Source organism: Afipia sp. MLSD5-FHT05B12 (genome assembly GCF_058793355.1).
In genome coordinates, this window is the sequence record NZ_JBXAFS010000010.1 from 56,769 (window position 1) to 112,560 (window position 55,792).

At 63.1% G+C, this 55,792-nt stretch carries 51 protein-coding genes, 1 other RNA gene and 1 pseudogene (2 of these 53 only partly in view); 22 read left to right on the top strand and 31 right to left on the bottom strand.

Annotated elements, in window-relative coordinates; all coding sequences use genetic code 11:
- Window positions 1-451, bottom strand: partial view of a mechanosensitive ion channel family protein gene (locus tag AC1Q6J_RS14425; RefSeq protein WP_492279961.1) — the 5' portion only. Its footprint begins 863 nt before the window's first position; only the first 451 of its 1,314 coding nucleotides appear in the window; the start codon lies at window positions 449-451; its stop codon lies off the left edge, out of view.
- Between the two features lie 261 nt (window positions 452-712).
- On the opposite strand from AC1Q6J_RS14425, the gene AC1Q6J_RS14430 reads away from it, so the two are divergent.
- Window positions 713-2,509 carry a potassium/proton antiporter gene (locus AC1Q6J_RS14430; protein ID WP_492279962.1) on the top strand — a complete coding sequence of 599 codons (1,797 nt, stop codon included), beginning with the start codon at window positions 713-715 and terminating at the stop codon, window positions 2,507-2,509.
- Between the two features lie 5 nt (window positions 2,510-2,514).
- Here the strand turns inward: AC1Q6J_RS14430 and AC1Q6J_RS14435 are convergent, their stop codons facing one another.
- Entirely contained in the window at window positions 2,515-3,300 is a 786-nt protein-coding gene (locus AC1Q6J_RS14435; RefSeq protein WP_492279963.1) for an ABC transporter ATP-binding protein, read from the bottom strand.
- Window positions 3,297-4,319, bottom strand: coding sequence for a FecCD family ABC transporter permease (locus tag AC1Q6J_RS14440; RefSeq protein ID WP_492279964.1), 1,023 nt, complete (start codon window positions 4,317-4,319; stop codon window positions 3,297-3,299). Before AC1Q6J_RS14440 ends, AC1Q6J_RS14435 begins: the two co-directional genes overlap by 4 nt.
- A gap of 72 nt (window positions 4,320-4,391) precedes the next feature.
- Between AC1Q6J_RS14440 and AC1Q6J_RS14445 the strand changes: the two genes are divergently transcribed.
- Entirely contained in the window at window positions 4,392-5,264 is an 873-nt protein-coding gene (locus AC1Q6J_RS14445; protein ID WP_492279965.1) for an ABC transporter substrate-binding protein, read from the top strand.
- Window positions 5,265-5,314: 50 nt separating this feature from the next.
- Here the strand turns inward: AC1Q6J_RS14445 and modC are convergent, their stop codons facing one another.
- The 4 genes from modC to mepA all read right to left on the bottom strand — a co-directional run bounded on the left by modC (window position 5,315) and on the right by mepA (window position 8,667).
- Entirely contained in the window at window positions 5,315-5,986 is a 672-nt protein-coding gene (gene modC / locus AC1Q6J_RS14450; protein WP_492279966.1) for a molybdenum ABC transporter ATP-binding protein, read from the bottom strand.
- Between the two features lies 1 nt (window position 5,987).
- A complete protein-coding gene (modB, locus tag AC1Q6J_RS14455; RefSeq protein WP_492279967.1) occupies window positions 5,988-6,683 on the bottom strand; it encodes a molybdate ABC transporter permease subunit in 696 nt (231 codons plus the stop codon).
- An 8-nt stretch (window positions 6,684-6,691) separates the two neighbouring features.
- Window positions 6,692-7,510 carry a molybdate ABC transporter substrate-binding protein gene (modA, locus tag AC1Q6J_RS14460; protein WP_492279968.1) on the bottom strand — a complete coding sequence of 273 codons (819 nt, stop codon included), beginning with the start codon at window positions 7,508-7,510 and terminating at the stop codon, window positions 6,692-6,694.
- 218 nt (window positions 7,511-7,728) lie between these two features.
- On the bottom strand, window positions 7,729-8,667 hold the full coding sequence (gene mepA / locus AC1Q6J_RS14465; protein WP_492279969.1) for a penicillin-insensitive murein endopeptidase: 939 nt from the start codon (window positions 8,665-8,667) through the stop codon (window positions 7,729-7,731).
- A gap of 341 nt (window positions 8,668-9,008) precedes the next feature.
- Between mepA and AC1Q6J_RS14470 the strand changes: the two genes are divergently transcribed.
- Window positions 9,009-11,228 carry a putative bifunctional diguanylate cyclase/phosphodiesterase gene (locus AC1Q6J_RS14470; RefSeq protein ID WP_492279970.1) on the top strand — a complete coding sequence of 740 codons (2,220 nt, stop codon included), beginning with the start codon at window positions 9,009-9,011 and terminating at the stop codon, window positions 11,226-11,228.
- A gap of 85 nt (window positions 11,229-11,313) precedes the next feature.
- Here AC1Q6J_RS14470 and AC1Q6J_RS14475 read toward each other — a convergent pair whose 3' ends face one another.
- The 4 genes and pseudogenes from AC1Q6J_RS14475 to lepA form a co-directional block, all read right to left on the bottom strand.
- Window positions 11,314-11,556 (bottom strand): YegP family protein, encoded by a 243-nt coding sequence (locus tag AC1Q6J_RS14475; RefSeq protein WP_492279971.1) that lies wholly within the window; start codon window positions 11,554-11,556, stop codon window positions 11,314-11,316.
- A 557-nt stretch (window positions 11,557-12,113) separates the two neighbouring features.
- Window positions 12,114-12,395 carry a GIY-YIG nuclease family protein gene (locus AC1Q6J_RS14480; protein WP_492280057.1) on the bottom strand — a complete coding sequence of 94 codons (282 nt, stop codon included), beginning with the start codon at window positions 12,393-12,395 and terminating at the stop codon, window positions 12,114-12,116.
- Between the two features lie 106 nt (window positions 12,396-12,501).
- Window positions 12,502-12,773, bottom strand: a pseudogene (locus AC1Q6J_RS14485) (GIY-YIG nuclease family protein).
- A 144-nt stretch (window positions 12,774-12,917) separates the two neighbouring features.
- Window positions 12,918-14,723 (bottom strand): translation elongation factor 4, encoded by a 1,806-nt coding sequence (gene lepA / locus AC1Q6J_RS14490; RefSeq protein ID WP_492279972.1) that lies wholly within the window; start codon window positions 14,721-14,723, stop codon window positions 12,918-12,920.
- A gap of 294 nt (window positions 14,724-15,017) precedes the next feature.
- On the opposite strand from lepA, the gene AC1Q6J_RS14495 reads away from it, so the two are divergent.
- Window positions 15,018-16,730, top strand: coding sequence for a glycosyltransferase family 39 protein (locus tag AC1Q6J_RS14495; protein WP_492279973.1), 1,713 nt, complete (start codon window positions 15,018-15,020; stop codon window positions 16,728-16,730).
- 139 nt (window positions 16,731-16,869) lie between these two features.
- On the opposite strand, the gene AC1Q6J_RS14500 is transcribed toward AC1Q6J_RS14495, so the two are convergent.
- The 5 genes from AC1Q6J_RS14500 to AC1Q6J_RS14520 form a co-directional block, all read right to left on the bottom strand.
- Window positions 16,870-17,184 carry an HPr family phosphocarrier protein gene (locus tag AC1Q6J_RS14500; protein ID WP_492279974.1) on the bottom strand — a complete coding sequence of 105 codons (315 nt, stop codon included), beginning with the start codon at window positions 17,182-17,184 and terminating at the stop codon, window positions 16,870-16,872.
- A complete protein-coding gene (locus tag AC1Q6J_RS14505) occupies window positions 17,181-17,582 on the bottom strand; it encodes a PTS sugar transporter subunit IIA (protein ID WP_006022367.1) in 402 nt (133 codons plus the stop codon). The genes AC1Q6J_RS14500 and AC1Q6J_RS14505 overlap by 4 nt, the downstream gene beginning before the upstream one ends.
- 209 nt (window positions 17,583-17,791) lie before the next feature.
- A complete protein-coding gene (locus AC1Q6J_RS14510) occupies window positions 17,792-18,229 on the bottom strand; it encodes an HPr kinase/phosphorylase (protein WP_492279975.1) in 438 nt (145 codons plus the stop codon).
- A gap of 127 nt (window positions 18,230-18,356) precedes the next feature.
- The gene (locus tag AC1Q6J_RS14515) at window positions 18,357-20,168 is read right to left on the bottom strand and encodes a stimulus-sensing domain-containing protein (protein ID WP_492279976.1); all 1,812 of its coding nucleotides are present in this window, start codon (window positions 20,166-20,168) and stop codon (window positions 18,357-18,359) included.
- 151 nt (window positions 20,169-20,319) lie between these two features.
- The gene (locus tag AC1Q6J_RS14520; protein WP_492279977.1) at window positions 20,320-21,021 is read right to left on the bottom strand and encodes a response regulator transcription factor; all 702 of its coding nucleotides are present in this window, start codon (window positions 21,019-21,021) and stop codon (window positions 20,320-20,322) included.
- 240 nt (window positions 21,022-21,261) lie between these two features.
- Between AC1Q6J_RS14520 and AC1Q6J_RS14525 the strand changes: the two genes are divergently transcribed.
- The gene (locus AC1Q6J_RS14525) at window positions 21,262-22,002 is read left to right on the top strand and encodes a HugZ family pyridoxamine 5'-phosphate oxidase (RefSeq protein WP_492279978.1); all 741 of its coding nucleotides are present in this window, start codon (window positions 21,262-21,264) and stop codon (window positions 22,000-22,002) included.
- Between the two features lie 190 nt (window positions 22,003-22,192).
- The gene (locus AC1Q6J_RS14530) at window positions 22,193-23,809 is read left to right on the top strand and encodes a phosphoenolpyruvate carboxykinase (RefSeq protein WP_492279979.1); all 1,617 of its coding nucleotides are present in this window, start codon (window positions 22,193-22,195) and stop codon (window positions 23,807-23,809) included.
- Window positions 23,810-23,889: 80 nt separating this feature from the next.
- Here AC1Q6J_RS14530 and AC1Q6J_RS14535 read toward each other — a convergent pair whose 3' ends face one another.
- Both AC1Q6J_RS14535 and AC1Q6J_RS14540 read right to left on the bottom strand, forming a co-directional pair.
- Window positions 23,890-24,777: a hypothetical protein gene (locus tag AC1Q6J_RS14535; RefSeq protein WP_492279980.1), complete on the bottom strand. Its 888-nt coding sequence runs from the start codon at window positions 24,775-24,777 to the stop codon at window positions 23,890-23,892.
- A 174-nt stretch (window positions 24,778-24,951) separates the two neighbouring features.
- Window positions 24,952-25,803: an acyl-CoA thioesterase gene (locus AC1Q6J_RS14540; protein ID WP_492279981.1), complete on the bottom strand. Its 852-nt coding sequence runs from the start codon at window positions 25,801-25,803 to the stop codon at window positions 24,952-24,954.
- A gap of 134 nt (window positions 25,804-25,937) precedes the next feature.
- Between AC1Q6J_RS14540 and AC1Q6J_RS14545 the strand changes: the two genes are divergently transcribed.
- The gene (locus AC1Q6J_RS14545; RefSeq protein WP_492279982.1) at window positions 25,938-26,156 is read left to right on the top strand and encodes a hypothetical protein; all 219 of its coding nucleotides are present in this window, start codon (window positions 25,938-25,940) and stop codon (window positions 26,154-26,156) included.
- A 259-nt stretch (window positions 26,157-26,415) separates the two neighbouring features.
- Window positions 26,416-26,751, top strand: coding sequence for a GIY-YIG nuclease family protein (locus AC1Q6J_RS14550; RefSeq protein ID WP_492279983.1), 336 nt, complete (start codon window positions 26,416-26,418; stop codon window positions 26,749-26,751).
- 50 nt (window positions 26,752-26,801) lie between these two features.
- Here the strand turns inward: AC1Q6J_RS14550 and AC1Q6J_RS14555 are convergent, their stop codons facing one another.
- Window positions 26,802-27,116, bottom strand: coding sequence for a hypothetical protein (locus AC1Q6J_RS14555; protein WP_492279984.1), 315 nt, complete (start codon window positions 27,114-27,116; stop codon window positions 26,802-26,804).
- A 196-nt stretch (window positions 27,117-27,312) separates the two neighbouring features.
- On the opposite strand from AC1Q6J_RS14555, the gene AC1Q6J_RS14560 reads away from it, so the two are divergent.
- The gene (locus tag AC1Q6J_RS14560; protein ID WP_492279985.1) at window positions 27,313-27,744 is read left to right on the top strand and encodes a hypothetical protein; all 432 of its coding nucleotides are present in this window, start codon (window positions 27,313-27,315) and stop codon (window positions 27,742-27,744) included.
- A 227-nt stretch (window positions 27,745-27,971) separates the two neighbouring features.
- Here the strand turns inward: AC1Q6J_RS14560 and AC1Q6J_RS14565 are convergent, their stop codons facing one another.
- The 3 genes from AC1Q6J_RS14565 to pyrE all read right to left on the bottom strand — a co-directional run bounded on the left by AC1Q6J_RS14565 (window position 27,972) and on the right by pyrE (window position 31,098).
- On the bottom strand, window positions 27,972-28,754 hold the full coding sequence (locus tag AC1Q6J_RS14565) for a DUF2865 domain-containing protein (RefSeq protein WP_492279986.1): 783 nt from the start codon (window positions 28,752-28,754) through the stop codon (window positions 27,972-27,974).
- A gap of 187 nt (window positions 28,755-28,941) precedes the next feature.
- Window positions 28,942-30,360 (bottom strand): sodium:proton antiporter, encoded by a 1,419-nt coding sequence (locus AC1Q6J_RS14570; RefSeq protein WP_492280058.1) that lies wholly within the window; start codon window positions 30,358-30,360, stop codon window positions 28,942-28,944.
- 174 nt (window positions 30,361-30,534) lie between these two features.
- Window positions 30,535-31,098 (bottom strand): orotate phosphoribosyltransferase, encoded by a 564-nt coding sequence (pyrE, locus tag AC1Q6J_RS14575; RefSeq protein WP_492279987.1) that lies wholly within the window; start codon window positions 31,096-31,098, stop codon window positions 30,535-30,537.
- Window positions 31,099-31,208: 110 nt separating this feature from the next.
- On the opposite strand from pyrE, the gene AC1Q6J_RS14580 reads away from it, so the two are divergent.
- Window positions 31,209-31,835: a glutathione S-transferase family protein gene (locus AC1Q6J_RS14580; protein ID WP_492279988.1), complete on the top strand. Its 627-nt coding sequence runs from the start codon at window positions 31,209-31,211 to the stop codon at window positions 31,833-31,835.
- A gap of 181 nt (window positions 31,836-32,016) precedes the next feature.
- Here the strand turns inward: AC1Q6J_RS14580 and polA are convergent, their stop codons facing one another.
- Together polA and AC1Q6J_RS14590 are read right to left on the bottom strand one after the other, a co-directional pair.
- Window positions 32,017-35,100, bottom strand: coding sequence for a DNA polymerase I (gene polA / locus AC1Q6J_RS14585; protein WP_492279989.1), 3,084 nt, complete (start codon window positions 35,098-35,100; stop codon window positions 32,017-32,019).
- 229 nt (window positions 35,101-35,329) lie between these two features.
- Complete coding sequence (locus tag AC1Q6J_RS14590) at window positions 35,330-36,388, bottom strand: acyltransferase family protein (RefSeq protein ID WP_492279990.1); 1,059 nt, start codon at window positions 36,386-36,388, stop codon at window positions 35,330-35,332.
- Window positions 36,389-36,541: 153 nt separating this feature from the next.
- On the opposite strand from AC1Q6J_RS14590, the gene AC1Q6J_RS14595 reads away from it, so the two are divergent.
- The 3 genes from AC1Q6J_RS14595 to AC1Q6J_RS14605 all read left to right on the top strand — a co-directional run bounded on the left by AC1Q6J_RS14595 (window position 36,542) and on the right by AC1Q6J_RS14605 (window position 41,304).
- Window positions 36,542-37,852, top strand: a complete 1,311-nt coding sequence (locus tag AC1Q6J_RS14595) for a UDP-glucose dehydrogenase family protein (RefSeq protein WP_492279991.1) — start codon at window positions 36,542-36,544, stop codon at window positions 37,850-37,852.
- A gap of 167 nt (window positions 37,853-38,019) precedes the next feature.
- Entirely contained in the window at window positions 38,020-40,632 is a 2,613-nt protein-coding gene (hrpB, locus tag AC1Q6J_RS14600) for an ATP-dependent helicase HrpB (RefSeq protein ID WP_492279992.1), read from the top strand.
- Window positions 40,633-40,764: 132 nt separating this feature from the next.
- Entirely contained in the window at window positions 40,765-41,304 is a 540-nt protein-coding gene (locus AC1Q6J_RS14605; protein WP_492279993.1) for a TIGR02281 family clan AA aspartic protease, read from the top strand.
- A 117-nt stretch (window positions 41,305-41,421) separates the two neighbouring features.
- Here AC1Q6J_RS14605 and AC1Q6J_RS14610 read toward each other — a convergent pair whose 3' ends face one another.
- The gene (locus tag AC1Q6J_RS14610) at window positions 41,422-42,024 is read right to left on the bottom strand and encodes a DUF938 domain-containing protein (protein WP_492279994.1); all 603 of its coding nucleotides are present in this window, start codon (window positions 42,022-42,024) and stop codon (window positions 41,422-41,424) included.
- Between the two features lie 149 nt (window positions 42,025-42,173).
- Here AC1Q6J_RS14610 and AC1Q6J_RS14615 point away from each other — a divergent pair, with 149 nt between their 5' ends.
- Entirely contained in the window at window positions 42,174-43,673 is a 1,500-nt protein-coding gene (locus tag AC1Q6J_RS14615) for a phosphomannomutase/phosphoglucomutase (protein WP_492279995.1), read from the top strand.
- A gap of 173 nt (window positions 43,674-43,846) precedes the next feature.
- Here the strand turns inward: AC1Q6J_RS14615 and AC1Q6J_RS14620 are convergent, their stop codons facing one another.
- The 4 genes from AC1Q6J_RS14620 to AC1Q6J_RS14635 all read right to left on the bottom strand — a co-directional run bounded on the left by AC1Q6J_RS14620 (window position 43,847) and on the right by AC1Q6J_RS14635 (window position 46,871).
- On the bottom strand, window positions 43,847-44,356 hold the full coding sequence (locus tag AC1Q6J_RS14620; RefSeq protein ID WP_492279996.1) for an Lrp/AsnC family transcriptional regulator: 510 nt from the start codon (window positions 44,354-44,356) through the stop codon (window positions 43,847-43,849).
- A 92-nt stretch (window positions 44,357-44,448) separates the two neighbouring features.
- Window positions 44,449-45,345, bottom strand: coding sequence for a sugar kinase (locus AC1Q6J_RS14625; RefSeq protein ID WP_492280059.1), 897 nt, complete (start codon window positions 45,343-45,345; stop codon window positions 44,449-44,451).
- A 140-nt stretch (window positions 45,346-45,485) separates the two neighbouring features.
- Window positions 45,486-46,427 (bottom strand): NAD(+) diphosphatase, encoded by a 942-nt coding sequence (nudC, locus tag AC1Q6J_RS14630; RefSeq protein ID WP_492279997.1) that lies wholly within the window; start codon window positions 46,425-46,427, stop codon window positions 45,486-45,488.
- A gap of 24 nt (window positions 46,428-46,451) precedes the next feature.
- Window positions 46,452-46,871 (bottom strand): HIT domain-containing protein, encoded by a 420-nt coding sequence (locus AC1Q6J_RS14635; protein WP_492279998.1) that lies wholly within the window; start codon window positions 46,869-46,871, stop codon window positions 46,452-46,454.
- 238 nt (window positions 46,872-47,109) lie between these two features.
- Between AC1Q6J_RS14635 and ffs the strand changes: the two genes are divergently transcribed.
- The 5 genes from ffs (at window position 47,110) to AC1Q6J_RS14660 (ending at window position 50,799) form a co-directional block, all read left to right on the top strand.
- An RNA gene (ffs, locus tag AC1Q6J_RS14640) (signal recognition particle sRNA small type) lies at window positions 47,110-47,206 on the top strand.
- An 86-nt stretch (window positions 47,207-47,292) separates the two neighbouring features.
- A complete protein-coding gene (locus AC1Q6J_RS14645) occupies window positions 47,293-49,158 on the top strand; it encodes a DNA polymerase III subunit gamma/tau (protein ID WP_492279999.1) in 1,866 nt (621 codons plus the stop codon).
- A 74-nt stretch (window positions 49,159-49,232) separates the two neighbouring features.
- A complete protein-coding gene (locus AC1Q6J_RS14650; RefSeq protein ID WP_006022334.1) occupies window positions 49,233-49,553 on the top strand; it encodes a YbaB/EbfC family nucleoid-associated protein in 321 nt (106 codons plus the stop codon).
- A 198-nt stretch (window positions 49,554-49,751) separates the two neighbouring features.
- Window positions 49,752-50,357, top strand: a complete 606-nt coding sequence (gene recR / locus AC1Q6J_RS14655; RefSeq protein ID WP_492280000.1) for a recombination mediator RecR — start codon at window positions 49,752-49,754, stop codon at window positions 50,355-50,357.
- A gap of 19 nt (window positions 50,358-50,376) precedes the next feature.
- On the top strand, window positions 50,377-50,799 hold the full coding sequence (locus AC1Q6J_RS14660; RefSeq protein ID WP_492280001.1) for a hypothetical protein: 423 nt from the start codon (window positions 50,377-50,379) through the stop codon (window positions 50,797-50,799).
- Here the strand turns inward: AC1Q6J_RS14660 and AC1Q6J_RS14665 are convergent.
- Window positions 50,796-52,169, bottom strand: coding sequence for an AmpG family muropeptide MFS transporter (locus tag AC1Q6J_RS14665; RefSeq protein ID WP_492280002.1), 1,374 nt, complete (start codon window positions 52,167-52,169; stop codon window positions 50,796-50,798). The two genes, AC1Q6J_RS14660 and AC1Q6J_RS14665, sit on opposite strands and share 4 nt — an antisense overlap.
- Before the next feature lie 197 nt (window positions 52,170-52,366).
- On the bottom strand, window positions 52,367-53,581 hold the full coding sequence (locus tag AC1Q6J_RS14670) for a DNA recombination protein RmuC (RefSeq protein ID WP_492280003.1): 1,215 nt from the start codon (window positions 53,579-53,581) through the stop codon (window positions 52,367-52,369).
- A 172-nt stretch (window positions 53,582-53,753) separates the two neighbouring features.
- Here AC1Q6J_RS14670 and def point away from each other — a divergent pair, with 172 nt between their 5' ends.
- From def to AC1Q6J_RS14685, 3 genes are all read left to right on the top strand, one after another.
- Window positions 53,754-54,269 carry a peptide deformylase gene (gene def / locus AC1Q6J_RS14675; RefSeq protein ID WP_492280004.1) on the top strand — a complete coding sequence of 172 codons (516 nt, stop codon included), beginning with the start codon at window positions 53,754-53,756 and terminating at the stop codon, window positions 54,267-54,269.
- A 141-nt stretch (window positions 54,270-54,410) separates the two neighbouring features.
- Window positions 54,411-55,343, top strand: coding sequence for a methionyl-tRNA formyltransferase (gene fmt / locus AC1Q6J_RS14680; RefSeq protein WP_492280005.1), 933 nt, complete (start codon window positions 54,411-54,413; stop codon window positions 55,341-55,343).
- Window positions 55,340-55,792, top strand: partial view of a GNAT family N-acetyltransferase gene (locus tag AC1Q6J_RS14685; RefSeq protein ID WP_492280006.1) — the 5' portion only. The gene runs 57 nt beyond the window's last position; only the first 453 of its 510 coding nucleotides appear in the window; its start codon is at window positions 55,340-55,342; its stop codon lies beyond the right edge, outside the window. Before fmt ends, AC1Q6J_RS14685 begins: the two co-directional genes overlap by 4 nt.

Below are 55,792 nucleotides of genomic sequence, written 5' to 3' on the forward strand. Positions count from 1 at the left end.
CATCATCCAGTTTGCCGATGATGCTCAGCGCCGCCACGATCCAGGCCGCCACCGAGACCGCGCGGACCACGAATTCATTCCGGATCAATCCCGTCGCCAGCCGGATGATGACCCAGGCTGTCGCAAGGCTGGCCGCGGTGGAGAGCAGGTAGCCGTGCCGCAGGACCTCGGTTTTCACGATGACGGCGCGGGCGATGGTAATCAGCAGCGCGAAGATGATCGTCCCCGCCCGGCTCATCAGAACCCGGATCAGCGCGCGCAGCGGCGCCGGCAGGCCCATGGCCAGCGATGTCGGATTGACCCGCGCGCGCAGGAAACTCGCCGAGGCCAGCGCCAGGCCCGCTGCGACCAGGATGATGCCTGCCTGCATGTAGAACCAGGGCGATACGAGATAGGCCTCAGCGGACTTGATGCTGGCCTGCAACGCCTGCTGGATGTCATCCCATTCCATGGGCAACTCACCTCAAAAGGAGACAGGCCGGCTCGCCTGCCTCAGCTTCGATTCTGGATTCGATTCGATCACTTCGCCAGATTTCCACATTCCGCCGCCAAGGGCGTGCGAGAATCCCGCGCGCGGCCGACTTAACACCAGTAAATCCGGCACAATCGTGATGGCGATGACAAATCGGTTGGCGGCGGGCGGCTGCGACTATATTCATGCATTTGCAGGCATTTCAGGGCGTATACCGATGCACGGAGACATACACAGCTAATGGCATCCCTCGACTCCGTCAGCATTGCCATTCTGCTTGGCTCGGTTCTCGTGATGGCGGGCATCCTCTCGAGCCTGCTCGCGCTGCGCTTCGGCGCTCCGCTGCTGCTGGTCTTTCTTTTCGTCGGTATCCTCGCAGGTGACAGCGGACCCGGCGGTATTCGCTTCGACGACGTGCAGTCGACCTATCTGGTCGGGTCGGTGGCGCTGGCCCTGATTCTGTTCGACGGCGGGTTGAAGACCCGCTTTCAGAGCATCCGCGCGGTGCTGGCGCCATCAGCCGCTCTGGCGACCGTCGGTGTGTTGCTGACGGCGTTGATCACGGCGCCGGTCGCCAAATACGCGCTTGATATCGGCTGGGCCGAGGCCCTGCTGGCCGGCGCGGTGGTGGCCTCCACCGACGCGGCAGCGGTCTTCCTGCTGGTGCATAGCCAGGGTCTTCGTCTGCGTCCGCGCGTAGGCGCAACCCTCGAGGTTGAATCCGGCACCAACGATCCGTTCGCGATCTTCCTGACCCTGATGCTGGTGGAGTTTCTGTCCATCGGACAAAGCTCCTCGGCCCATGTCGCGCTTCAGTTCGTGCGCGAGAGCGCGCTGGGCATGCTTTTCGGAGCTGTCGGCGGCTTGCTTGTGGTCCTGGCGCTGAATCGCATTTCCTTGCCGCAGGGCCTGCACGCACCCTTCGTGACGACGGCCGCGCTGGTCATTTTCGGAGTGGCTCAGATCTCGCACGCGTCGGGATTCCTCGCGGTCTATCTCGCGGGCATGATCATCGGGAATCGTCCGACCCGCGCGCACAATTCCGTGGTCGCCTTTCTCGACGCCGCGACATGGCTGGCGCAGATCGTCATGTTCGTGCTGCTCGGTCTGCTGGTTTCGCCCGCGCGAACCCTGGCGACCGTGCTGCCGGCCGTCGCGGTGGCGCTGGTGCTGATGCTGGTGGCGCGGCCGGTCGCGGTGTTTCTCTGTCTGGCTCCGTTCCGGTTCAACTGGCGGGAAAGAACCTTCATCGCCTGGGTCGGCCTGCGCGGCGCGGTCGCGATCTTCCTGGCCTCGATACCGATGCTGGTCGGGTTGCCCAACGCACAGGTCTATTTCGACGTCGCCTTCGTGGTTGTCATCATCTCGCTGCTGTTGCAGGGCTGGACCCTCGCCGCGGCGGCGCGGCGCCTGCATGTGGCGTTGCCACGGGCCGATCGCGGACCTCGCCGTGTCGAACTCGATCTGCCGGGACAGCTCGAACAGCAGCTCGTCGGCTATCCGGTCCGCGCCAACAGCCTGTTCCTGAAGCGCGGGCTGATCCCGTCATGGTCGAAGCCGACACTGGTGATTCGCGACGAGAAAATTCTGTCTCCGGTCGAGGCCGAACCGGTGGTCAAGGGCGACTATCTTTATCTGCTGGCGCCGCCGGAGAAAGCCGAGGCGCTGGATCGCTTCTTCATCGACATGCCGGTGGTGCCGGCGCCGGACCCGCACCTGCTCGGCGATTTCATGATGCCCGGCGACGTGACCCTCAAGGACGTTGCGGATACTTACGGCGTTAACGTCGCCCCCGGCGACGCGCATCTGACGCTGGCGGATTATTTCGACATTCATCTCGATCACGCGCCCCGCGTCGGCGCGACCTTGCCGCTCGATTCCATCGTGCTGGTGGCGCGAAGCATCGGCGGCAACCGGGTGAACGTGGTCGGTTTGCGGCTGCCGGAGGATGAGGAGCCACCTGCGCCCGAGCTGACCCGCGCCGCCGCCGCAAGACGCAAGCTGTCGCAGATCGGAACCCGGCTGCTCGGGAGCTGAACCGGTTACAGCGCGCGGGACGGCAGCAACAGCGGTCCATCCGGCGTTTCGACGCGGTTCACCGAGATACCGAATATCTCGGCGATGCGATCGGGCGTCAGCGCAAGCTGCGGAGTGTCGTTGGCGACGATGCGGCCCTCGTTCATGATGACAACGCGATCCGCGAACCGCATCGCCAAGGCGAGATCGTGAATGATCGCCAGTACAGCGGTGCCGCCATGGGCGATGCGCTGAAGCAGATCCATGACGATCAACTGATGACGCTCATCCAGCGAGGTCGTGGGCTCGTCCGCGATCAGCACCGACGCTTCGGTGGCGAGGGCTCGTGCGATGGCGACCCGCGCACGTTCGCCGCCTGAAAGCGTTGTGATCAGCCGCGATGAGAATTCGCCGACGGCGGTTGCTTCGATGGCGCGTTCGATCGCGATCCGGTCTTTCATCGACGTCTGCGAGAACGGATCGGCATGCGGCTCGCGTCCCAGCGCGACGATGCTGTCGACCCGCATCGGCCAGTGGAATTCATGACCCTGCGGCAGATAGGAAATGGCCCGCGCGCGTGCGCGGGGCTGCATGTTGCGCAGGCTGACACCATCGAATGCGACCGCGCCGTCTGCCGTCATCACGCCGGCCATGGCGCGCGCCAGTGTCGTCTTGCCCGCACCGTTGGGACCGGCGAGGATCGTCAATTCGCCCGCGTTCAGTGCGAGACTTGTGCTGTCCACGATCCGGCGCGAACCACGGGTGACCGTGACGTTGGTGGCGACCAGGCGCGGGGCGTTGTCCGGCTTCATTGGGTGCTGTCCTCCAATGCGCGGCGTTCATGGAAGATCATCGCCAGGAAGAACGGCACACCGATCAGCGCGGTCACCACGCCGATCTTGATCTCGATCACGGCGGGAATCAGCCGCACCGCGATATCCGCCGCCATCAGCAGCGCCGCGCCCGCGAGCGACGCGGGCAACAGCACGCGCGCAGGATCTGACCCATAGAACCGCCGTACCAGATGCGGCGCGACCAGCCCGACGAACGAGATGGCGCCCGCGACCGAAACCGCTGCGCCGACCCCGAGCGCAACGCCGATCACCACCAGCACCCGCGTGCGCTCGACATTGACACCGAGCGAGGCGGCGGCGTCCTCGCCCAAGGTCAGCGCGCGGAAGGCGCTCGCATTGACCGCCAGTATGATCCAGCTCACGATCATAAACGGTGCGGCGAGCCAGACATGCTCCATGCTGCGATCCCGCAGCGAGCCGAGCAGCCAGAACGCGATCTCCAGCGCGATGTACGGATTGGGCGCGAGGTTGAGGATAAGCGCGATGGCCGCGCCCGCGAGACTGGCGAGTGCGAGGCCCGCCAAAAGAGTTACCGTCAGCGAGGCGCGGCGTCCGGCAATGGCGACCAGCGCACCGACCGAAAGAAGTGCGCCCGCGATGCCGCCGAGCGGCACCGCCAGTGACAGCGCGTTGGCCAGACCGAACGCCATGATCGCCGCCGCCGCCGCCGCCGCCGCCTGTGGCGCGCCGAACAGCGACGGTTCGGCGAGCGGATTGCGCAGCAGGCCCTGCAACGATGCGCCGGCCAGCCCGAATGTGGCGCCGATCAGCATGGCGAGAAGAGTTCTCGGCAAACGGATATCGCGGACGATAATCGACGCCACACCCTGATCGGAAAACAACGCTGCGATCACCGTGCGCGGCGAAAACTGCGCAGGGCCGGTCATCAGCGACAGCACGAACAACACTGCGACCACAATGGCGAGCATCGCGGTCAGCAGGGAGCCCTGAATGTCGCCTTGGGGATCGCTCTTCATCGTGTTCCGGCATATCTCAGCAGCAGGAAGGGCCGCTGACGCAATACAATTGGCGTGGCATAACAGGCTGTCATGATCAAGAAAACCATCTTCGCGGGCGCGCTTGTTTCGGCTCTGTTCGCGGCGTTTTGCGGCTCCGCGCGGGACGCTTGGGCGGACGGGCCGCCCCGGCGCATCGTGTCCTTCAATCTTTGCGCCGATCAGTTGCTGCTCGCGCTGGCCGACCCGGCCCAGATCGCCGGCTTGTCGCCCTATGCGGTCAATCCGCTTCTGTCCGTCATGACGGACAAGGCCGCGGCGTTTCCCCGCCTGGATTGGGACGCGGAGTCGGTCGTGAATCTCGCGCCGGATCTGGTGCTCGGCGGGCCGAGCCATCGCCCGATCCATGCCATGCTGAGCGCGATGGGCATTCGCGTCGTGGACGTCGAACTCATCCGCAATCTCGCCGATGCGCGCCGTCAGGCCATCGAGGTGGGAAAGCTTGTCGGCCATCCCGAACGCGGCGAAGCCCTGGCGCGCCAGATCGAACAAGCCGAGGCGCGGCTGTCGGCCGTCGCCTTGAAGCCGCCGCTGACAGCGCTCGTCATTCAGCGCGAAGGCTACCGGGAAGGCCCGGCCAGTCTTGCTTCCGGCATGCTGTCCACCGCCGGATTGCGTCCGCCGCAACGTGCATCGGGCGGAGCCAGCGGTTTCATGTCGGCGGAGCAGGGCGGCTTCGTCTCGCTTGAGCATTTGCTGACCGACGGGCCCGACGTGCTGGTGTTGCAGGACCCGCCGCGTGAAGCGCAGGATCAGGGCGCGCTGTTCATCACGCATCCGGCGCTGCTGGCGCGTTATGGCGCGAACAGGCGGATCGACCTTCCCGAACGGTATACACTTTGCGGTGGCCCGCCATTGTTGCAGGGACTCGACTATCTCACGACGGCGATCAAGACGTTGAAGTAGAGCATGATCCGGAAAAGTGGGCACCGGTTTTCCGGTCAGATCATGTTCACTTAAATGACATGCGGTAAAACCTCGACGCCGCCGCTGGCGATCACCTTGCCGCGCTTCAGGATCACCACATTGGTCGCCAGCCGCCGCATCTCGCCGGCATCGTGGCTGACAAACACCATCGGCACACTGGCTTCGTCGCGCAGCCGGATGAAGTAGGGAAGGATCTCCGCTTTCCGCTCTTCGTCGAGCGAGCCGAGCGGCTCGTCGAGCAGCAGCAGGCGCGGTTTCGCGAGCAGGGCGCGGCCGAGTGCCACGCGCTGGCGCTCGCCGCCGGAGAGTTGCGCGGGGCGGCGATTGAGCAGATGCCCGATATCGAGCAGATCGACCGTGTGTTTCTCCGCGGCGGCATCGCGGTCGAGGCCATTCATGCGGCGCCCGTAATCGAGATTTTGCATGACATCGAGATGCGGAAACAGCCGCGCGTCCTGAAACACGTAGCCGATCCGCCGCCGATGCGGCGGGATGTGCAGGTGAGACGCCGTATCGTCGAGGGTTTCTCCGTCGAGCGAAATCCGGCCGCGATCCGGCGCGACCAGTCCGGCGATCATGTTGACGATCGATGTCTTGCCAGCACCGGAATTGCCGAACAGCCCCGTAACAAGTCCGGCGCTCTGGAATGAGGCCGTGACGACGAAATCGCCGAGCTGCTTTTCAACGTCGACTGACAACATCTTAATAACCATGCAGCCGCCGTGTGGCCCGGCGCGCCAAAATCTCGGACGCAATTAGTGCAGCCATTGCAATGCCGATCGACACGACCACCAGCCGCAGTGCCGCGGCATCGCCGTCCGGCGTCTGGGTCAGCGAATAGATTGCCGCCGAGATGGTCTGTGTTTCGCCGGGAATATTGGAGACGAATGTAATCGTTGCGCCGAACTCGCCGATGGCCTTGGCGAAGCCGAGGACCATGCCGGCCACGATGCCCGGCAACGCCAGCGGCAGTGTGACGGTGAGAAAAACCCGCCACGGCGCGGCACCGAGCGTGCTGGCCGCCTGTTCGAGCTTGCGGTCCACCGCCTCGATGGACAGTCGGATCGGCCGCACCAGCAGCGGAAACGACATCACGCCGCAGGCGAGTGCAGCGCCGGTCCAGCGGAACGCAAAGACGATGCCGAGATGATCGGCAAGCCACGCGCCGGCCAAGCCTTTGCGCCCAAAGGTCAGCAGCAGCAGATACCCGGTGACGACCGGCGGCAACACCAGCGGCAGATAGACCAGCGCATCCAGAGCTGCCTTGCCCCAGAACTCACGCCGCGCCAGCAGCCACGCCACGGCGATGCCGAGCGGCGTGGCGACCAGTGTGGCAACGGCGGCGACCCGCAGTGAGAGCAGGATCGCCGTCCATTCCTCTGCGGAAATTGCGGACACGGTGAGTGTTACGACGTCGGCTTGATCAGAAACGTGAAGCCGTACTTCTCGAAGATCGACTTCGCCGCGGTTGAACGAAGGAACGCGAGGTAGGGTGTCGCGCTTGGTTTCGCATTCGCAGTCGCAGCGACCGGATAGATGATCGCCGGATGCGAATCCGCGGGGAACGTGCCGATGATCTTCACGCCGGGTTCGACCTTGGCGTCGGTCTCGTACACGATCCCAAGATTGGCCTCGCCGCGCGCCACCAGCGCCAGCGCTGCGCGCACGCTCTCGACCATGGCGAACTTCGGCTCGGCCGTCTGCCATGAACCGAGCTTCTCCAGCGCGGCTCTAGCGTATTTGCCGACCGGCACCGCCTTGACGTCGCCGGTTGCGATCCGGCCGTCGCCGGCGAGCCTGGCGAGATCGAAACCGGGTCCGATCTTCACATCCGCAAGCCTGGAATCCTTCGGCGCGATCAGCACGATCTTGTTGCCGAGCAGATTGGTCCGGGAGGATTCGCTGATGGTCTTTTTGCCGACGGAGTAATCCATCCAGTCGGTATCGGCGGAGATAAAGATGTCGGCCGGCGCGCCCTGTTCGAGCTGCTTGGCGAGCGCGGAGCTTGCGGCATAGCTCGAGACCACCTTGGTGCCGGTCTTGGCGGTGTAGGCGGCATTGGCCTGATCCAGCGCGTTCTTCATCGAAGCGGCTGCGAATACGATGAGGGTTTTGTCCTGCACGGCCGCCTGCGGCGTACCTGCTGGCTTCGCATCCTGCGCGTGCGCAAAAAACGGTGCGCAGACAAGTGCGGTGACAACGAGAAAACGGGGCATAAAGGTCATTGGGGCGCTCCATAGCGGGGCGCGCGCAAAAAGCGCGCAAACCGGCTTCGATCATTTCGTCTGACGACAAGCGGAAGCGCCGTTCCGGCAACCCCGGCAGCGCGCGGCATGCTGGAGCATCGTTCGCGGGGACAATATCAGGCGTGGTCGCTGCGTAAAGTCCCGGATCGCTACCCCGTTACGGGCCTGATGATCATTTTGACAGCAGCATCCGCCCCTTACGGCGCTTGCAGAACCTGCCGGCATTCGGGCGGCAGATTTGCGAGCGTGAGCGGCGGCTTCGGCTTGGGCGGCTTCGGCGGCGGCTTGGGATGCAGCACCGCGTCGCTGAACCAGTAGGCAAGGTCGCCCGCGCTGCAACCCTCGCCATCGTTGGGCGGCGTCTGTGCTTCACAGTTCGTGCTGCCCGGCGGACATTTCATGCGGATGTGGAAATGGTAGTCGTGTCCATACATCGGACGCACTTTCGACAGCCAGCTCCGGTCGCCCTTCGCTTCCCGGCACAGCGCCTTCTTGATCGCGGCATTGACGAAGATGCGTTCCACCCGCGACTCCTGCGCGGCGGCGCGAATGACCGGAAGATGCGTTGGCGTCCATGTGCCCGGATCGATGTCGAGGCGATCCTTCCGCACCATCATGACGGCGGATGTTTCTTCGCGCTCCTCGCGCGAGAGCTGCCGGTTCGGCATCGGCGTCAGCCAGATGTCGGCATCGAGGCCGATCTGGTGGCTTGCGTGTCCGGTGAACATCGGACCGCCGCGTGGCTGAGACATGTCGCCGACCAGAAGTCCCGGCCAGCCCGCCATTTTCTGCGCCTTGACGGCCACTCTTTCGAGCAGCGCGATGAGATCGGGATGTCCCCAGTTGCGGTTGCGCGACAGCCGCATCACTTGCCACGCCGTTCCGTTGATCGGCAATGCGGCGGCGCCGGCGATGCATCCCTTGGCGTAAAAGCCAAAGACCTGCGGCGCGAGCGCGGCGGGCAGCGGCTTGCGGCCAAACAATTCCTTGGCGGCGACGTTGGGATCGTTCGGATTTGCCAGCGGCGGAAGCGGCTTGGGATTGACGCTGCCTTTGTCCTGCGCCTGTGCCGGGATTGTCCCCGCGAGAGCGGCTGACATCAAAGCGAGCGCGGCAATCAGACGGAATCGCATCATGATTCTCTTTATAGCGAAAGGCCGGCCCGGCGACGAGACCGCGCGATTTCTTAACCTGGCATTAGCCATGCCGGAGACTGACGCAAATTGGAGCGAAATGCCATTCGCGCGGATATTTGGTGTGCAGGCGGCGCATCGGAACCGGGTATCATCATAATCGCGGGGAGAAACGATCATGCGAGCCTTATCTGGTGCCGTGTCCCGTCGTTAAGCCTCGCAATTGAGCATCATAAAAGCCGATGCATACATGGCATCTGCCTCAAGCAGTCCGCCAAAGGATACCAATTTTTCAGACACTTATAGCAAAACTGCTGCCCGCAGAATGCAAGGGATGCGGGGCAATGCCGATCAATCGGCCAAAACCAAAAAACAGAACCGGCAAGTCAGCACTCACGCGGGGAAGGTTGTCGGTTCGCCGGCCCAAGGCCGCGCCGAAGCTGTCACCCAAGGGCCGCAAGGTTTCCGAGATCGGCGAGATCGTGCGCAAGCGCGCGGAAGCCGAGGCGGCGATCGCGGATGCGGCGCGATCGAACGCGCGGCTGCGCGAGGCGATCGATATCCTTCCGCAGGGCATCGTGTTTCTCGATGCCGATGGCCGCTACATCCTCTGGAACAAGAAATACGCCGAGATCTACAACAAGAGCGCCGACCTGTTTGAGGAAGGCGCGATGCTCCGCGACACGCTGAAGGTCGGCGTCGCGCGCGGCGACTACCCGGAAGCCGAAGGCCGCGAGGATGAATGGATCACCGAGCGGCTCGAGAAGCTCTATCATCCCGGCCATCGCCACGAACAGACCCTGTCCGACGGCCGCTGCATCCTGATCGAGGAGCGCCTCACCGGCGACGGCGGCGTGATCGGGCTGCGCGTCGACATCACCGAGCTGAAACAGCGCGAAGCCTCGTTCCGCCTGCTGTTCGACGGCAATCCGGTGCCGATGATCGTCTGCACCCAGGACAACGAGCACATCATCAGCGTCAATGACGCGGCGGTCGCGCATTACGGCTACGCGCGCGAAGACTTCGAGAAGCTCAGGATTTCCGACGTGCAGGCCTTCGATCAGGCCGCTCCCTGGACTGGCGACCAGACTACCGAGGAGCGCGCGGCGCGGACCTGGAAGCACGTCAAGGCCGACGGCTCGCTGATCGATGTCGCGATCTATTCGCGGACGCTGGTGTTCGAAGGCAAGCCCGCGGTGCTGCTGGCGCTGATGGACATCACCGAGCGCAAGCGCGCCGAGGCGCGGCTCGCCTTCATGGCGCAGCATGACGGCCTGACCGGATTGCCGAACCGCATCCTGCTGCGGCAGCGGCTCGACGAGTTGCTGGCGCATACCCGCCGCAGCGGCGACAAGGTCGCGGTGCTGTTTCTCGATCTCGACAATTTCAAGGCCATCAACGACGCGCTGGGTCATGCGATCGGCGACAAGCTGCTGAAAGGCGTGACCAAGCGCCTGCGCTCCTCGCTGCGCGAGGAGGACGCGATCGCGCGCCTCGGCTCCGACGAATTCGCCATCGTGCAGGCGGGTGTTGCCCGGCCTGAGGACGTCGCGTTCCTGGCCAGGCGATTGATCGACGCGATCAGCGAGCCTTACCTGTTCGACGGTCATACCATCGTCAGCGGCGCCAGCATCGGCATTGCGATTGCGCCCGGCGACGGCGACGACGCCGAGAAGCTGCTCAAGAACGCCGACATGGCGCTGTCGCGCGCCAAGAGCGAGGGTCACGGCACCTTCAGTTTCTTCGAATCGGAAATGGATGCGCGCGCACAGACCCGCCGCCGCATTGAAATCGATCTGCGCGCGGCGATCGAGAACAACATCCTGCAACCGCATTACCAGCCGCTGGTCGATCTCAAGACCGGCCACATCACCGGCTTCGAGGCGCTGGTGCGCTGGCCTGACCCCGACCGCGGCATGATTCCGCCGGTGGAATTCATTCCGGTCGCGGAAGAAACCGGCCTGATCAACGCCGTCGGCGGATTGATGCTGCGGCGCGCCTGCATGGACGCCGCGCAGTGGCCGGACGACGTGCGCGTCGCGGTCAACCTGTCGCCGCTGCAATTCCGCGTCGGCAATCTGCTGTCGGTGGTGATGGATGCGCTGAAAACATCGGGCCTGTCGCCGAAGCGGCTTGAACTCGAAATCACCGAAACCCTGCTGCTGGAAAAGAGCGATCAGGTGCTGGCGACGCTGCATGCGCTGCGCGCCCTCGGCGTGCGGATTTCGATGGACGATTTCGGCACCGGATACTCGTCGCTGAGCTATCTGCGCAGCTTTCCGTTCGACAAGATCAAGATCGACCGCTCGTTCGTGCGCGATCTCGGCTCCAATCAGGACGCGCAGGCGATCGTCCGCTCGATCATCTCGCTCGGCATGGGTCTTGGCGTGACGATTACCGCTGAAGGCGTCGAGACCGAATGCGAGCTTGCCTGCCTGCGCGCGGAAGGCTGTCACGAAGGACAGGGTTTCCTGTTCAGCCGCGCCCGGCCCAATGCCGAAATCACCGCGCTGTTGCAGGCCCAGCGCGACGCGGCCGCCGGCGCGAACGCCCGCGTGGCGTGACGCCGGTCATCAGCACGAACCGCTGCAAATGAAAAACCCCGGTTCTGAACCGGGGTTTTCTTTTGCGATGATCAAATCGCTGAAGTCACTTCTTCTTGGACTTCTTCTTTTTCTTCGCGGGCTTGTCCTTCGCCTTCACGGCCTTCGAGACGTCGTCGATTTCGGCCTTGGCGACATTCTTGATGACCGACTTGATCGTGCTCTTGGCCGACGCCTTGTTGGAATAGCCTTCCGAGGCGAACATCTTCTCGCCGTTCGGTGCGCGGAAGCGAAAGCGGAATTCGCCGGACTTGTCTTTGTAGATTTCAAACTTGTAGGACGCTGCCATCACTGTCTCCGATGATTGAAAAAGGCCCGCGCACGTTAAGCGCGCCGTGCATCGGAGACAAGTGGAGGTTGTGCGTTACCCTCAGCGCATTCGCCAGTGCAGCGAAACGCCTTGGTGATAGTCACTGTCACAATCGGGATTCACTATCGTTCGTCATTGCGAGGCACCCTTCGACGAATCTTTGCGAGGGATTCGCCCGCGTGCCTGACGAGAGCGGACCGTGAGTCCGTCTCGCGAGACGCGCGCGTCCGAATGCGAAAGGTTTGCGAGGCCTTCCTCCCGAACGCTGCGCCTCCCGGCGCTCCATCTACCGCCCCGGAATGATGGGGGCGGTGGATCATCCCTCCGCGTCATGAGCGCGGGAAGAGGTGAAAGGATGATAGGAATATAATCCAAAACAATGAACAGTCAAGCTCTACAATCAATCCCACGTCGTCCCCGCGCAGGCGGGGACCCATAACCCCTGTCTTTAAAGTTCGGCAAAACAGGCATTGTGCTTTAGCGGCAGGCAATTGGGAGTATGGGTCCCCGCCTGCGCGGGGACGACCCTGTTGGAGCTATGTGAGCAAATCGGATCGATCACTCCAATCCGGATTTTCACTTTCGATAAGCCGAATTTTCCAGTCGCGATTCCATTTCTTCAATTGCTTCTCGCGGCGGATAGCGTCTTCGGGTGAAGCGAACTCTTCAATATGTACGAGGCGGTGAACGCCATACTTTTTGACGAATTCTGAACCGAGACCGGCGCGATGCTGACCTAACCGCTGGCTAACATTGCTGGTCACGCCGATGTAAAGCGTACCATGCCTTCCACTTGCGAGGATATAGACGAAATAAATGCGCTGTTTCACATCGCGCTCGTTAGATAAAAAGCTTTCCTGAAATTCGAAAGCTGCCAACAAATAAACGTCGTCCCCGCGAAAGCGGGGACCCATACCCCCCGAATTATCCGATCAGATCAGATCGATCGCTCCAGTCGGGATTGTCGCTTTCGATCAGCCGAATTTTCCAGTCGCGATTCCATTTCTTCAATTGCTTTTCGCGGCGGATGGCGTCCTCGGGTGATGAAAATTCCTCGAGATGCACGAGGCGATGCACGTCGTACTTCTTGACGAACTCCGAATCGTGCCCCGAGCGATGCAGGTCTGGATGCTGTTGGTTACGCCGATATAAAGAGTTCCGTGTTTTCCACTGGCGAGGATGTAGACGAAATACATTGTGAAATTCCGGTTCACCCGCGACTATGGGTAAGGCGACCACGGATTTTAGTGGAAAAATGGATTGTGAGAACCGCTTATTCTAGGGAGTATGGGTCCCCGCCTGCGCGGGGACGACGCGGAGGGTATGGCTGTTGCTTCCCCTCAACTATCCACCTTCAGCGCGGCAATGAAAGCTTCCTGCGGGATGTCGACCTTGCCGAACTGCCGCATCTTCTTCTTGCCTTCCTTCTGCTTCTCCAGAAGCTTGCGTTTGCGCGTGATGTCGCCGCCGTAGCACTTCGCGGTGACGTCCTTGCGCAGCGCGCGCACGGTCTCGCGCGCGATCACCTTGCCGCCGATCGCCGCCTGGATCGGGATCTGGAACATGTGCGGCGGGATCAGCTCCTTCATCTTCTCGACCATGGCGCGGCCGCGGCCCTCCGCGCGGGTGCGATGGACCAGCATGGAGAGCGCATCCACCGGCTCATTGTTGACCAGGATCTGCATCTTCACGAGATCGGCCGGTTTATAGTCGGTCAGGTGATAGTCGAACGAGGCGTAGCCCTTCGAGACTGATTTCAGGCGATCATAGAAATCGAACACCACTTCGTTGAGCGGCAGTTCGTATTTCACCATGGCGCGCGCGCCGACATAGGTCAGCTCTTTCTGCGTGCCGCGGCGGTCCTGACAGAGCTTGAGCACGCTGCCGAGATATTCGTCCGGGGTCAGGATGGTGGCCTCGATCCACGGCTCTTCGATTTCCTTGATCTGCGTCACGTCCGGCATGTCGATCGGATTGTGAATCTCGATCTCGGTGCCGTTGTTGAGGTGCATCTTGTAGATGACGCTTGGGGCGGTCGCGATCAGGTTGAGGTTGAACTCGCGGCTCAGGCGCTCCTGAATGATTTCCAGATGCAGCAGGCCGAGGAAACCGCAGCGGAAGCCGAAGCCCAGCGCCGCCGAGGTCTCCATCTCGAACGAGAAGCTTGCGTCGTTGAGCCGCAGCTTGCCCATCGCGGCGCGCAGTGTTTCGAAGTCGTCGGCATCGACCGGGAACAGGCCGCAGAACACCACCGGGATCGCCGGCTTGAAGCCCGGCAGCATGTCGGTGATCGGCTTCCTGTCATCGGTGATGGTGTCGCCGACGCGGGTATCGGCGACTTCCTTGATCGCCGCGGTGATAAAGCCGATTTCGCCGGGACCGAGTTCGTCGACATTGACCATCTTCGGCGTGAAGAAGCCGACGCGCTCGATGTCGTAGGCCGCGCCCGTGCCCATCATGCGCACGCGCTGGCCCTTCTTCAGGACGCCGTCGACCACGCGCACCAGAACCACGACGCCGAGATAAACGTCGTACCAGCTGTCGACCAGCAGCGCCTTCAGCGTCGCGTCGCGGTCGCCCTTCGGCGGCGGCAGGCGGGTGACGATGGCTTCCAGCACGTCGGGAATGCCGAGGCCGGTCTTCGCCGAGATCATCACCGCCTCGGAAGCGTCGATGCCGATCACGTCCTCGATCTGCTGCTTCACCTGTTCGGGTTCGGCGGCGGGAAGATCGACCTTGTTCAGCACCGGCACGATTTCGAGGTTGGCGTCGAGCGCGTGATAGACGTTGGCGAGCGTCTGCGCTTCCACGCCCTGCGAGGCGTCCACCACCAGCAGCGCGCCTTCGCACGCCGCCAGCGAGCGCGAGACCTCGTAGGCGAAGTCGACGTGGCCGGGCGTGTCCATCAGGTTGAAGATGTAGGTGTTGCCGTCCTTGGCCTTGTAGTTGAGGCGGACGGTCTGCGCCTTGATGGTGATGCCGCGCTCGCGCTCGATGTCCATCGAGTCGAGCACCTGCTCCTTCATCTCGCGCGCCTCCAGTCCGCCGGTGGTCTGGATCAGCCGGTCGGCGAGGGTGGACTTGCCATGGTCGATATGGGCGACGATGGAGAAGTTGCGGATGTTCGAGATGGGGGTGGTTGTCATGGGCGCGGGATAGCATTCGCGCCGCAAAGCGGCAACAAAATTGGGCTGTTCCGGGGCTGACTTCCGCAGAAATCGCAATGATTTACGGTTGCCCGCAATCGTTCGGCGCTGTTAGAGCTTGTGGCCATCGCTTTGAAGACGCGGCGGGCGCGAAGTCCGTCATCCTGAGGTGCGCGCTTTTTGCGAGCCTCGAAGGATGACGGGACAGGTTGCCGCCGCCCTTTGAGGCCTCCGCTGCGCTCCGGCACCTCAGGGTGACGGCGCGCCGCACATATCCGACACAGGTTGACCGCAATGTCCGATGCTTCATCGACCGAGAGTGGGCGCAGAACAGGGAAAAACCCCGGCCCGCGCACTGGACTGCGATCCCGGCAGAAGGCGCGGCTGCGCCATGTGCCGGTGACGCGCCGCGTGGCGGCGTGGATCGCGGCGGCCGCTCACGATCCGGCGACGTCGCTCAGGTTCGTTATCAGCTTCGCGGTGGTTCATGCGCTGCTCTGGACCATCATCCTCACCGCGCTGAAGGCCGCGCAGGATGTCCATATGGATGTCGCGGAGGCCTATGCCTGGGGCCAGAAATTCCTGCTCGGCTACGGCAAGCATCCGCCGCTGGCGGGATGGGTCGCGGGCGTCTGGTTCCGGATTTTCCCTGTCACCGACTGGGCGACCTACGCGCTGGCGATGACGGTGACCGGCATCGGCCTTGTGATCTGCTGGCTGATCGCGGTGCGCGTGGTCGATCATCGCCGCGCGATGTTCACGGTGGCGATGCTGGCGCTCTATCCGGTCTTCACCTTCAAGGGCTTCAAGTACAATCCGGACCTGCTGCAACTGGTGACGCTGCCGCTGTTCGTGCTGGCCTATCTCGATGCGTTTCAGAAGCGGACATGGATGTCCGGCATCTGGCTGGGGCTCGCCGCGGCGCTGGCGCTGATGACCAAATACTGGGTGCTGACCATGATCGGCGCCGCCGGTCTCGCGGCGCTGATTCATCCGGACCGGATGCGGTTCCTGCGCTCGCCCGCGCCATGGGTGGCGTTCGCCGCATGTTTTGTCGGCATGCTGCCGCATCTGTGGTGGCTGAAGCAGGCGGATTTCCTGCCGCTGATCTATGCCGACGATGTCTATGGTGGGCGAACATTCCTCACCACGCTGCGGCTGGCGTCGATCTATCTCGCGCACAATCTGGGCCTGCTGCTGCTTCCGGTGGCTTTCGCAGGCATCGCGCTGGCGTGGAAACTGCAATGGTGGAAATCGATCCGCACCAGGGGCGTGTTTCGCGAGTTCGCCGATTCGGTGAAGCGCCCGTGGATGCGTGGGCCCAACTCCGGCGTCTATCTCACACAGGCGCGCAACATCTGGATCATCCAGATCATTGTCGCGCTGGTGCCGCCGTTCGCCGCCGTGGCATTCGGCATCTACATGAAGACCGATTGGGGCATCTCGCTGTTCTTCCTGGTGCCGCTGGCGCTGATCGCGCTGCCCGCGCTGCGCGTCACGCAGATGGCGCTGATCCGCCTGATGCTGATGTGGCTGGCGTTCACGCTCGTCATGCTGCTGATCTCGCCGATCATCGCGGCGCAGACCGTGCGGCGCGATGGCGACGCCGGCGTTCCGTTCGCGCCGAAGTCCGAATTCGCGCTGCAACTGACCGAAGCCTGGCGCGCGCGGTTCAACAGGCGCTGGGCCGTTGTCGCGGGCACCACCGAAATCGGCGAGCCGCTGACATTCTACAGCCCCGATCATCCGGCGCCGTTGACGCCGCGCGAGGTCTGGGCCTCGGGCCTGACCAGTCTCGAGGCCGCGAAGCAGTCCGGCTTCATCGGCATCTGCGACACCAAGGATCTCGAGCTGCACAAGTGCGAGGCGTGGATGGCCGAGAACGCGCCGGATGCCGAGCGCGTCGATCTCACCTCGCGGCGCTATTTCCACGGCAAGGCGGGGCCGGCGGTGAAATGGAAGATCTGGATCGTGGGGCCGGAGAAGACGGAAGAAGACGAGAAGTGAGTGGCGTCATCCTGAGGTGCGAGCCGTTCTTTACGGCGAGCCTCGAAGGATGGCGCGCAAGAGGAGATCACTTGTGTCGCCGCCGCCCTTCGAGGCTCGCAAGTGCTCGCACCTCAGGGTGACGGCGAAAAACCTTCTCTCAGCCCGCTTCCTCTTCGCCGAACTTGTTGGCGAGCAGTTCGGTGATGGCGTTGATCGCGGCCTCGGCTTCGCGGCCGCTCGCCGCCACCGTGATGGTCGTGCCGATCCCGGCCGACAGCATCATCAGGCCCATGATGGACGTGCCGCCGACGCTTTCACCGTTGCGCGTGACGGTGAGCTCGGCATCGAACTTTTCCGCCGTCTGCACGAACTTCGCGGAGGCGCGCGCGTGAAGGCCGCGCTTGTTAACAATGGGAAGTTCTCGGACGATAACGCCGGCGGACGAAGACTGCTGCTCCGGCGTGGCGCTCATTTCCCGGCAAGCACCCGGCTGGCGATGGTCACGTATTTGCGGCCGGCTTCCTGAGCGGCGGCGATCGCGTCTGGCAGCGGCTTGTCGTCGCGCACCTTGGCGAGCTTGACCAGCATCGGCAGGTTGATGCCGGCCAGCACTTCGACCTTCGGACGGCTCATACAGGAGATCGCGAGGTTCGACGGCGTGCCGCCGAACATGTCGGTGAGAATCGCAACGCCATCGCCGCTGTCGACGCGCTTGACGGCTTCGATGATATCGCTGCGACACAGATCGGCATCGTCTTCGGCGCCAATCGTGATCGACTCGATTTGTTTTTGTGGACCCATCACGTGCTCAAGCGCGGCCTTGAACTCGTCGGCAAGACGCCCGTGGGTCACCAGTACTAGACCAATCATTCAAAACTCCTCGCGGGCGCTTTTTGATGCACCGCACGAAAGGGCCACATGTTGACCATCCAGAGCCCCGGCGCAAGGGGGGATGTTGCCGCGTACCCCCTTAAAAAAGGTGTCCGCGCGGATCGACTTCAGTGGCGAGGGTCCGGGTTATATGGCGACCAAACCGCCGCCAGCAATCAGCCGAAGGTCGTGAGTTCGCTTTTGAAACCTTAAACTGTCGTAAGGAACGCCACCACCAGAGGTAGGGCGTTATGCCCCCTCGCCACCGGGATTCGCGCAGTTTCCAGCCCGGAAACCCGTGTTTTCAGGGCTTCCGGCGGCGGCAGGCGCTCGGCGTCGGCGGCGTCGAGGTCGACCACCAGCCCCACGGGCGCTTCGGCGACAAAGCCGGTGGTCCTGATCCCGAGGCCCCGGATTTCGATCTGTCCGGCCAGTTCAGGCACGCCCCGCACGATCAGCCGGCCATCCCGATCCGTCAGGCGGACCCGGTCGTCGCCGATCAGGGTGACGGCTGGTAGCAGTCCTGCGCGGCCGGCCAGGATGAGATCGAACGCCAGCCGGGACTTGCCAGAGCCCGACGGGCCGCGAATCAGGACGGCGCGCTCGCCGACCAGCACCGCCGAGGCATGGATGCTTGCGTCGCTCATGCGGTCTTTCGATCAAGCGTCATGATCCCTCGGAGCGAAGCACCGGCGTCGATTCCAGCGTGACAGAACACCTCTCCCCACGGGAGAGGTGAGGCAAGGCGGGTGCGGCTCGTTAGCTCCGCTTCGCTCATATCGCGGGCAGCCGGACCGTGAAGCGCGCGCCGACGATGCGGGCGTCGCCCCCGGCGTCGATCGGGCCGGCGCGGTTCTCCGCCCAGATGCGTCCGCCATGGGCTTCCACGATCTGCTTGGAGATCGACAGCCCGAGGCCGGAATTCTGTCCGAAGCCCTGATGCGGCCGGTCTGTGTAAAAGCGCTCGAAGATCTTCTCGAGCGCGCCGGGACGGATGCCGGTGCCGTCGTCGTCGATCACGATTTCGATTTCGGATTTGAGGCGGCGGCAGACGATGCGCACCTTGCTGCCTGGACGCGAGAACGATTGCGCGTTGCTCAGGAGATTCGAAATCACCTGCCCAAGCCGCGAGTCATGTCCCGGCACCGAGAAGGCGTCGTTGGGCTTGCCCTCGAAACGGGCTTCGACGGTGACGTCGGTGCCGTGCTGGGTCTCGTTGGCGACCGAGACCAGCGTGTTGAGCAGGCGGCGGATGTCGACCGGCTCGACATCCTGCCGCTGCAACTCGGCGTCGAGACGGCTGGCGTCGGAAATGTCGGAGATCAGACGGTCCAGCCTGCGCACGTCGTGTTCGATCACGGCCAGCAGCCGCGAACGGCTGTCGTCGGATCGCGCCAGCGGAAGCGTCTCGACCGCGGAGCGCATCGACGTCAGCGGGTTCTTCAGTTCGTGCGCGACGTCGGCGGCGAAGCGCTCGATGCCCTCGATGCGGTTGTAGAGCGCGCCGGTCATGTCGCGCAGCGCGCGCGACAGATGGCCGATCTCGTCGCCGCGCGAGGTGAAGTCCGGAATTTCGACGCGGGTCTTGATACGGCGGCGGACGCGCTCGGCGCTGTCGGCGAGGCGGCGCATCGGGCCTGCGATGGTGCTTGCGAGCAGCAGCGACAGCAGGATCATCACGCCAGCTGCGATGCCGAACACCTTGAGGATCGCGAGACGCTCGGCGGTCACCATCTGATCGATGTCGTCCCCCTGGGTCGAGAGCATCAGCGCGCCGTGGACCGCGCGGAAGCGCTGCACCGGCACCGACACCGACACGATCACTTCGCCGCGGTCGTTGATCCGCACCATGCTGCCCTTGCGGCCGTCGAGCGCCTGCTGGACTTCCTGATAGCCGTTGCCGTTTTCCGGTCCCAGTTCGCGATACAGCGGCAGGTCGCCGCGGTTGAGCCAGGTGCGGATCGCGATCATGGTCTTTTCGGCGAAGCCCGGCTTTTCAGCGTTGGGCGGCGCCAGCTCGAAGCGCATCACATCGCCGCGTCCGTAAAGATTGCGGCTGTCGAGCACCAGCACGCCGTCGCGATCATAAATGCGCGCGCGGGTCTTGGTCGGCGAAATCAGCCGCCGCAGCACCGGCGCGACGCGCTCGGGATTGATCGGGAAATCGATGTTGGTGAGGGTCTCGTCGCTCGGGCCGTAGGTTTCGCCGGGCTTCAGATCCAGCAGCCGCTCCGGATCGACGGTGATGGCGTTGGTCTCCACCGTGGCCGAGGCCGCGATCGCGCCCGAGATGATTTCAGCCTGCACCAGGAGGCTCTGCGCCCGCGCGTCGATCAGTCCGGCGCGGAATTGCGACAGATAGAGGATGCCGGCCAGCATCGCGCACAGACCGATCAGGTTGAGAACCACGATGCGGCGGGTGAGGCTGGAGAAGGTCAGCGCCGCGACATAACGCCCGGCACGCTCGATCAGGCCGGCCGGATTCCAGCCGCCCCGTGCAGCTGCGGCTTCCGCCGGCGCATCGGCAACCGGCGGCGCTCCGATATCGGCACCATCGTCAGACTCAGGCTGCGTTCGATCAAGCAATGGTGGAACCGTGTTTTGCTTCGGACAAACGCCTTATAGCACTAACCGGCGTGTGTAGCCCGGATGGAGCGTCGCGAAATCCGGGGCGATAGCGGCCACCTGACCCGGATTACGCTGCGCTCCATCCGGGCTACGATCCTATCGAGATTGGTTAGGTTTCCTTGAAGCGATAACCGACGCCGTACAGGGTTTCGATCATCTCGAAGTCATCGTCGGCGGCCTTGAACTTCTTGCGCAGGCGCTTGATGTGGCTGTCGATGGTGCGGTCGTCGACATAGACCTGATCGTCATAGGCGGCGTCCATCAGCGCGTTGCGGCTTTTCACCACGCCGGGGCGGGTGGCCAGCGCCTGAAGGATCAGGAATTCGGTGACGGTGAGCGTCACGGGCTCGTTCTTCCAGGTGCAGGTGTGGCGTTCCGGGTCCATGCGCAGCAGTCCGCGTTCGAGCGCCTTGGCGTCCAGCTCCTTTTGCGTGGCGGCGGGGTCCTTCGGCACCGCGCGGCGCAGCACCGCCTTGACGCGCTCGACCAGCAGGCGCTGGGAGAACGGCTTGCGGATGAAATCGTCGGCGCCCATCTTGAGGCCGAACAGCTCGTCGATTTCCTCGTCCTTGGAGGTGAGGAAGATCACGGGCAGATCCGACTTCTGACGCAGTCGGCGCAGCGTTTCCATGCCGTCCATGCGCGGCATCTTGATGTCGAGGATGGCAAGGTCCGGCGGGCTCGTCTTGAAGCCGTCGAGGGCCGATGCGCCATCCGTATAGGTCATGATGCGGTAGCCTTCGGCTTCCAGCGCGATCGAGACCGATGTCAGAATGTTGCGGTCGTCATCGACCAGGGCGATTGTGGGCATGAGCCTGCTTTCCAAATCGATAGTTTCGGGCGGGGCGACTGTTTACTGACCGGACAAACCGGATGCCGTGAAATAAGGCGTTCGCTTATCTTCAACGAGCAATGCAAGCTGGGCTGAAATGTGACCGAGTTCCTGAGCCCTGCGAATATTGGAACCTGACGTTTATATAAGCGGATTGTTCCGGGATATAACCCTTTTTTGCCGCAAAAAAGCCCGTTAACCTTTGAAATCAGGCTCCTGATGGACCCCACCGCCCACGTCAAACCGGCCCGCCTGACCCGTTCGCTGCTGGGCCGCAGCCGTCAGGGCGCGCTGGCGACGCTGATGCCGGAGAGCGGCGATCCGTATTGCTCGCTGGTCAATGTCGCCTCGATGCCGGACGGATTTCCAATCCTGCTGATCTCGCGGCTGGCGGTTCACACCAGCAACATTCTGAGCGATCCGCGCGTCTCGCTGATGCTTGATGAGCGCGCGCCGGGCGATCCGCTGGAGGGCGCGCGCATCATGCTTGCGGGGACCGCCGAAGAAACCCGGGGAGGCGCGGAAGAATTGGCGAGGCGGCGCTATCTCGCGGCTCATCCGTCCGCCGGGGAGTTCGCGGGTTTCCGCGATTTCTCGTTCTTCCGCATCGTCCCGAAAGGCGTGCATCTCGTGGCGGGGTTCGGCCGCATCGTCGATCTTGCGCCTGGTGATTTCCTTACCGATCTCTCCGGCGCGGAGGCGCTGGTCGAGGCCGAGGCGGACATCGTCGCGCACCTGAACGCCGATCACACCGAGACGATGAATCTTTATGCAACGCGACTGCTCGGCGCGGCGGAGGGCACATGGCGATGCACCGGCTGCGATCCCGAAGGCCTCGACATGCAGGACGATGCACGCACGCTCCGGCTCGATTTTCCGCAGCGGATCGTCACGCCTGCTGCACTGCGGCAAACCCTGAAGGCGCTGGCCGACCGCGCGCGTGCCGTGCCAAGTGTGTGAAATTCAACCCGTTTTCGCCGGTCCCGGCGATCTTTACCGCATTGTGACGGATCGACTTGGCAAGCAGTGTGTTGGGCACTTATAAGTCGCCGGATCGAAGCCCGGGAGCTATGATCCCCGGCATCCGCGACAGGGGCGTTCGGCGACAGCCGCGCAAAACGATACGCGGTCTTTGTGGGAGATTCTGAAAGTGCAAGAGACGGGTGTGCGCAACGGTGCCTTCGGCGCCGACAAATTCGGCTTCAAAAATCTCAAACAGGTGAACTGGAATCTCGGCTCCTCGCCGCTTTACGAGTACGCCATCGCTGCTGGTGAAGCCGTGCTCACCGCCGAAGGCGCGCTCTGCGCCGAGACTGGCGTGTTCACCGGTCGCTCGCCGAAGGACAAGTTCACCGTCCGCGACGCCAACACCGACAAGACCATGTGGTGGGGCGGCAACCAGTCGATTACCTCCGAGCAGTTCCAGACGCTGCACGACGACGTCCTCAAGCACTGCGAAGGCAGGATGCTGTTCGCGCAGGACCTCTACGGCGGCGCCGATCCGAAATTCAGCATCAAGACCCGCGTCTATACCGAACTGGCGTGGCACTCGCTGTTCATCCGCACGCTGCTTCGCCGTCCCGAATTCGCCGAGCTTGCGAGCTTTACGCCCGAACTGACCCTCGTCGATCTGCCGAGCTTCCGCGCCGATCCGAAGCGTCACGGCTGCAAGTCGGAAAACATCGTCGCGATCGATTTCACCCGGAAGATCGTCATCATCTGCGGCAGCCAGTACGCCGGCGAGATGAAGAAGTCGGTGTTCTCGACGCTGAACTACTTCCTGCCCGCGCAGGGCGTGATGCCGATGCATTGCTCGGCCAATGTCGGGCCGAACGGCGACACCGCGGTCTTCTTCGGCCTTTCCGGCACCGGCAAGACCACGTTGTCGGCCGATCCCAACCGCACGCTGATCGGCGACGACGAGCACGGCTGGGGCCCGGACGGCGTCTTCAATTTCGAAGGCGGCTGCTACGCCAAGACCATCAAGCTGTCGCGCGAGGCGGAGCCTGCGATCTTCAACGCCAGCATCAAGTTCGGCGCGGTGCTCGAAAACGTGGTGCTCGATCCGCGGACCCGCGTTCCCGACTTCGACGACGGCTCCAAGACCGAGAACACACGCTCGGCGTATCCGCTGGAATCGATCCCCAACGCCTCGCTGACCGGCCGCGCCGGTCATCCGAAGAATCTGGTGATGCTCGCCGCCGACGCGTTCGGCGTGATGCCGCCGATCGCCAAGCTGAATCCGGCTCAGGCGATGTATCACTTCCTCTCCGGCTACACCGCGAAGGTGGCGGGCACCGAGCGCGGTCTCGGCAACGAGCCGCAGCCGGAATTCTCGGCGTGCTTCGGTTCGCCGTTCCTGCCGCGCGATCCGGCCGAATACGGCCAGCTCCTGAAGGAGCTGATCGCCAAACACAACGTCGATTGCTGGGTGGTCAACACCGGCTGGACCGGCGGCAAGTACGGCACCGGCAGCCGCATGCCGATCAAGGTCACGCGCGCGCTCTTGACCGCGGCGCTGAACGGCTCGCTGCGCAACGCCACGTTCCGCACCGACAAGTATTTCGGTTTCGCGGTGCCGACCGCGCTGGACGGCGTGCCGAGCGATATTCTCGATCCGGTCAACACCTGGAAGGACAAGGCCGAGTTCGACAAGACCGCGCGCGGGCTGGTCGCGATGTTCCAGAAGAACTTCGAGAAGTTCGAGAAGCAGGTCGACGCGGAAGTCCGCGCCGCCGCCCCGGAGGTCAAGCTCGCGGCGGAGTGATTGCTCCGGCGACAGTTCTGAATGCGAAAGGGCGGCTCGTTGAGCCGCCCTTTTTATTGTCCGCGTCGAGACGTCTGAACTCAGCGCGCCGTCGCGGTGGTGGTGCCCGAGGTCTTGCTGGTGGCGACGTTCAGGACCGCGCCGTTCTGCAGGTCGATCCGGTAGACTTCGCGCAGCACATTTCCGGCGAAACCAAGCTCAACGATGGAAATGCTCTTGAACGACACCGGAATGCCGTCGGGCAGGATCTGGTTGAACTCGGCGGCGGCCTGATCCATGTCCTTTTGCAGTTCCGGCGTGAACTTCACATTGCTGTAGACCAGCGTGTTGTGCGGATTGTGCGAGCGCAGCTCCTTGCCATCCTTCACGACGTTGACGCCGCTGACGCCGACCGTCTTCACCAGCTCCTTCGCGGCATCGCCCATGGCGGCGTAAACCGGACCCGTGCAGCGCGGCAGCGGGCCGTCGCGCAGCGGTGCAAGCGCGGCGGTTGCGGCGGTGTTGAACGCCATCATGGCCTCAAAGTCGGCCCCTTCCTTGACGATGCCGAGATCGAGCCACCACGGCTGACCCGCGCCCTTGGCGGCTTCGGTGGTGTAGAACTTCTTCAGGGTGACGTTGAGGGCGCCCGGCAGCTTCGGAAGGGCCTTCAGCATCTTCTCCGGTGTCGTCGCATCGGCGCTGTGGATATGCACGACGGTGACGTGCGGAATGTTGAAGCGCTGCGCCTCATCTTCGAGCTTCGCGTTGAGCAGCTTCTCGCGGAGCATGCCCCTGACGGTCAGGTCGAGCGTGTCGTTGACCTCTTTCGGCAGGGTGTAGACTAGGCCGAAGGTCCGCGCGTGCGGGCGGAAGCCGGGCGCGGACAGCGAACTGTTGTCGATCTCGGCATTCGCGGCGAAGGCGAACACGGATGCTGCTGCGGCGACGGCAACCGTCGCGAGGCGGTGAGACAATTTCTGAATCATGAAAAACTCCGGGTTGGCTGTTGAACACTCGTCAGAACCGGAAATGGCGGTGGGACCGCGGTCACATGTGCCGGATCATGAGCGGGTGCCGGACCATGGACCGCGAATATGACAGTGAGATTGTTTCACGGCTTCCTGCGGCAATTCGTCTCTCATCCGCGGATGGAGCGGTGTTCAGGCCTTGAAGTAGACGGTCTGCGAGGTGGTCGCGAGCAGGCGTCCGCTCGGGCTCCATAGCTCGCCGGTCTGGTCGCTGAAGCTCTTGTGAAAGCTTCTCGCGTCGGCAGCGCCGAGCACCACGGTGGTGTCTTCGGCCGCAAGGTCCGCCGCATCGGCATGAAACATTACCGTCATCGTCACCGTGCCGATCGGAACGATCTCGCCCCGGACATGAAAGATCCGCGCGAAGAATGTGTCGCACATCGACAGCAGCGACAGGGCATCGATGCGCCGGGGCGGCGCGTCGCTCAGCCACATGCTGGAATAGGCGCTGCCGAGCGTCTCGCGCGGCGCGTTGCCGTAACTTGGTGTGCCTTCGACGAAACGAAACTGATACTGCCGCGTCCAGGCCGTGACGCCGCTGTCGGGCAACGGCTTGATGGTCTCGAACGGCGGCGCGGGCGGCATCTGGGCGGGCTGATGCGACCATGACGGACGCCGGGCCGCGAACACGGCAGTTATGAACGCCGCCACGCCGTCATCCTGCGACAGCTCGACCATCCAGTGCCGGGTCGAGCGGGTCGCCTTCATCAGGCGCACAGTGAGATCGAACGCGCCGCGCGCCACCGGCATGCACAGGTTCACGGTCACCGTCAGCGGATCGCCGGCGCATTCCGGCTGCGCCATGATCGCGCGCAGCATAGTCGCGGCGGTGGCGCCGCCGAAAGGGCCGACGAATGCGAAATAATCCTCGCTGGCGGTGCCGCGCCACCGGCCATCCACGGCCACGACCTGCGTGGCGCGGTCGAACGGATGAACGCTGTCACCCGGAGTTCTGTGAGTGGTCTCAGGTGTCTTTTCAAGCATCGTCAGCTCCCGATCGGTTGCCGGAAGTGTTCGCAGGATCGGATCGCAACTCAATGACGTGAGAGGTAATGGCGGGCGCGGGAGTGGCTCCAGCCGCAAGGCGTGCTATTCTGAGTGTAAATCGGGAGGCTCAGATGGCGGACAACGATGGCATCAAGATCGCCAGTCTCACGCACAACTTCGTGACGAAGAAGTCGTTTGTCGGATTGGTCTGGGAAAGCGACGCCAGCAAGTCGCTGGGGCTGGAGGTGCCGTTTTGCTGCAGCCCGGAGCAGCTTCCGGTAGAGGCCGAAAAAGCCGTGCGCAAGCTTTCTCACGAACTCGCTTCAATACCCATCATGGTTGTGCCTTGAGTTCGCGCGAGGACCGCCGGTCAGCGAATGGACGCCGCAAGTAGCTGCGCAACCCTGCGATGGCCTTCAACCGTCGCGTATCGTCCGCGCGGTGCGGGATCTGAGCGCGGTGAAGTGGGGCGGCATCTTTGCGCATCATCAAACGAAAAGATGTAAGCCGTCGTCCCCGCGAAAGCGGGGACCCATAACCCCCTATTTCAAAGTATTGCGAGGCGTCCGCCCCATCGGCATCATATGAGCTAAGGGCAAAGGGGGCTGTGTGTACTACGTCTACATCCTTGTCAGCGGCAAACACGGGACGCTGTATGTCGGCGTAACGAACAATGTTCAGCAAAGACTGGAACTGCATCGCTCCAGCGATGGTTCGGAGTTCGTGAAAAAGTATGGCGTAAACCGCCTTATGCATGTTGAAGAGTATCAATCGCCGGAAGACGCAATCAGACGCGAGAAGCAATTGAAGAAATGGAATCGCGGCTGGAAAATCCAACTTATCGAGCAAGAGAACCCCGATTGGATTGATCGATCTGATCTTCTCATCTGGCTCGGTGGTTATGGGTCCCCGCTTTCGCGGGGACGACTAATGGTGGGAAAATGAAAGAGGCCGCCAACTGGGCGGCCTTTTTCATCAGCGAGGTGTATTGCGATTTAATCGTTGTCTTCAACAGGCAGGCCTAAGAAAGCCCTCATAATGTTGGCTTTGTCGGGGTTCTTCTTATCGACCTGCTGAAGCACGGCCTTGTGTAGCGCGCGATCCAACATCGTCCAGGTCGGCAGACCGCGACTCTGCGGATTTCCAATTGGGCTATCATCTGACCCATTCCAGCGAAAGCCGACCCGACGTTGCTTATCCCACATGCCAATGGCGTAGGCGCAGTTTCCTGGCCCCTTATCAAGAACTACGTCTACGAGGGTCCACATGGCTTTAGGTGAAATAACGTCCGAGGGGAGGATGTATGACATGACAACTTCCATACGTGAGATTTTCCAATCATCATACGTATGCATGTTTGTCGTATCGACGTCAAGGCGACTTGAAGCTGTCCGCTCAATCTCCTAGAACAAATTAAGAACACTTTAGCAAGTCATTGATATATCATTGTGATTCGGTCCCTTCGGGCCACCACATCTAGGGTCTGTCATTGGTCTTGAGGACTACATGTCCAATATCGCTTTCGACAACACGGCGCTGACGCGCATCGCGGACTTCGCCCGGACGCTCTCCCGTCTCCATGTTGCGGCCCGCACGCGGCTGGTGGACGACGATCACATTGACCGCGAATTCAACGCGGTCTGCATGTCGGTGTGGGGCTACACCACCGACGATTTCAGCGACGATCTGTTCTCGCTGAAGGACCACGAATTTCTCGACACGCTGGATGAAGCGCGGGCGCGCATCTTCGCCGCCGAGCACGGCTACGATCTGGTGGACGACACCGGCATCCTTGCCGACTGGTGGGGCTATTGCTGGATGATCCTGGCCGAACATCGCGGCCTCTTGACGCCGGAGATCAAGGCGCGGGCGCGGATGGAGATGGAAGAGAAATATCTCGCCGCGCCGAATGTGATCGGCGTTATCGTCGGGCGGTGAGTTGTCGAGTCGTTCCGGACAGTTCGCGAAAGCGGGGATCCATAACCACCGTCATCCTGAGGTGCGAACACTTGTGAGCCTCGAAGGGTGACGGTGAGGTGTTACGTTGCCGCCACGCATCCTTCGAGGCTCGCCGCGAAGTGCGGCTCGCACCTCAGGATGACGCGCTATCGTGCAAGTGGACACTGGCCTGCGCGGGGGCGACGTGAGTGTGGTGTTGTATCCGCTTACATCCGCGCGCGTGGCTTCGGCGCGACCTTCGGCATGATGGCGTCCGGCGCCATCGGCTGGGCGTATTTCGGCTCAGGCACCGATCCGGTGACGTCCTGCGACGAATAGGTGTCTTCGGGAATTTCAGCGGTCACCGGCGCGACCTTCATCTCGCCGAGCCGCGCGCGCAGCTCCGATGTCAGGCCGGGATAGTTGTTGACCGGCGTGAACTGCGCGGTCTGGCCGTTGGCGGAATTCGTTCCGGAATAGGCGACAAGCCCGTTCGAGGTGGCGACGATGTCGCCCGGGCGCAGCGTCGTGTCGAGCGACAGGTCAACCGGCGCGAGGCCTGCGGGGTCGCGGCCGTTGCAGGTGCAGTCCGCCTTCAGCGCCTTGCGATAGGCGAAGGCACTCGGCGTATCGACATAGCGCTCGCCCATATTGCCAACCGCATAGTCGATGCTGTTGCCGGAATAGACCTTGGTCGCGCTTGCCGGGCAGAATGATTGGCACATCTGCGCAGGCGTGCCGCCACCGCGCGACGTCAGCGGAAAATAGCGGCCGTCGCAGGTCCGCACGCAAAAGGTGGTGAAGCGTCCGCCTGGCGAGGCCGATGGCGCGGGCGCGGGATTCTGTGTGGAGAGGCCGAACGGATCGGCGAAGGCATTGCTTGGCTGCTGCTGGGGTGCCTGCCGCTCCGGCTTGTCACCGCCGAACAGGAAATCGAAAATGCCGGCGGAAGCCGCATGGGGTGCAAGCGCCACGGGCATCGCCAGGATGACAGCAAGGACAAGCGTCATGCGGCGCCGCACGCGCGAAATACGCAACTCTGTACGCAACACTGACTGCCCCACTCACGCAACGCTGACGCCCGCGGCAAGCTTTTGCCGCAGCGTCAACGACCTTAGTGCGTGATGGTAAACGCGGAGTTAGGGAGCGGCTTTGCGCCAGGAATTGTGGTCATGGAATTGCGCAGGCGCGTCGCACTCACGGCCTGAAGAACAGGAACGTCGCCAGCACGAATGTCGGCACCAGCACCAGCGTCGACCACACCATGTAGCCGAAGAAGCTCGGCATCCTCACGCCGGCCTGCCGCGCGATCGCATAGACCATGAAGTTCGGTGCGTTGCCGATATAGGTGTTGGCGCCCATATAGACCGCGCCGGACGAGATCGCGGCTAGCGTCGCCGCCTTCGCGGCCATCAGCACCTGCGGATCGCCGCCGGCGAGCTGGAAGAACACGAGGTAGGTCGGCGCGTTGTCGAGGAACGACGACAGGCCGCCGGTTAGCCAGAAATAGGCTGCGGCGTTGTTGCTGCCGTCGGCATTGGTGACAAGGCCGAGCAGCGCGGCGAACGGGCCCTGCGCGCCGGCCTGCAACATCGCCATCACCGGCACGATGCAGATGAAGATGCCGGCGAACAGGATCGCCACTTCCTGGATCGGTCCCCACGAGAACCCGTTGGCCGCGCGATCCGACTTCTGCGTCCACACCATGGATGCGATCGCGACCGCGACGAAGATCGCATCGCGCAGCAGGTCCTGAAGTTCGAGATCGACCCCCGCGATCCTGAAAGCGACGCCCGGCTTCCACTGCGCGCTCATCAGGATGGCGGCGATGATGACCGCGATCAGAATGAGATTGATCTTGCCGTGCAGCTTGAGCGGCGAGTCCGGTGTCGGGTCTTTCCGCCTCGGGAAACGGCCCTCGCGGTGATGCAGGTAAACGTCGATCACCATGAAGATCGCGAGCACGATGCCGCCGACCACTAGTGTCTCTTGCCACAGATGTACCGTGGTCCAGAAGAAATCGACGCCCTTCAGAAAGCCGATGAACAGCGGCGGATCGCCGAGCGGCGACAGCGCTCCGCCGATATTGGCGACGAGGAAGATGAAGAACACCACGACATGGGCATTGTAGCGCCGGTCGTCGTTGGCGCGGATCAGCGGACGGATCAGGATCATCGCCGCGCCGGTGGTGCCGACGACGCTGGCCATCAGTGCGCCGACCGCGAGTAACGCGGTATTGGTGAACGCGCTGTCGTGCAGGTTGCCTTCGAGATAGATGCCGCCTGCGACCGTGAACAGCGCCAGCAACAGCAGGATGAACGGCATGTATTCCAGGAAAGCCGTGTGCGCGAGCGTCATCGTCACGGTGTGGATGTCGGCGGTGGCGAACAGCGGGACGACGATCAGCGCGGCCCACAGCGCGGTGAATTTGCCGTAGTGATGCTCCCAGACGTGGGGATAGAACACCGGGCCGGTGGCGATACACAACAGAATGCCGACAAACGGCAACGCCCAGAGGACCGAGAGCTTCGCGCCGTCCAGTCCTTCGGCGGCGAAGGCGGGGGCGGGGATCAGAAAGAGCAGAATTGATGCAGCGAGAATCTGGAAGAGCCGGATTGTCACCTCGCCCCGCTTGCGGGAAGAGGTCGGAGTCCGAGCGATGCGAAGACTCCGGGCGAGGGGGAAACGCGGAAACTGCGCAAGACGGATGTCGTTCATGATAGAAATGCCCCTCACCCCGACCCTCTCCCCGCAAGCGGGGCGAGGGAGCAAACGTCAGCTTGCCTGAATTCAGTCTTTCAAAAATTCGCCCGCCTTGTAGAGCGCGCGGAACGGAATGCCGGCTTCGGCGAATGCTTCGGTGGCGCCTTCGTCGCGGTCGACCATGGTGAACACCAGCACCACTTCGCCACCTGAATCTTTCACCGCATCCACGGCCTTGATCGCCGAGCCGCCGGTGGTGGTGACGTCCTCGACGATGACGATGCGCTTGCCGGCGAGGCTCTCGCCCTTGGCGAGACCTTCGACCGCGAGCCGCGCGCCGTGTTCCTTGGGCTTCTTGCGCACGAAAAACGCCGCGATGGGATGTCCCTTCAGCCACGACAGTTGCGCGATTGCGCCGGCGATCGGCACAGCGCCCATCTCCAGTCCGCCGATGTAATCGACCTTGTCGTCCTTCAGCGCATCCAGCGACAGCTCGGCGAGCAGTGCCGCGCCCTCGGGATCGAGCATGGTCGGCTTCAGGTTGAAATAGAAATCGCTCTTGCGGCCGGAGGCCAGCGTGATTTCGCCGCGCCCGAACGAGCGCTTGCGGATGATGTCGGCGAGGCGGGCGCGGGACGCTGATTTGGACAAGGCGATCTCTTCAGGGTGCGGGGGATTGTGCGGAATTTATCCGTCATCTCGTAGACATTCCATAGCGGATCGCCCACCGTCAACAGCGCAAGCTCACGCAAGGTATCGGAATGACCATCGACTTCTACGCCTGGAACACCCCGAACGGCCGCAAGATCAGCATCGCGCTGGAGGAAATGGGGCTGCCCTACAAGGTGCATCCCATCAATATTTCCAGGGACGAGCAGTTCGCGCCGGACTTCCTCAAGATCAGCCCGAACAACAAGATCCCCGCCATCGTCGATCCGGACGGCCCGCACGGCAAGCCGGTCAGCATCTTCGAGTCCGGCGCGATCCTTCTCTATCTCGGCGAGAAGACCGGACAATTCCTGCCGAAGGATCTGGGCGAACGGATTCCGGTGCTGGAATGGCTGATGTGGCAGATGGGCGGCTTCGGGCCGATGCCGGGGCAGGTGCATCATTTCATCGAGCTCGAGAACGAGCAGGATCGCCGCTACGGCCTCGAGCGTTTCATGAAGGAAACCCGCCGGCTCTATGGCGTGCTGGACCGCCGTCTTGATGGGCGCGAATTTGTCGCGGACAAGATTTCGGTGGCCGACTTTGCCATTCTTGGCTGGGCGTGGCGGCATGAGCGGCACAAGGTCGCGCTCGACGATTTTCCGAACGTGAAACGCTGGTATCGGACGATGATGGCGCGGCCGGGCGTGCAGCGGGGGTTTGGAGTGAAGCTGGGATAGCTTCTTCTTCTTCCCCTCTCCCCTTGTGGGAGAGGGTGCCTGAGCGCAGCGAAGGCGGGTGAGGGGTCAACTCCTCACCGTAAGATACAACCCCTCACCCGGCTCAGTCTCGCTCCGCTTGCCTTCGCCACCCTCTCCCACAAGGGGAGAGGGGAAGAAAGCATCGCGTGAAACACGCGCTCTAATGCGCCTCGTCCCAGTTGCTGGCGGCGCGGGCATCGACCTGCAACGGCACTGACAATGACACCGCCGGGAATGGCGCGTCCTGCATCACATGCTGGATCACCGGCAGCGTCTTGGCCACCTCATCGTCCGGCACTTCGAAGATCAGTTCGTCGTGGACCTGCAACAGCATCTGCGCCGACAGTTTTTTCTCGGCGAGCGCGTCTTCCATGCGGATCATGGCGCGGCGGATGATGTCGGCGGCGGAGCCTTGCAGGCGGGCGTTGATCGCGGCGCGCTCGTTGAAGGAGCGGATCGACGGGTTGCTCGCCTTGATGTCCGGGTAATGACATTTGCGCCCGAAGATCGTTGCGACATAGCCATGCTCGCGGCAGAAGTCGCGCGTCGCGTCCATGTAGGCGCGGATGCCGGGGAAGCGCTCGAAATATTTCTTGATATACGCGCCGGCTTCCTCGCGCGGAATGCCGAGCTGGTTGGCGAGGCCGAACGCCGAGATGCCATAGATGATGCCGAAGTTGATCGCCTTGGCGCGGCGGCGCACCTCCGCGGGCATGTCCTTGATCGGCACGCCGAACATTTCCGACGCGGTCATGGCGTGAATGTCCAGCTTGTCGTGGAATGCCTGCTTGAGCGAGGGGATATCGGCGATCTCCGCCAGCAGCCGCAATTCGATCTGCGAGTAATCCGCCGAGACCAGCTTGTGGCCCTTGGTGGCGATAAAGGCTTTGCGGATCTTGCGGCCGTCCTCGGTGCGCACCGGAATGTTCTGAAGGTTCGGCTCGTTGGACGACAGCCGTCCCGTGGTGGTCGCGGCCAGCGCGTAGGTCGTATGGACGCGATGGGTTTGCGGATTGACGTATTCCGGCAATGAATCCGTGTAGGTCGATTTCAGCTTGGTGACCTGCCGCCATTCCAGAATGCGCTTCGGGAAGTCGTGGCCGGCTTCGGCCAGTTCGTCGAGAATCTGCGCGGACGTCGACCATGCGCCGGTCTTGGTTTTCGCGCCGCCGGGCAGGCCCATCTTGCCGAACATGATGTCGCCGAGCTGCTTCGGGCTGCCCGGATTGATCGGCTCGCCGGCCATCTTCTGAATGTCAGCCTCGACGCGCGCGGCGGTCTGCGCGAACTCGCCGGACAGGCGCGAGAGAACTTGCCGATCGATGGAAATGCCGCGCCGCTCCATGCGTGCGAGTACCGACACCAGCGGGCGCTCCAGCGTCTCGTAGACCGTGTTGACGCGATACGCCATCAGCCGCGGTTTCAGCACACGCCACAGCCGCAGCACGATGTCGGCACGCTCGGCGGCATACTCGGTGGCTTTATCGACAGGCACCTGATCATAGGTGATGCGGTTTTTGCCGCTGCCGATGAGCTCTCCGAAACCAATGGCCTTGTGACCGAACCAGCTCTCGGCCAGCGGCTCGTAATCGTGTTTGGCGCGGCCCGCGTCGAGCACATAGGAAATCAGGATGGTGTCTTCGAGCGGCGCCATGTCGATGCCGTGCTGCGCCAGCACCACGGTATCGAACTTCAGATCGTGACCTATCTTGAGAACGCCGGGGTCCGTGAGCAACGGTTTGAGCGCAGCCAGCGCGTCGGCGGCCTTGATCTGGTCCGGCGCAAGTCCGCCGGCGAACAGTCCCGAGCCGTCGCCTGGCCTGGTATGCGCAAGCGGGACATAACAGGCCTCATTGACCCCGGTGGCGAGAGAGATGCCGGTGATCTCCGCCTGCATCGGGTCGGCGCTGGAGGTCTCGACCGTCAGGGCAACCTGGCCGATATCGAGGGCGCGCGCGATCCGGCGCTGCAACTCGTCGATGGTCCTGATCGTTGCGTAGGCGGCGCGATTGAACTTCGCGCCGCGCGCTTCCTCGGCGCGCGCATCGGCCAATGCTTTTGGCGTCTGAGGACCGTTGGCGGATGCCACAGCCTGCTTGGGTTGCGATCCGGTCCACTGTCCGGCGTTGGACGTTTTTTCGGACGTGCCTCGGGCAAAAAGATCAGGCTCGCCGCCCAGCGGCGGCGTCGCGGGCGAATCGGCGGGCGCGAATGCGCTTTTCATCTTCGCGTCTGCTTCGATATCCGACGGATCGATCTGCGAATATTCCGCCACGCGCCGCGTCAGCGTCGAGAATTCCATCGCTTTCAGGAAGGCGATCAGCTTGCGTGAATCCGGCTCGTGGACCGCGAGGTCATTCAGCGGCACGTCGAGCTTCACGCGGTCATCGAGCTGCACAAGCTTCCTTGAGATGCGCGCCTTGTCGGCATTCTCGATCAGCGCCTCGCGCCGCTTCGGCTGTTTGATTTCGGGCGCGCGCTTGAGCAGCGTTTCGAGGTCGCCGTATTCGGTGATGAGCTGCGCCGCGGTCTTGATGCCGATGCCGGGCACGCCGGGCACGTTGTCGACCGAGTCGCCCGCCAGCGCCTGCACCTCCACCACCTTCTCGGGCGGCACGCCGAATTTCTCGATCACCTCGGGAATGCCGATGCGGCGGTCCTTCATGGTGTCGTACATCGACACGCAATCCGTGACCAATTGCATCAGGTCCTTGTCTGAAGAGACGATGGTGGCCGTCGCGCCGCGCTCGCAGGCCTCGCGCACATAGGTCGCGATCAGGTCGTCGGCCTCGAAGCCGGATTGCTCGAGACACGGCAGATCGAATGCGCGGACCGCTTCGCGGATCAGCGCGAACTGCGGAATGAGGTCGTCGGGGGCGGGGGCGCGCTGCGCCTTGTACTCGGGATACAGCTCGTTGCGGAAGGTGACTTCGGACTTGTCGAAGATGATTGCCAGATGCGTCGGCCGGTTGTCCGGCGGCATGTCGCGCATCAGCTTCCACAGCATGTTGCAGAAACCGAGCACGGCATTGACCTGCAAGCCGTCGGACTTGCGGTTCAGCGGCGGCAGCGCGTGATAGGCGCGGAAAATGTAGCCCGAGCCGTCCACCAGAAAGACGTGGTCGCCCCTGGCGGGGACCTTGGCTGCTGAAGCCTTCGCTGCCGCAGCTTTGGCAGCGGGTTCCTTGGAAGAGGCGGGTTTCGCGGCAGATGATTTCGCAGGTTGTGCGGGCTTATTCGGCATGGCCGCAACTTAAGGATTTTGGCCGCGAATAACACCCCTCTGCGGTGCAGATGCGCACTGGAATTTTCGCTGCCGTCCCGAAAAATCTGCGTCGTCCCCGCGAAGGCGGGGACCCATATTCCCTGATTTATCGATTTGAAGGGGGTATCGGAGCTACATTCTCGCTTTCGCCACGACGCGCAGTGGTTATGGGTCCCCGCCTTCGCGGGGACGACATCGCGGTTGGATTTTACTCCGCCGCCTGCAAGGCCGGGCGCGTCTGCTTCGGCGCGATCCAGAACATGGCGGGCCGCTCGAACAGGAAGTTGAGTCCCGCGCGTTTCGCCCCCCACCACATCAGCAGCGCACCGACAACGCCGGCGATGGTGTCGATCAGCGAGACAACACCGATGTCGGGGATGACGCCGGTCTTGAGCAGCACCACCCGCACGATCGCCATCGGCAGGAAGAAGGCCAGATAGATCACGATGGAATGCTCGCCGCAGTACCGCAGGAAGCCGAGCCAGTTGGCGCGGGCGAGCAGCGTTCCGGTGACGATGACGGCGCAGGCACCGGCAAATCCGAGCGCGAGCGAAATCACCGGCCGGTCGCCGTAGCCTGCGAACACCAGAACGCCGTTGGCGACGCTCCACGCGGCAAGGCCGATCAGGGCGGCGCCGGGCTTTTCTCGCGCACGATCGGCCAGCGCGAACACATAATTCGCGAGCAGGTAGCCGGAGTAGAAGTAGACAAAGCGCGCGGCGAATTCGTCGATCACGGACCAGCCGGTCGCGATATGCGCGGCCTCAAGCAATGCGGCGATCAGCCAGATCAGCGCTGCCGGAATACGCAGCGTGGCTTTGGTCACCACGAAGAACACCGGCAGCAGATAGATGAACCACAGCGTGCCGAACGGCTCGATGAAAGATTGCAGATACATGACACCGACATGAGCCCAGCCCTGCTCGGCGGCGAAGCCGGGGGCCTTGAAGGTGAACTGGATCGTCACCCACAACACATAGAAGTAGGCGAAGTGGACCACCTTGCGGTCGAGGTAGGTGCGCCAGTCGCGGCCGATGACCCGGGCCAGAAACAGCCCCGAAATCAGGAAGAAATCCGGCATCCGGAACGGTTTGGCGAACTCGACCAGCAGGTGCATGAAGCCCTGCTTGCCTGCGGCGGCCTCGACGCCCAGGGTCGAGTGCATCATTACCACCATCACGATGCAGATGCCCTTGGCATAATCGACCCAGTCGATCCGCTCGGAGGCGGGCGACAGGCGCGCGCCGGATGTACCTTTATCGCTCATGGTGTCTCGTTTCGGTCCAGATCGGCGCCATGATGGGGCGCATGGGTTTCATTCTCCTTTATTCATACAAATGTTGTGCCCAATTCACGCGGAATTGCGCTAAAAGGCCCGCGAAAACAACGTCGTTAATTTGGCTTTGGGATAGGTAACTTCATGCGGATTGCCATGATCGGCACGGGCTATGTGGGGCTGGTGTCCGGGGCCTGCTTCGCGGATTTCGGCCATCGCGTGACCTGCGTCGATACCGACGCAGGCAAGATCGCCGCGCTCAACCGCGGTGAAATCCCGATCTTCGAGCCCGATCTGGACCGGCTGGTGGAGGCCTCCGTGAAGGCAGGGCGGCTCGATTTCACCACCGATATCGCAGGGCCCGTGGGCAAGGCGGACGCGGTGTTCATCGCGGTGGGCACGCCGTCTCGGCGCGGCGACGGCCACGCCGACCTGACCTATGTGCATGCCGCCGCGCGCGACATCGCGAAGGCCCTGCAGGGCTTCACCGTCGTCGTCACCAAGTCGACCGTGCCGGTCGGCACCGGCGACGAGGTCGAGCGCATCATCCGCGAAACCAATCCGCAGGCCGATGTCGCGGTCGCGTCCAATCCTGAATTCCTGCGCGAGGGCGCTGCGATCCGCGACTTCAAGCATCCGGACCGCATCGTGGTCGGCACCGATGATGAGCGCGCGCGCAAGGTTCTCGGCGAGGTCTATCGGCCGCTGTATCTCAATCAGGCGCCGATCATGTACACCGAGCGGCGCACGGCGGAGCTGATCAAGTACGCCGCCAACGCATTTCTCGCGACCAAGATCACCTTCATCAACGAGATAGCGGACCTGTCGGAGAAGGTCGGCGCCGACGTGCAGGAGGTTGCGCGGGGCATCGGCCTCGACAACCGCATCGGCCCGAAGTTTCTCAATGCCGGTCCCGGTTTCGGCGGCTCGTGTTTTCCGAAAGACACCCGCGCGCTGGTCAAGACCGCGCTGGATCATGACGTGCCGCTGCGCATCGTCGAGGCGGTGCTTGCGGTGAACGACAATCGAAAAAGAGCCATGGCGCGCAAGGTTTCCAGCGCGCTCGGCGGCAACCTGCGCGGCAAGACCATCGGTCTGCTCGGCCTCACCTTCAAGCCGGACACCGACGATATGCGCGAAGCGCCGTCGATTCCGCTGGTCACGGGCCTGCTCGATCTCGGCGCCAAGGTGCGTGCCTACGATCCGGCCGGCATGGAGCAGGCGAAGGGCGAACTGCCGGACATCACCTATTGCGAGGATCCTTATGCGGTCGCCAAGGATGCCGATGCGCTGGTGATCGTCACCGAGTGGCGGCAGTTCCGCGCGCTCGATCTCAAGCGGCTGAAGCGCGACATGGCCAATCCCGTGATGGTCGATCTGCGCAACATCTATCGCCGCGACGAGATGGAAGCGCTTGGCTTCACCTATGAAAGCGTCGGGCGCGGGGCGGTGTGAGATCGTCTTTTCTTCCCCTCTCCCCTTGTGGGAGAGGGTGCCCGAGTGCAACGAGGGCGGGTGAGGGGTAGTGATCGCATTCGAGACCCCTCACCCGGCTCGAATTCGCTACGCTTATTCTCGCCACCCTCTCCCACAAGGGGAGAGGGGAAACAAGCGAGTGACTTTTGACCCGAAACTTCTCCACGCCTCTCCCCATCGACGCGGTTCTGGCAGAACTGGCATCGACGCTCGCGCGCAGCAGCACCGCCGTGCTGGTCGCGCCGCCGGGTGCGGGCAAGACCACGCGCGTGCCGCTGGCGCTGCTGGATGCGGGCTGGGTTGAGCGTAAGAAAATCATCGTGCTGGAGCCGCGCCGGATCGCGGCGCGCGCCGCTGCCGAGCGCATGGCGCAGACATTGGGTGAGAAGGTCGGCGAGACCGTCGGCTATCGCGTGCGCTTTGGCTCCAAGGTGTCGCGCGCAACCCGGATCGAGGTGGTCACCGAAGGCATCTTCACGCGGCAGCTCCTCGACGATCCTGAATTGTCCGGCGTCGCCGCGGTCTTGTTCGACGAATTCCATGAACGCTCGCTCGATGCGGATCTCGGTCTTGCCCTCGCACGCGACGCGCAAACCGGACTGCGGGAGGATCTGCGCATTCTGGTGATGTCCGCGACGCTCGACGGCGCGCGGGTGGCGAAGCTGCTCGGCGATTGTCCTGTGATCGCCAGCGAAGGCCGGGCGTTCCCGGTCGACACGCGCTATCTCGGCCGCAAGCCGGACGTGCCAATCGAGCGGCAGATGGCGGACGCCATCGCCACGGCGCTGCGCGCAGATAGTGGCTCGGTGCTGGCATTTTTGCCGGGCGCCGCCGAAATCCGCCGCACCCAGAATTTTCTCAGCGAACGCGTCAGCGATCCGAACACCGAGATCGTGCCGCTGTTTGGTGCGCTCGATGCCGGCGTGCAGGACCGTGCGATTTCGCCGCCGCCGAAGGGGCAGCGCAAGGTGGTGCTGGCGACCTCGATTGCAGAAACCTCGCTGACCATCGAGGGCGTGCGCATCGTGGTTGACTCGGGCATGGCGCGGGTGCCGCGTTATGAGCCTGATATCGGTCTCACGCGACTTGAAACCATCCGCGCCTCGCGCGCCGCGGTCGATCAGCGCAGGGGCCGCGCAGGCCGCACCGAGCCCGGCGTGTGTTACCGGCTGTGGGACGAGCCGCAGACCGCGTCGCTGGAGGCTTACACACGGCCGGAGATTTTGTCCGCCGATCTGTCCTCGATGGTGCTTGATCTCGCGCATTGGGGCGCGGGCGATCCGTCCACGCTGGCATTTCTCGATTCCCCGCCGCTGCCGGCCCTGACGGAAGCGCGCGCCCTGCTGCGTGAACTGAACGCGCTCGATGATGCGGGCCGCATCACGCCTGAGGGCAACAGCCTGCGCGCGCTGGCGCTGCCGCCGCGCCTCGCGCGCATGATCGTGGATTCGCACCGGCTTGGTAGCGGCGATGAGGCCGCGCTGATCGCCGCCATTCTCACCGAGCGGGGGCTTGGCGGTGACAGCGCCGATCTCGATGTACGCCTTGATAACTTCCGCCGCGACCGTTCGCAGCGCGCGCAAAGCGCGCGGCAACTGGCGGAGCGCTGGGCCAGGCAGGTGGCGAATGGGATTGCGGCGAATGACGTTCGCGCACCTTCTTCTCCCTCCCCCCTTGCGGGGGAGGGTCGGGGAGGGGGGACATCACCTTCGATGGTGCGAAACAATACCCCCACCCCCAACCCCTCCCCGCAAGGGGGAGGGGAGTCGCTCCACTCTTCGAGAAGTATCGACCTCTCCACCGGCCTCATGCTGGCGCTGGCGTTTCCGGATCGCGTGGCGCGCAATCGCGGCAATGGCTCGTTCGTGCTGGCCAACGGGCGCGGCGCGAGCATTGAGCAGACCTCCGCGCTGGCGAAATCGCCTTATGTCGCCGTCGCTGAACTGACGGGGACGGCGGCGAACGGGCGCATCCTGCTGGCGGCGCCGATCACGCAAGGAGAGATCGAGGCGCAGTTCGCCGATCACATCCAGACCGACGACGAGATCACGTTCGACCGAGCAGCGATGGCGCTGCGCGCACGGCGCAGGAAGAAGCTCCACGCCATCACGCTCTCGGAGCAAACCCTGCCGGTTTCGCCGTCGGCGGAGACCGCGCGTGTGCTCTCCGACGGACTCGTCGCTGTGGGGCTGGATCGTCTGCCGTGGTCGAAACCGCTGAAGCAATGGCGCGACCGCGTGATGTTTTTGCGCGCGGCTTCGCCCGGCGACTGGCCCGATCTCTCCGACAACGCACTGGCGGACAAACGAGGCGACTGGCTGGTGCCGGCACTGTTCGACAAGACCTCGCTGGCGAGCTTCTCCGCGGGTGATCTGTCCGATGCGCTGATGAATCTGCTGCCGTGGGACATGCGCGCACGGCTTGATCGCGAAGCACCGGCCCATTTCGAGGCACCGACCGGCACGTCGCTGCCGATCGACTATGAAGCCGAGCAAGGGCCGACCATCGCGGTCCGCTTGCAGGAACTGTTCGGGCTCAATGTTCACCCGTCGATCGCGAAGGGGAAAATTCCGCTGGTGCTCGAACTGCTGTCGCCTGCCCATCGCCCGGTGCAGGTGACACGCGATCTGCCGGGTTTCTGGCGCGGGTCCTATGCTGCGGTTCGTTCCGATCTGCGCGGGCGGTACCCGCGCCATCCCTGGCCTGAAGATCCCGCGTCAGCGCCGCCGACCCGCCGGGTCAAGCCGCGCGGGACGTGAGAATTAACGCTTCCCTCACCCTTATTTCGGAAAAAGCCCTCTTTGTGGGTGCCGGACGGTCAAGTTTCGGCTCGCTGTGATCTGGTTCCCGTAAGGTTCGCGTGGGACCAGGTTGGTACAGGCGTATGTGTGATGCGTAACATCATGATTCTGGCGGCCCTGCTGGTTGTGTTCGGCACGTCCATGGCGAAAGTCGCGGACCAGATGACCTCGCAGAAAGCGCAGGCCAAGGCCGTCGACAAGGCGAGGGCGATGAATGCCTTCGCGTCGGTCCAGCCGAAAACCACAGGCAATGCCGGTGTCCGCAGCGTCACCGTTTCGCGCGACAGCCGCGGCCATTTCCAGACCGATGGCCGCGTCGATGGCCGCCGTCTCGGCTTCATGGTTGATACCGGCGCATCGGTGATTGCGCTGAACGAAAGTTCAGCGGCGCTGATCGGCATTCGTCCGCGGCCCAGCGAATACACTGCAAATGTTTCAACCGCCAACGGCTCGATCAGGGCTGCGCGCACGCGCCTCGCCATGGTCGATATCGGCGGGCTGGTTGTGCGCGACGTCGATGCGCTGGTGCTGCCCGACGAAGCACTGTCGGAAAACCTGCTCGGCCTGTCGTATCTCTCGAAACTCAGGCGTTACGAATTCGCCGGCGGCAAGCTGGTGATGGAGCAGTAGGCAAGCAGCGGCTGCAAAAAGATACGTCATGCGCGGGCTTGACCCGCGCATCCATCCCGAAAACAACTTTTCCAGGAAGATGGATTGCCGGGTTAAGCCCGGCAATGACAACTCAAATTATACTTTCCGGAACACTACGCTCAGATTGTTCGCCGGCATTTCGGTGATCGACGGCCCCGAAAATCCCTCCGTCCGCGCCAGTTCCGCGACGGCTTCCAGATCGCGCAATCCCCACTCCGGATTTCGGGACTTGAGACTTGCGTCGAACGCCTCGTTGCTTGGCGTGGTGACCACATCCGCGCGCCGGTACGGTCCATACAGATACAGCGGCGCTCCGGTGTGCAGCAGCCTCGCCGCGCCGCGTATCAAGCCCTCGGTCGCCTGCCAGGGAGAAATGTGGATCATGTTGATGCAGAGGATGGCGTTGGCTGCGGCGAGCGGCCAGCGGTCCGACGAGGCATCCAGCATCACAGGCATCCGCACATTGGAAAGACCGCTGTCCTGCGTCCACGCTGCGATGCTTTGCAGGGCGGCGTCTTCGGGGTCGGACGGCTGGAACGTCAGGCCCGGAAAGGCCCGCGCGAAATGCACGACGTGCTCGCCGGAGCCGCTGGCGATTTCAAGCACAAGTCCGGACGCGGGCAGCACACCGCGCAGCACATCGAGAATGGCATCGCGGTTACGCAAGGTGGCGGGATACTCAAGGCGGCGGTCGGTCATGCGCGTCCGATCTGAATGAAAGCTGTACGGGTTGGCTGCCAATATGCCGTATTTCATTTTTAAAAGCTTGGCTCCCGCCTTTCCACGGTTCCAAGCATTCGCTAAAGCTGCTGGATATCGCCCGCCCGCATTGTCACGAGGCCCTCTGAATGTTTCCGAAGCCAAAGCCCGAACTGATTCCGAATACCTATGCCTATGAATCCGAACCGATGGTGAAGGCGACGGGTTTCCGCGAATATGACGCGCGCTGGCTGTTCGGCAAGGAAATCAACCTGATGGGCATTCAGGCCCTCGGCATGGGCCTCGGCACCCTGATCGCGGAAATGGGACAGAAGCAGGAAATTGTCACTGCGCACGATTTCCGCGGGTATTCCGCCTCGATCAAGTACGCGCTGATCTCGGGCCTTCTGGCATCCGGCTGCAAGGTGCATGACATCGGCCTTGCGGTGACGCCGATGGCGTATTTCGCACAGTTCAATCTCGACGTGCCGTGCGTCGCGATGGTCACCGCCTCGCACAACGACAATGGCTGGACCGGCGTGAAGATGGGCGCGAATCGTCCGCTGACATTCGGGCCGGACGAGATGACCCGGCTGAAGGAGATCGTGCTCAACGCCGATTTCAAACTGAAGCCCACGGGCGGATATCAGTTCCACGAGAATTTCCCGGCGCGCTACATCGCCGATCTCACCAACCGCCCGAAGCTGAAGCGCAAGCTGAAAGTCGTGGTCGCCTGCGGCAACGGGACCGCGGGCGCGTTCGCGCCGAAGGTGATGGAAGCCATCGGCTGCGAGGTGATTCCGCTCGATGTGGATCTCGATCACACTTTCCCGAAGTACAATCCGAATCCTGAAGACATGGAAATGCTGCACGCGATCCGCGATGCGGTGCTGGAACACAAGGCCGATGTCGGCCTCGGCTTCGACGGCGACGGTGATCGCTGCGGCGTGGTCGACAACACCGGCGAGGAAATCTTCGCCGACAAGGTCGGCGTGATGCTGGCGCGCGACATGTCCGCGATCCACAAAAACGCGCAGTTCGTGGTCGACGTGAAATCAACCGGCCTGTTCGTGACCGATCCGGTGCTTCAGAAACAGGGCGCTCACACCACCTACTGGAAGACCGGCCATTCCTACATGAAGCGCCGCACCCACGAATTGAAGGCGCTGGCGGGTTTCGAGAAGTCCGGACATTTCTTTTTCAACGCGCCGATCGGACGCGGTTACGACGATGGCCTCGTCTCCGCCATCGCGGTCTGCGAGATGCTGGACCATGCGCCGGGCAAGACCATGGCGGACCTGAAGGACGCGCTGCCGAAAACCTGGTCGTCGCCGACGATGTCGCCGCACTGCTCCGACGAGACCAAATACGGAATTGTCGCGCAGGTGGTGAAGCACTTCGAGGATCAGAAGGCGAAGGGCGCCAAGGTCGCCGGCCAGCCGATCCGCGATCTGGTCACGGTCAACGGCGTGCGCGTCACCTGCGAGGACGGCAGCTGGGGATTGGTGCGCGCCTCAAGCAACAAGCCGGAGCTTGTGGTGGTGGTCGAAAGCCCGGTCTCCGAACAGCGCATGCGCGACATGTTCGAGGCGATGGATTCGGTGCTGCGCACCCATCCCGAAGTCGGCGAGTACAATCAGAAGATTTGAGCCACGTAGAATAATCGACTTCGTCGATATAGTTACTTCGTCGTCCCCGCGAAGGCGGGGACCCATAACCACCTCGTTGACTAGTGAGGTTCGGTCGAGGCGGCTATTTCGTCAAACCGAGAGTTCGGGGAGCATGGGTCCCCGCCTTCGCGGGGACGACCCGTAATTTGTATCTACGCTGCGCTCAGCGCCGGCACCGGCAGCGCCGTCACCGACTTGATTTTTTCCATTGCAAAGCGCGACGTGACGTTCTTCAGCGCTACCGCGCTGATCAGCTTCTTGTAGAAAACATCGTAGCTCTGCATGTCGGCGACGACCACGCGCAGCATGTAATCGACATCGCCGGCCATCCGGTAGAACTCCATCACCTCGGGCATGGCGCTGACGGCGTCGGCAAATTTTTTCAGCCAGGCGTCGGAGTGATCGCCGCTTTCCACCGAAACGAACACCGAGATCCCGAGGCCGATCTTGTTCTGATCGACCAGCGCGACGCGGCGCAGAATGATGCCTTCGGCCTCCATCCGCTGAATGCGCTTCCAGCACGGCGTCGAGGACAGGCCGACCCGGTCGCCGATTTCGGCGACGGAAAGCGAAGCGTCATCCTGCAAAACGGTCAGAATCTTGCGATCGATCGCGTCCAGGCGGCGCGGAGCGTCAAGAATTGCTACAGCAGCGTCAGACATCAGAAGAACTTTCTTCCATAATTGAGGGCTTGTTACCTCATATATAGAAAATCATTCTCTGACAAGCTCGGATTTCCGGCTTTAGAGGGGCTCTATGCGGGGAGGGCGACCGTGCTGGAGGCCAAAAGAGCATCAACTTCAGCACGTTGCGGGGAACCAAAGGCGCCGCCGAAACGGGTGCATTTCAGCGCGGCCGTGGCCGAGGCGAATCGCATCGCCTGTTCCAGCGGCTGCCCTTCGGCGATTGCCAGCGTGAACGCGCCATGGAAAGCGTCGCCTGCGCCCAGCGTATCGACGGTGTGGACCGGGAAGGCCGGCATATGGTTCGGCTCGCCCTTTTCGTCCAGCCACTCGACACCCTTTGAGCCGGATGTCACGCCGAGAAACGCGGGGGTCACCTGCGCGAGCTTGCGCAGCGCTGCGATATCGTCGCTTTCTCCGGCGGTGGCGCGCAGCGCCTCCGCGGAAAAGATGATGTGGGAGGCGACCTGTAACAGCCCTTCGCGCATCGACATCATCCGGTCGCCGTCGATGACGACGGGAATGCCGCGGCGATGCGCGTCCGCGCACACATCGGTGCCGAATTCGGCGCAGCGGCTTTCGATCAGGATGGCGTCGCAGTCCGCGAGCAGCGTGTCGGAGGATGGCAGCGTCACAGTCCACAGTTTCGGATCGCGGAAAGTGGCGATGGTGCGCTCGCCGCTCGGATCGATCAGGACACTGGAGATCGGCGTGACCACATCGTCGACGACAACAAGGCCGCCGGTGTCGATGCCTTCACTCATGAATTGATCGTTGATGGTGACATTGCTCGCGGACAGCAATCCGCCGATCGGACCGGTCAGCAGGACACGCCCGCCGAGCCGTGAAATCGAAATCGCGGCGTTGGGCGAATTGCCGCCGGCGACTTCAACGAACTCGCTGGCATATTCCTTCTGTCCGCGCGCCGGGACTTCCGGCACGCGGAAAATCAGATCGCGCACCGGCATTCCGATGCAGACAATACGTGGTGATGTCCCGGGTGATTTATTGTGGATATTCACTGACACTGCGCCTCGCCCGAAATGGCTGTGACCAGGACAATCGATGACACGCGCTGCGGTTCCCGTGGCGGAAACCTCGCGGAACCCTACGCGGTTTCCTTCAGCCAGTTCGCCAGAAGGTGGTGCGCGATTGCGACCGGATGAGGGCCCGTCAGGCCCTCGGGATGAGTCCTCGCGAGCATCGCCACGGCTTCATCGCGGCTGAACCAGCGTGCGTCTTCGAGTTCGGTCTTGTCGACAACGATATCTGTCGTTGTAGCGCGGGCGGTGCAGCCGATCATCAGCGACGATGGATAAGGCCACGGCTGCGTCATGTAATAGCGCACGTCGGTGCAGTGGATGCCGGCCTCTTCGAGGATCTCGCGCTGCACGGCGTTCTCGATGGTCTCGGCAGCTTCGACGAAACCGGCGAGGCATGACCACATGGTCGGCGGAAACTGCGATTGGCGTCCCATCAGGCACTTGTCGCCGGCGGTCACCAGCATGATGACGACCGGATCGGTGCGCGGAAAATGCTCGGTCTTGCAGCTCGGGCATATGCGCTTCCAGCCGCCGTCCGACATCGCCGAACGCGAACCGCAATTGGCGCAGAAGCCGTGGCGCTGATGCCAGCTCACCAGCGATTTCGCCATCGCGATGGTGGAGAGTTCGCGCGCCGGTATAGCGCCGCTGGCGGCGACGGCCCGCAGGTTTTCCACGCCGACATCCTGGCGGCCCATCAGGTCCTCGGCGGCAGTGGCGCTGATGCCCATGCCGAAAATCGCCGCGCCTTCATGCAACCCGAGGAAAATGGTGCCGGGATTGGCGCCGAATTTATGCGCTTCATCGAGTGTCAGGAGCGCGCGGGGGCCATCGGCGCCCATGGTAACCACAAGCGAATCGCGATGGACCACATAGGCCCGCGCGTTGCGGTGGGTTTCCAGCGCGAACAGTTTTTCGGCGTCGGTGCGGACATGCGCGGCGCGGTCGATCGGGTGCGACACGAAGCCCGGTTGTCCGAGCGGAAAAGGATCGTTTTTGGTTGTCATTGATTTTTCAGCTCTATGGGGAAACTAACTCAGCCAGATCTTGCGGCGAAGGGCTGCGATGAAGGTCTCGACTTCCCGAGGATCGTGCGCCAGTGGCGGCACCACGCCCCAGACCGGCCGCGGCCACGCGGCGTCCGATGTCCGGCGCGCAATGATGTGAACATGCAACTGGGGAACGACGTTGCCCAGCGCGGCGATATTCAGCTTGTCCGGTTTGGTGACCTCTTTCAGCGCGCGCGCGACGCGGTTGATTTCGGTCGTCAGTTGCGCCTGTTCGATTTCGCTGAGGTCGATGAGCTCGATGGCGTCCGGACGGCGCGGCACCAGCAGCAGCCACGGATAGTTCGCATCCTTGATGACAAGCACGCGCGACAGCGGCAGATCGCCGATGCTGATGGTGTCTTTTTCGAGGGTTGAATGGAGCGACCAGGCTGAAGAGGACATTTGGATTCCGAACGTCGGATACGGAACACTAGCGGTTCCCTGCAATTTTGCAGAGTGCAGTGCTGCAAACAACACCTGTCATGCCCGGCTTGGCGCGGGGCTTCCATGCCTTTGTCCGGCCGGGGCGGGCCAAAGGCGGCCGGGCCGGGCGGCGGGCCAATTTGCAAGCTGAAACAAGGCGGTGCGAACCGCTGCCGAGTGCTTGCTTTCCGGCGCTTTTGGCCCCAAATAGGGATCGGGAGATTGGCGGTGGACGAGCCACTCGCCAACCGGGTCAGGTCCGGAAGGAAGCAGCCCTAACGAGGTCCGGATCGGGTCGCTCGTCAGTCTCCTACTTCTCTTTTTCGCGCGCCCAGCGTGCTAACGCCGGCTTTCCGCAAGACGCTCGCTCAGGAGCCTTGCGACAATCGCGGATCGATTGATGACCGATGCTGATATTGCCGGCGCGACTGCGGACGATCAGCCCGGTTTCGAACTTGGCGGAACGCCAGTTTCCCCGACAGCTTCGGGCGGCGGCTATCGTGTGCTTGCGCGCAAATACCGCCCCGCCACCTTTGAGGATCTGATCGGCCAGGAAGCCATGGTCCGCACCATCTCGAATGCGTTCGAGACGGGGCGCGTTCCGCAGGCCTGGATTCTCACCGGGGTGCGCGGCGTCGGAAAGACCACGACCGCGCGCATTCTTGCCCGCGCGCTGAATTATGAATTGCCGGATGGCTCGGTCCAGGGGCCGACCATCCACATGCCGAAGATGGGCGTGCATTGCCAGGCGATCATGGAAAGCCGGCATATCGATATTCTCGAGATGGACGCGGCATCGCATACCGGCATCGACGACGTGCGGCAGATCACCGACGGCGTGCGCTATGCACCGTCGAGCGCGCGCTACAAGGTCTACATCATCGACGAAGTCCACATGCTCTCGGAGAAGGCGTTCAACGCCTTCCTGAAGACGCTGGAAGAGCCGCCAGAGCACGCCAAGTTCGTGTTCGCCACCACGGAAATCCGCAAAGTCCCCGTGACGGTGCTGTCGCGCTGCCAGCGCTTTGATCTCAAGCGCGTGGACGCCGACGTGCTGATGGCGCATCTGGCCAACATCTCCGGCAAGGAAGGCGTCAAGGCCGAGCCGGAAGCGCTGGGATTGATCGCGCGCGCCGCCGAAGGCTCGGTGCGCGATTCGCTGTCGCTGTTCGATCAGGCGATCGCGCATGCGGCGGGCATGGTGCGCGCCGAGGACGTGCGGCAGATGCTGGGTCTTGCTGACCGCACCCGTGTCATCGATCTGTTCCAGTCGCTGGCGAGCGGCGACATCGCCGCGGCCTTCAAGGAATTCCGCGATCAGTATGACACCGGCGCCGATCCGGTGGTGGTGCTCAGCGATCTCGCGGAATTCGTGAACTTCGTCACCCGGGTGAAGGTCGTTCCCGCCACGGCGGACAATCTGGCGCTCGGCGAAACCGAGCGCACGCGCGGGCGCGATTTCGCCGCCAAGCTTTCGATGCGGGTGCTGTCGCGGATGTGGCAGATGCTGCTGAAGGGCATCGCGGAGGTGCAGTCCGCGACGCGTCCGCAGGCCGCCGCCGAAATGGTGCTGGTGCGCATCGCCTATGTGTCCGATCTGCCGACGCCGGACGAAGCGATCAAGATGATCGACGCCAATGGCGGCTCGCCGCCGATGACTGGCGGCAATGGTGTCGGCAACGCCGCGCCGCGTGGGCCATCCGCCATGCTGTCGCCTGGTGGCGATGACGGCTCGCAATTGCGAGCCGTGGCATCCAGTTCACGGCCGGCGCTCGATACCTCGCCGCGCCCGCAGATGAGCGCACCGGCGCCGGCGCCTGTTGAAGCCGCACCCGCGCGGCGGCTGACGACATTTGCCGAGGTTGTTGCACTGGCCGGCGAGAAACGCGATTTGCAGATCAAGTCCGCGCTCGAATCCGACATGCGGCTGGTGCGCATGGAAGACGGGCGGCTTGAGGTTGCGCTGGAGCGCAGCGCCGCGCGCTCCGTTGTCAACGACCTGTCGCGCAAGCTCGAATTCTGGACCGGGCGACGCTGGACGGTGATCGTCTCCAATGAAGCGGGCCAGCCGACGCTGCGCGCGCAGGCGCAGGCCGCAAAGGAAAAGCTCACCGACGGCGTGCAGGCCGACCCGCGCGTGCAGGCTGTGATGTCACGTTTCCCTGGTACGCAATTGGTGGAAGTGCGGCGCATCGCGCCGGACACCGGCTCCGGCGCGGACGAATCCGGGCCTGTCGCCGCGGCGGAAGAAGACGACGATCTCTAGGGACATGATCCCGAATAGTGGGAACCGGTTTTCGGATAAGATCATGTCCGAACACCAACTATAAAGGACCGTTCATGGCTGACTTTCTTGGCATGATGAAACAGGCGGCGCAGCTTCAGTCCAAGATGAAGGCGCTGCAGGATGAACTCGACACCATCGAGGTCGAAGGCCTGTCCGGCGGTGGACTTGTCAACGTGCGCATGACCGCCAAGGGCGAAGTGAAAGCCGTGAAGATCGATCCGTCGCTGATGAAAGCTGACGAGCGCGAAATTCTCGAGGACCTGCTGGTGACTGCGCAGAATGATGCGCGCCGCAAGGCCGAAGCTGCCATGCAGGAGAAGATGCAGGCGCTGACGGGCGGCCTCGGCCTGCCTCCGGGGCTGGGTCTCGGCTAGTGGTCCGATTCTAACATTCGCGTTCCGGTTCGGCAGATGACTTGGCGAATGTTAGAATCGAAGGACCACTAGCAATTATAAGTTTCTCGTGGAGTTTGGATTTGACATTCGCGATGGGAACTTGCGGCCGGTGCGTCGCGAATGTCAAATCCACTCCACGAAAGCCGCGATGCGCCTTCTCAATGTGAAAATGCTCTGATGGTAGCCTCTGTCGCAGGTCCCGAGATCGAACGGCTGATCCAGCTGCTGGCGCGGCTGCCGGGGCTTGGCCCGCGCTCGGCGCGGCGCGCGGCGCTGCATCTGATCAAGAAGCGCGAAGCCCTGATGACGCCGCTGTCGGCGGCATTGCAGGTGGCGATCGAGAAGATCCAGGTATGCAACACCTGCGGCAATATCGATACGCAGAATCCCTGCACGGTCTGCACCGATACGCGGCGCGATCCCTCGATCATCGTGGTGGTGGCGGATGTCGCGGATTTGTGGGCGCTTGAACGCGCTCATGCCACAAATGGATTCTATCACGTGCTCGGCGCCACGCTGTCGCCGCTCGACGGCGTTGGCCCGCAGGATCTGACCATCGATGCACTGGTGCAGCGCGCGCTCGATCCGCGCGTGACGGAAATCATCCTCGCGCTCAATGCAACGGTCGATGGACAGACCACCGCGCACTACATCACCGACCTGTTGCAGGATGCCAACGTCAAGGTCACGCGGCTGGCGCATGGCGTGCCGGTCGGCGGGGAACTTGATTATCTCGACGAAGGAACCCTGTCGGCCGCCATGCGGCAGCGGACGCTGTTCTGAAACTTAAAATGGAAACCGCATGATCTCCCGTCTGTTCGCGAATACTCCAGATCATTTTGCCGCTGGCTGTCTGATTGCATGTCTCGCTATGTTCGTTTCATCCGGCGCGATGGCGCAGCAGAAGGCCAAGCCGATCAACACCGGCGAGGTGTTGTCCGGCGAACTGACCGCGATGCGGTCGGGACCGAAGAGGAATCGCGTCATCACGTATCAGTTGACCAGCGAGCCGCGGCGGCTGCCGGGACCGACCGGCCTGTGCAATCTGGAAACCGGCCCCGAGACGTTTCAGATCGTGACCAACAGCGATGCGGAAGCGGCGGCGCTAAAGCCGTTTATCGGCAAGAGCATTGCGCTGAAGGCCAATGAGATGTCCTGTGCGCAGGCTGCCGGGCAGTTGAGCGACGCCATCGTCACCAAATGGAGCGTCGTGACCAAGCACTAGGCGGCGGCGGGATCGGCCTCGCGGCGTCCTAGCGTCTCGAAATGTCCGCGCCGTTGCAGCCATGCCAGCAGGATCAGGCTTGGCACCGCGACCAGCACGCTAAGCACGAAGAATGCCGGCCAGCCGGTGGCCTGCGCGACATATCCGGCGCCCGCCGAGAGGTAGGTTCTGCCGATCGCGGCGAAAGCGGTGAGCAGCGCATACTGGGTCGCGGTGTGCAGCGGACTCCGGCACAATGAAGACAGATAGGCGACGAAGATCACGGTGCCGATCGCGCCGGTGAAATTCTCCACCGTGATCGCCAATGCGAGCGCCCATTGATTGTGGCCAACAAAGGCCAGCCATGCGAAGGCGAGATTCGAGATCGCCTGAAGCACGCCGCCGGTCCACAGGCACGCTTCCAGCGACCATGCGCGCGCCAGAAAGCCTCCGGCGAATCCGCCGATCAGTGTCGCGGCAAGCCCGACGCCCTTGACGATGGCGGCGTAGTCATTGCGCGTGAAGCCGAGATCGATCACAAACGGCGCGGTCATGGTGCCGGAAAACGAATCTGTGAACTTGTAGAGGATCACGAAGGCGAGAACCGCCCAGACATCTTTCCGGGTCAGGAATTCGGTGAAGGCGCCGACGGCGGCGGTGATGACGCGGGTGATCGCGTTCTCGCCGGAGGTCGCTTCCTCGGCACGGCGCGACTGCTCGGGTTCGGTGGCGGCCAAGGCGGCGATCATCCCGATCAGCACCATCGCCGCCATGGCGATGTAGCCCCACATCCAGGCGATTGATTTGGTCAGGCCGGTGGCTTCGAATGCGCTGACCAGAAACAGCGCGCCGGCGGTGGAGATCAGCATGCCGACGCGATAGGCCGCGACATACGAGGCCATGCCCGCGGCCTGCTCGCTCTCCGGCAGGCTTTCGACGCGGAAAGCATCGACCACGATGTCCTGTGTGGACGACGCTGCCGCCACCAACAGCGCACCGAGTGCGACATAAAACGGCGAGCGCGCCGGATCGGTCAGCGCCAGCAGCAGGATCGCCGCGATCAAAAGCAATTGCGCGAACACCAGCCAGCCGCGCCGCCGTCCAAGCAGGTGCGTCAGCAGCGGCACATGCAGTGCATCCACCAGCGGCGCCCAGAGGAATTTCAGCGTGTAGGGCGTGCCGACCAGCGCGAACAGGCCGATGGTGCCGAGATCGACGCCGGATTCGCGCATCCACACCAGCAGCGTCGAGCCCGACAGCGCCAGCGGCAGTCCCGACGAGAAGCCGAGAAACAGCACAATCAGCACGCGCTTTTGCAGATAGACCGCGAATGCCTCGCGCCACGAGGCGCGGGGAGTGGGGGTTAGTTTGGCGATTTCGGGTGCTGTCATGCAGGGGTGTTAGCAGATTCGGATGATTTCTCCGCGCGTCGTCCCCGCGCAGGCGGGGACCCATGCTCCCCAAATTTGGGGTTATCGCGGACGCTTGCTGCGGAGATCGTCCCAACGACTGAATTTGGTGGTTATGGGTCCCCGCCTGCGCGGGGACGACATCGAGTATGTGGCGAGCGCAACGAGGATCGCGACGACTACTCCCCCGCCTGCAATTTGCGTAGCGGATGGGCCGGAAACAGATCGTTGCCACTGGATGCAAGCGCGCGAGGCGAGTCAGCCGGCTCGCTCGATTTGCTGAAATCAAGTTCCTCGATGCGGCCGGCGCGCTTCTCGATCTTCTCCGCCGAGATCAGGATCTGGCGCACGTCTTCGTTCACATTGCCGAAATCTTTCTGAAGCTTGAGCACGCGCTCGCGCAAACGTCCGAGATCGTCCGCCATATGCATGACTTCAGTACGGATCTGGTCGGCAGCGTCGCGCATCCGCGCGTCTTTCAGGATCTGCTGCATCACCTGGATCGCCAGCATCAGCAGCGACGGCGACACCAGCACCACCCGCGCGCGGTAGGCTTTCTGGATCACGTCGTCGAAGCCGTCGTGAATTTCCGCGTAGACCGATTCCGACGGCACGAACATCAGCGCGGTGTCCTGCGTCTCGCCGGGAATGAGATATTTGTCGGCGATATCGGTGACGTGCTTCATCACGTCCTGCCGCAGCCGCTGGGTGGCGTATTTCTTCTCTTCATCGCTGCGCGCGTCGCGCAAGGCGGTGACGGATTCCAGCGGAAATTTTGCGTCGACGCACAATGGCCGCTGATCGGGCAGGAAAATCACGCAGTCGGGGCGAGTCCGGTTCGATAGCGTGTGCTGAAAGGCATAGGAGTCTTTCGGCATGCCGTCCTGCACGATGGCTTCCATCCGCGCCTGACCGAATGCGCCGCGTGACTGCTTGTTGGCGAGCACATCGCGCAGGGTCGTCACCTGCGAGGTGAGGTCGGTGAGATTCTTGTGGGCGTTGTCGATGATGCCGAGGCGCTCGTGCAGCACGCGCAGGCTGTCCATGGTGTTGCGCGTCGTCTGCTCCATGGACTGGCCGACGCGATGTGTCACCGAATCCAGCCGCTCGTTGACGGCGCGGGCCATCTCCGCCTGACGGCCCACCAGCGCCTGTCCCATTTCATGGACCCGGCCGGTGGATTCGTTCTGCATGCGCAGCACCTCGGCGAGCCGCTCTTCAAGCTCGTCGGCGCGCACCGCCTGCGCCATGGCGGCTTCGGCGCCCTTTCGGCCTGAGCGCGCAATGACGATGGCGATGGCCAGCAGCAACAGCAGCGCCAGCACCCCGAATGCGATCAGGGCGGCGCTTGTGCGAACCGGCAGATCGCCGGCCATGAAAAGGATCTCGTTCATGGGCCCTTTGTAGCCCGATTCGGGGCGCGAGGCGAACGAATAGGGAACATTTTATGGTTAACAACTCCCTGATTTTTATGGTTAATCGCCGGTTAACGGCATTCGTCTCCGGCCAAGCGCCTGACCCCACAACGGGTTTGACCGCGGCGGGCGCTCCCATTACATCGCGCTCATGGCCAATCGCGACATCATCATTCTTCCCGACAAGCAGCTGCGGCTGATCTCGAAGCCCATTGAGAAGATCACGCCCGAGATCCGCGCGCTCGCCGACGACATGTTCCAGACCATGTATGACGCGCCGGGCATCGGCCTGGCCGCGATTCAGGTCGCGGTGCCGGTGCGGCTGATCACCATGGACCTCTCCAAGAAGGAGGAGGAAAAGGAGCCGCGCGTCTTCATCAATCCGGAGATTCTGGCGTCGTCCGATGAACTCTCGGTCTATGAGGAGGGCTGTCTCTCGATCCCGGAATACTATGAGGAGGTCGAGCGGCCGGCGCGGGTGCGCGTGCGCTTCATGGATATCGACGGCAAGATCCGCGAGGAGGATGCCGAGGGACTCTATGCCACCTGCATCCAGCATGAGATCGACCATCTCAACGGCGTGCTGTTCGTCGATTATCTCTCCAAGCTCAAGCGCGACCGCGTGATGAAGAAGTTTACCAAGGCCGCCAAGCTCGCTGGGAAGTAGGCGCGGCGCAGACCTTTAACCGTCATGGCCGGGCTTGTCCCGGCCATCCACGTCCTGGCGACGATTGTATAAGAACGGCGTGGATGCCCGCGACAAGCGCGGGCATGACGAACTCGAATTCGTTCTCTATGAGGACTGCTCATGCCGCTTCGTCTGATTTTCATGGGCACGCCGGATTTCGCGGTGCCGACGCTGCTGGCGCTCGCGGACCATGGTCACGAGATCGCGGCGGTCTATACCCGCGCGCCGAAGCCGGCGGGCCGCGGCATGAAGTTGCAGGCGACGCCGGTGGAGCAGGCCGCGCGCCAGCTCGGCATTCCGGTGCTGACGCCGAAGACTCTCAGGACGCCGGAAGCTGAAGCAGAGTTTCGTTCGCACAATGCCGACGCTGCGGTGGTCGTGGCTTACGGCATGATCCTGCCGCAGAACATTCTCGACGCCGCTCCGCTCGGCTGTTTCAACCTGCATGGGTCGTTATTGCCGCGCTGGCGCGGGGCCGCGCCGATCCAGCGCGCCATTATGACGGGTGATGCCGAAAGCGGCGTCATGGTCATGAAGATGGATGCCGGGCTCGACACCGGCGATATTGCGATGGCGGAGCGCCTGCCGATAACGGATACAATGACAGCACAGGACCTGCACGATGCTCTGGCGCCGCTGGGCGCGGACCTGATGGTGCGCGCGATGGGCGGGCTGTCGCGCGGCGGCCTGCAACTCACCAGGCAGAGCGAGCAGGGCGTCACCTACGCGGCCAAGATCGACAAGGCCGAGGCGCGGATTGACTGGACCAGGTCCGCCCGCGAGGTGCTGCGTCATATCCACGGCCTGTCGCCGTTTCCCGGCGCGTGGTTCGAAATCGCCATCGATGGCGAGCCGGTGCGCATCAAGGTGCTGCGCTGTGAACTGGCGAAAGGCTCCGGTGCGCCGGGCGACGTGTTGGACGACAAATTGACGATTGCCTGCGGTGAAGGCGCGATCCGCATTCTGGAATTGCAGCGCGCCGGCAAGCCGCCGATGAAAGCCGACGCGTTTCTGAATGGCACGCCGCTCAAGCCGCCGGCGCGGGCGCAATGATTGTCCGCCCCGAAACAGCCGGTGACATCGCGGCGATCGACAACGTCATTCGCCGTGCGTTCGGAAGCCGCAAAGAAGCCTGTCAGGAGGCTGAGCTGGTTGACGGCCTGCGCCGAGACGGTGATCTGGTGCTATCGCTGGTGGCGGAGCAGGACGGACAACTTGTCGGTCATGTCGGATTTTCGCGGCTGTGGGTCGTGCAGGACACACATCGCATTCCAGGCATCAGCCTCGCGCCGCTGGCGGTGTTGCCGGATCGTCAACGCAAGGGAGCGGGCCGCGCGCTGGTCGAAGCGGGACATGTGCGTCTTCGCGAGGCGGGCGAGACCATCGTCTTCGTGCTGGGAGATCCGGATTACTACGGCCGTTTCGGCTTTTCGCTGTCAGCAGCGACGGCGTTTGGTTGCCAATACGCGGGGCCGCATTTTCAGGCGCTGCGGCTTGCGTCA

What these genes read in the sequence shown, in the direction of transcription:
- AC1Q6J_RS14430 (WP_492279962.1), top strand. Translation starts at nt 713, where the DNA reads ATGGCATCCCTCGACTCCGTCAGCATTGCCATTCTGCTTGGCTCGGTT.
- AC1Q6J_RS14435 (WP_492279963.1), bottom strand. Translation starts at nt 3,300, where the DNA reads ATGAAGCCGGACAACGCCCCGCGCCTGGTCGCCACCAACGTCACGGTC.
- AC1Q6J_RS14440 (WP_492279964.1), bottom strand. Translation starts at nt 4,319, where the DNA reads ATGAAGAGCGATCCCCAAGGCGACATTCAGGGCTCCCTGCTGACCGCG.
- AC1Q6J_RS14445 (WP_492279965.1), top strand. Translation starts at nt 4,392, where the DNA reads ATGATCAAGAAAACCATCTTCGCGGGCGCGCTTGTTTCGGCTCTGTTC.
- modC (WP_492279966.1), bottom strand. Translation starts at nt 5,986, where the DNA reads ATGTTGTCAGTCGACGTTGAAAAGCAGCTCGGCGATTTCGTCGTCACG.
- modA (WP_492279968.1), bottom strand. Translation starts at nt 7,510, where the DNA reads ATGACCTTTATGCCCCGTTTTCTCGTTGTCACCGCACTTGTCTGCGCA.
- mepA (WP_492279969.1), bottom strand. Translation starts at nt 8,667, where the DNA reads ATGATGCGATTCCGTCTGATTGCCGCGCTCGCTTTGATGTCAGCCGCT.
- AC1Q6J_RS14470 (WP_492279970.1), top strand. Translation starts at nt 9,009, where the DNA reads ATGCCGATCAATCGGCCAAAACCAAAAAACAGAACCGGCAAGTCAGCA.
- AC1Q6J_RS14475 (WP_492279971.1), bottom strand. Translation starts at nt 11,556, where the DNA reads ATGGCAGCGTCCTACAAGTTTGAAATCTACAAAGACAAGTCCGGCGAA.
- lepA (WP_492279972.1), bottom strand. Translation starts at nt 14,723, where the DNA reads ATGACAACCACCCCCATCTCGAACATCCGCAACTTCTCCATCGTCGCC.
- AC1Q6J_RS14495 (WP_492279973.1), top strand. Translation starts at nt 15,018, where the DNA reads ATGTCCGATGCTTCATCGACCGAGAGTGGGCGCAGAACAGGGAAAAAC.
- AC1Q6J_RS14500 (WP_492279974.1), bottom strand. Translation starts at nt 17,184, where the DNA reads ATGAGCGCCACGCCGGAGCAGCAGTCTTCGTCCGCCGGCGTTATCGTC.
- AC1Q6J_RS14505 (WP_006022367.1), bottom strand. Translation starts at nt 17,582, where the DNA reads ATGATTGGTCTAGTACTGGTGACCCACGGGCGTCTTGCCGACGAGTTC.
- AC1Q6J_RS14510 (WP_492279975.1), bottom strand. Translation starts at nt 18,229, where the DNA reads ATGAGCGACGCAAGCATCCATGCCTCGGCGGTGCTGGTCGGCGAGCGC.
- AC1Q6J_RS14520 (WP_492279977.1), bottom strand. Translation starts at nt 21,021, where the DNA reads ATGCCCACAATCGCCCTGGTCGATGACGACCGCAACATTCTGACATCG.
- AC1Q6J_RS14525 (WP_492279978.1), top strand. Translation starts at nt 21,262, where the DNA reads ATGGACCCCACCGCCCACGTCAAACCGGCCCGCCTGACCCGTTCGCTG.
- AC1Q6J_RS14535 (WP_492279980.1), bottom strand. Translation starts at nt 24,777, where the DNA reads ATGATTCAGAAATTGTCTCACCGCCTCGCGACGGTTGCCGTCGCCGCA.
- AC1Q6J_RS14540 (WP_492279981.1), bottom strand. Translation starts at nt 25,803, where the DNA reads ATGCTTGAAAAGACACCTGAGACCACTCACAGAACTCCGGGTGACAGC.
- AC1Q6J_RS14545 (WP_492279982.1), top strand. Translation starts at nt 25,938, where the DNA reads ATGGCGGACAACGATGGCATCAAGATCGCCAGTCTCACGCACAACTTC.
- AC1Q6J_RS14555 (WP_492279984.1), bottom strand. Translation starts at nt 27,116, where the DNA reads ATGTCATACATCCTCCCCTCGGACGTTATTTCACCTAAAGCCATGTGG.
- AC1Q6J_RS14560 (WP_492279985.1), top strand. Translation starts at nt 27,313, where the DNA reads ATGTCCAATATCGCTTTCGACAACACGGCGCTGACGCGCATCGCGGAC.
- AC1Q6J_RS14565 (WP_492279986.1), bottom strand. Translation starts at nt 28,754, where the DNA reads ATGACGCTTGTCCTTGCTGTCATCCTGGCGATGCCCGTGGCGCTTGCA.
- AC1Q6J_RS14580 (WP_492279988.1), top strand. Translation starts at nt 31,209, where the DNA reads ATGACCATCGACTTCTACGCCTGGAACACCCCGAACGGCCGCAAGATC.
- polA (WP_492279989.1), bottom strand. Translation starts at nt 35,100, where the DNA reads ATGCCGAATAAGCCCGCACAACCTGCGAAATCATCTGCCGCGAAACCC.
- AC1Q6J_RS14590 (WP_492279990.1), bottom strand. Translation starts at nt 36,388, where the DNA reads ATGAGCGATAAAGGTACATCCGGCGCGCGCCTGTCGCCCGCCTCCGAG.
- AC1Q6J_RS14595 (WP_492279991.1), top strand. Translation starts at nt 36,542, where the DNA reads ATGCGGATTGCCATGATCGGCACGGGCTATGTGGGGCTGGTGTCCGGG.
- AC1Q6J_RS14605 (WP_492279993.1), top strand. Translation starts at nt 40,765, where the DNA reads ATGCGTAACATCATGATTCTGGCGGCCCTGCTGGTTGTGTTCGGCACG.
- AC1Q6J_RS14610 (WP_492279994.1), bottom strand. Translation starts at nt 42,024, where the DNA reads ATGACCGACCGCCGCCTTGAGTATCCCGCCACCTTGCGTAACCGCGAT.
- AC1Q6J_RS14615 (WP_492279995.1), top strand. Translation starts at nt 42,174, where the DNA reads ATGTTTCCGAAGCCAAAGCCCGAACTGATTCCGAATACCTATGCCTAT.
- AC1Q6J_RS14620 (WP_492279996.1), bottom strand. Translation starts at nt 44,356, where the DNA reads ATGTCTGACGCTGCTGTAGCAATTCTTGACGCTCCGCGCCGCCTGGAC.
- AC1Q6J_RS14625 (WP_492280059.1), bottom strand. Translation starts at nt 45,345, where the DNA reads ATGCCGGTGCGCGATCTGATTTTCCGCGTGCCGGAAGTCCCGGCGCGC.
- nudC (WP_492279997.1), bottom strand. Translation starts at nt 46,427, where the DNA reads ATGACAACCAAAAACGATCCTTTTCCGCTCGGACAACCGGGCTTCGTG.
- AC1Q6J_RS14635 (WP_492279998.1), bottom strand. Translation starts at nt 46,871, where the DNA reads ATGTCCTCTTCAGCCTGGTCGCTCCATTCAACCCTCGAAAAAGACACC.
- AC1Q6J_RS14645 (WP_492279999.1), top strand. Translation starts at nt 47,293, where the DNA reads ATGACCGATGCTGATATTGCCGGCGCGACTGCGGACGATCAGCCCGGT.
- AC1Q6J_RS14650 (WP_006022334.1), top strand. Translation starts at nt 49,233, where the DNA reads ATGGCTGACTTTCTTGGCATGATGAAACAGGCGGCGCAGCTTCAGTCC.
- recR (WP_492280000.1), top strand. Translation starts at nt 49,752, where the DNA reads ATGGTAGCCTCTGTCGCAGGTCCCGAGATCGAACGGCTGATCCAGCTG.
- AC1Q6J_RS14660 (WP_492280001.1), top strand. Translation starts at nt 50,377, where the DNA reads ATGATCTCCCGTCTGTTCGCGAATACTCCAGATCATTTTGCCGCTGGC.
- AC1Q6J_RS14665 (WP_492280002.1), bottom strand. Translation starts at nt 52,169, where the DNA reads ATGACAGCACCCGAAATCGCCAAACTAACCCCCACTCCCCGCGCCTCG.
- AC1Q6J_RS14670 (WP_492280003.1), bottom strand. Translation starts at nt 53,581, where the DNA reads ATGAACGAGATCCTTTTCATGGCCGGCGATCTGCCGGTTCGCACAAGC.
- def (WP_492280004.1), top strand. Translation starts at nt 53,754, where the DNA reads ATGGCCAATCGCGACATCATCATTCTTCCCGACAAGCAGCTGCGGCTG.
- fmt (WP_492280005.1), top strand. Translation starts at nt 54,411, where the DNA reads ATGCCGCTTCGTCTGATTTTCATGGGCACGCCGGATTTCGCGGTGCCG.